The 57,247-nt window shown below is 51.2% G+C and carries 54 protein-coding genes, 1 tRNA gene, 1 pseudogene and 1 riboswitch (1 of these 57 cut by a window edge); of the genes and pseudogenes, 48 read left to right on the forward strand and 8 right to left on the reverse strand.

All coding sequences use genetic code 11. From position 1 onward, the window contains the following. Positions 1-45: 45 nt before the first annotated feature. The 10 genes from ACESZP_RS12730 to mobQ all read left to right on the forward strand — a co-directional run bounded on the left by ACESZP_RS12730 (position 46) and on the right by mobQ (position 8,414). The gene (locus tag ACESZP_RS12730; protein ID WP_117751390.1) at positions 46-234 is read left to right on the forward strand and encodes a helix-turn-helix domain-containing protein; all 189 of its coding nucleotides are present in this window, start codon (positions 46-48) and stop codon (positions 232-234) included. Beyond that, positions 227-913, forward strand: a complete 687-nt coding sequence (locus tag ACESZP_RS12735; protein ID WP_055168398.1) for a response regulator transcription factor — start codon at positions 227-229, stop codon at positions 911-913. Before ACESZP_RS12730 ends, ACESZP_RS12735 begins: the two co-directional genes overlap by 8 nt. Before the next feature lie 8 nt (positions 914-921). Then, a complete protein-coding gene (locus tag ACESZP_RS12740) occupies positions 922-1,959 on the forward strand; it encodes a sensor histidine kinase (protein ID WP_499709164.1) in 1,038 nt (345 codons plus the stop codon). Positions 1,960-2,068: 109 nt separating this feature from the next. Then, positions 2,069-2,752: an ABC transporter ATP-binding protein gene (locus tag ACESZP_RS12745; RefSeq protein WP_118280936.1), complete on the forward strand. Its 684-nt coding sequence runs from the start codon at positions 2,069-2,071 to the stop codon at positions 2,750-2,752. Beyond that, the gene (locus ACESZP_RS12750) at positions 2,749-4,557 is read left to right on the forward strand and encodes an ABC transporter permease (protein WP_499709165.1); all 1,809 of its coding nucleotides are present in this window, start codon (positions 2,749-2,751) and stop codon (positions 4,555-4,557) included. Before ACESZP_RS12745 ends, ACESZP_RS12750 begins: the two co-directional genes overlap by 4 nt. 464 nt (positions 4,558-5,021) lie before the next feature. Further along, the gene (locus ACESZP_RS12755; RefSeq protein ID WP_223474444.1) at positions 5,022-5,435 is read left to right on the forward strand and encodes an RNA polymerase sigma factor; all 414 of its coding nucleotides are present in this window, start codon (positions 5,022-5,024) and stop codon (positions 5,433-5,435) included. Between the two features lie 103 nt (positions 5,436-5,538). After that, a complete protein-coding gene (locus tag ACESZP_RS12760; protein ID WP_499709166.1) occupies positions 5,539-5,991 on the forward strand; it encodes an RNA polymerase subunit sigma-24 in 453 nt (150 codons plus the stop codon). A 10-nt stretch (positions 5,992-6,001) separates the two neighbouring features. Beyond that, the gene (locus ACESZP_RS12765) at positions 6,002-6,463 is read left to right on the forward strand and encodes an RNA polymerase sigma factor (protein WP_196002337.1); all 462 of its coding nucleotides are present in this window, start codon (positions 6,002-6,004) and stop codon (positions 6,461-6,463) included. Positions 6,464-6,491: 28 nt separating this feature from the next. Further along, positions 6,492-6,782, forward strand: coding sequence for a DUF3847 domain-containing protein (locus ACESZP_RS12770; protein ID WP_499709167.1), 291 nt, complete (start codon positions 6,492-6,494; stop codon positions 6,780-6,782). Positions 6,783-6,968: 186 nt separating this feature from the next. Continuing rightward, complete coding sequence (mobQ, locus tag ACESZP_RS12775) at positions 6,969-8,414, forward strand: MobQ family relaxase (RefSeq protein ID WP_499709168.1); 1,446 nt, start codon at positions 6,969-6,971, stop codon at positions 8,412-8,414. A gap of 107 nt (positions 8,415-8,521) precedes the next feature. Here mobQ and ACESZP_RS12780 read toward each other — a convergent pair whose 3' ends face one another. After that, positions 8,522-8,812 carry a type II toxin-antitoxin system YafQ family toxin gene (locus tag ACESZP_RS12780; protein WP_002596328.1) on the reverse strand — a complete coding sequence of 97 codons (291 nt, stop codon included), beginning with the start codon at positions 8,810-8,812 and terminating at the stop codon, positions 8,522-8,524. Next, positions 8,809-9,087, reverse strand: a complete 279-nt coding sequence (locus ACESZP_RS12785) for a type II toxin-antitoxin system RelB/DinJ family antitoxin (protein ID WP_005924829.1) — start codon at positions 9,085-9,087, stop codon at positions 8,809-8,811. The genes ACESZP_RS12780 and ACESZP_RS12785 overlap by 4 nt, the downstream gene beginning before the upstream one ends. A 126-nt stretch (positions 9,088-9,213) precedes the next feature. On the opposite strand from ACESZP_RS12785, the gene ACESZP_RS12790 reads away from it, so the two are divergent. The 8 genes and pseudogenes from ACESZP_RS12790 to ACESZP_RS12825 all read left to right on the forward strand — a co-directional run bounded on the left by ACESZP_RS12790 (position 9,214) and on the right by ACESZP_RS12825 (position 14,668). Then, positions 9,214-9,612: a cysteine-rich VLP domain-containing protein gene (locus ACESZP_RS12790; protein ID WP_499709169.1), complete on the forward strand. Its 399-nt coding sequence runs from the start codon at positions 9,214-9,216 to the stop codon at positions 9,610-9,612. A gap of 113 nt (positions 9,613-9,725) precedes the next feature. Further along, a complete protein-coding gene (locus tag ACESZP_RS12795) occupies positions 9,726-10,466 on the forward strand; it encodes a phage replisome organizer N-terminal domain-containing protein (RefSeq protein ID WP_499709170.1) in 741 nt (246 codons plus the stop codon). Then, complete coding sequence (locus ACESZP_RS12800; RefSeq protein WP_499709171.1) at positions 10,463-11,326, forward strand: ATP-binding protein; 864 nt, start codon at positions 10,463-10,465, stop codon at positions 11,324-11,326. Before ACESZP_RS12795 ends, ACESZP_RS12800 begins: the two co-directional genes overlap by 4 nt. 64 nt (positions 11,327-11,390) lie before the next feature. Continuing rightward, positions 11,391-11,564 carry a transposon-encoded TnpW family protein gene (locus ACESZP_RS12805; protein WP_431835168.1) on the forward strand — a complete coding sequence of 58 codons (174 nt, stop codon included), beginning with the start codon at positions 11,391-11,393 and terminating at the stop codon, positions 11,562-11,564. Positions 11,565-11,641: 77 nt separating this feature from the next. Further along, positions 11,642-12,007, forward strand: coding sequence for a hypothetical protein (locus tag ACESZP_RS12810; protein ID WP_097784680.1), 366 nt, complete (start codon positions 11,642-11,644; stop codon positions 12,005-12,007). A 169-nt stretch (positions 12,008-12,176) separates the two neighbouring features. Then, the gene (locus ACESZP_RS12815) at positions 12,177-12,572 is read left to right on the forward strand and encodes a hypothetical protein (RefSeq protein ID WP_499709172.1); all 396 of its coding nucleotides are present in this window, start codon (positions 12,177-12,179) and stop codon (positions 12,570-12,572) included. Positions 12,573-12,988: 416 nt separating this feature from the next. Beyond that, positions 12,989-13,322 (forward strand): annotated as a pseudogene (locus tag ACESZP_RS12820) (transposase). 8 nt (positions 13,323-13,330) lie between these two features. Further along, on the forward strand, positions 13,331-14,668 hold the full coding sequence (locus tag ACESZP_RS12825; protein WP_499709173.1) for an IS200/IS605 family accessory protein TnpB-related protein: 1,338 nt from the start codon (positions 13,331-13,333) through the stop codon (positions 14,666-14,668). Positions 14,669-14,952: 284 nt separating this feature from the next. Here the strand turns inward: ACESZP_RS12825 and ACESZP_RS12830 are convergent, their stop codons facing one another. After that, on the reverse strand, positions 14,953-16,233 hold the full coding sequence (locus ACESZP_RS12830) for a galactokinase (RefSeq protein WP_499709174.1): 1,281 nt from the start codon (positions 16,231-16,233) through the stop codon (positions 14,953-14,955). Positions 16,234-16,437: 204 nt separating this feature from the next. Between ACESZP_RS12830 and ACESZP_RS12835 the strand changes: the two genes are divergently transcribed. From ACESZP_RS12835 to ACESZP_RS12890, 12 genes are all read left to right on the forward strand, one after another. Beyond that, positions 16,438-17,610: a substrate-binding domain-containing protein gene (locus ACESZP_RS12835; RefSeq protein WP_178039179.1), complete on the forward strand. Its 1,173-nt coding sequence runs from the start codon at positions 16,438-16,440 to the stop codon at positions 17,608-17,610. 98 nt (positions 17,611-17,708) lie between these two features. Further along, positions 17,709-19,208, forward strand: a complete 1,500-nt coding sequence (locus tag ACESZP_RS12840) for a sugar ABC transporter ATP-binding protein (protein ID WP_499709175.1) — start codon at positions 17,709-17,711, stop codon at positions 19,206-19,208. Positions 19,209-19,223: 15 nt separating this feature from the next. Further along, positions 19,224-20,306 (forward strand): galactose/methyl galactoside ABC transporter permease MglC, encoded by a 1,083-nt coding sequence (locus tag ACESZP_RS12845; protein WP_499709176.1) that lies wholly within the window; start codon positions 19,224-19,226, stop codon positions 20,304-20,306. A 34-nt stretch (positions 20,307-20,340) separates the two neighbouring features. After that, the gene (locus ACESZP_RS12850) at positions 20,341-20,919 is read left to right on the forward strand and encodes an InlB B-repeat-containing protein (protein ID WP_499709177.1); all 579 of its coding nucleotides are present in this window, start codon (positions 20,341-20,343) and stop codon (positions 20,917-20,919) included. 23 nt (positions 20,920-20,942) lie between these two features. Then, positions 20,943-21,218: a hypothetical protein gene (locus ACESZP_RS12855; RefSeq protein WP_499709178.1), complete on the forward strand. Its 276-nt coding sequence runs from the start codon at positions 20,943-20,945 to the stop codon at positions 21,216-21,218. A gap of 205 nt (positions 21,219-21,423) precedes the next feature. Next, positions 21,424-22,407, forward strand: coding sequence for an aldo/keto reductase (locus ACESZP_RS12860; protein ID WP_178039184.1), 984 nt, complete (start codon positions 21,424-21,426; stop codon positions 22,405-22,407). 71 nt (positions 22,408-22,478) lie between these two features. Then, positions 22,479-23,120 carry an endonuclease III domain-containing protein gene (locus tag ACESZP_RS12865; protein ID WP_499709179.1) on the forward strand — a complete coding sequence of 214 codons (642 nt, stop codon included), beginning with the start codon at positions 22,479-22,481 and terminating at the stop codon, positions 23,118-23,120. A 4-nt stretch (positions 23,121-23,124) separates the two neighbouring features. Beyond that, positions 23,125-24,327, forward strand: a complete 1,203-nt coding sequence (locus ACESZP_RS12870; protein ID WP_499709180.1) for a class I SAM-dependent rRNA methyltransferase — start codon at positions 23,125-23,127, stop codon at positions 24,325-24,327. Between the two features lie 2 nt (positions 24,328-24,329). Continuing rightward, positions 24,330-25,796 (forward strand): RsmB/NOP family class I SAM-dependent RNA methyltransferase, encoded by a 1,467-nt coding sequence (locus ACESZP_RS12875; RefSeq protein WP_499709181.1) that lies wholly within the window; start codon positions 24,330-24,332, stop codon positions 25,794-25,796. A gap of 168 nt (positions 25,797-25,964) precedes the next feature. Beyond that, positions 25,965-26,693 carry a Sir2 family NAD-dependent protein deacetylase gene (locus ACESZP_RS12880; RefSeq protein ID WP_178039188.1) on the forward strand — a complete coding sequence of 243 codons (729 nt, stop codon included), beginning with the start codon at positions 25,965-25,967 and terminating at the stop codon, positions 26,691-26,693. An 84-nt stretch (positions 26,694-26,777) separates the two neighbouring features. Beyond that, on the forward strand, positions 26,778-27,347 hold the full coding sequence (locus ACESZP_RS12885; RefSeq protein WP_499709182.1) for a xanthine phosphoribosyltransferase: 570 nt from the start codon (positions 26,778-26,780) through the stop codon (positions 27,345-27,347). Continuing rightward, positions 27,348-28,259 (forward strand): YitT family protein, encoded by a 912-nt coding sequence (locus ACESZP_RS12890; RefSeq protein WP_499709183.1) that lies wholly within the window; start codon positions 27,348-27,350, stop codon positions 28,257-28,259. A 166-nt stretch (positions 28,260-28,425) separates the two neighbouring features. On the opposite strand, the gene ACESZP_RS12895 is transcribed toward ACESZP_RS12890, so the two are convergent. After that, positions 28,426-28,596, reverse strand: a complete 171-nt coding sequence (locus ACESZP_RS12895) for a DUF1540 domain-containing protein (RefSeq protein ID WP_178039191.1) — start codon at positions 28,594-28,596, stop codon at positions 28,426-28,428. A gap of 506 nt (positions 28,597-29,102) precedes the next feature. Here ACESZP_RS12895 and sdaAB point away from each other — a divergent pair. From sdaAB to ACESZP_RS12915, 4 genes are all read left to right on the forward strand, one after another. After that, positions 29,103-29,771: an L-serine ammonia-lyase, iron-sulfur-dependent subunit beta gene (sdaAB, locus tag ACESZP_RS12900; RefSeq protein WP_499709184.1), complete on the forward strand. Its 669-nt coding sequence runs from the start codon at positions 29,103-29,105 to the stop codon at positions 29,769-29,771. 94 nt (positions 29,772-29,865) lie between these two features. Beyond that, positions 29,866-30,735, forward strand: coding sequence for an L-serine ammonia-lyase, iron-sulfur-dependent, subunit alpha (sdaAA, locus tag ACESZP_RS12905; RefSeq protein WP_499709185.1), 870 nt, complete (start codon positions 29,866-29,868; stop codon positions 30,733-30,735). A 66-nt stretch (positions 30,736-30,801) separates the two neighbouring features. Continuing rightward, a tRNA-Thr gene (locus ACESZP_RS12910) sits at positions 30,802-30,874 on the forward strand. A 122-nt stretch (positions 30,875-30,996) separates the two neighbouring features. Then, positions 30,997-31,545: a Uma2 family endonuclease gene (locus ACESZP_RS12915; protein WP_499709186.1), complete on the forward strand. Its 549-nt coding sequence runs from the start codon at positions 30,997-30,999 to the stop codon at positions 31,543-31,545. A 152-nt stretch (positions 31,546-31,697) separates the two neighbouring features. Here ACESZP_RS12915 and ACESZP_RS12920 read toward each other — a convergent pair whose 3' ends face one another. Continuing rightward, on the reverse strand, positions 31,698-32,450 hold the full coding sequence (locus ACESZP_RS12920; RefSeq protein WP_499709187.1) for an exodeoxyribonuclease III: 753 nt from the start codon (positions 32,448-32,450) through the stop codon (positions 31,698-31,700). A gap of 144 nt (positions 32,451-32,594) precedes the next feature. Between ACESZP_RS12920 and argS the strand changes: the two genes are divergently transcribed. Both argS and ACESZP_RS12930 read left to right on the forward strand, forming a co-directional pair. Then, on the forward strand, positions 32,595-34,361 hold the full coding sequence (gene argS / locus ACESZP_RS12925; RefSeq protein ID WP_349163392.1) for an arginine--tRNA ligase: 1,767 nt from the start codon (positions 32,595-32,597) through the stop codon (positions 34,359-34,361). A 259-nt stretch (positions 34,362-34,620) separates the two neighbouring features. Then, positions 34,621-35,625: a helix-turn-helix domain-containing protein gene (locus ACESZP_RS12930; protein ID WP_499709188.1), complete on the forward strand. Its 1,005-nt coding sequence runs from the start codon at positions 34,621-34,623 to the stop codon at positions 35,623-35,625. Between the two features lie 102 nt (positions 35,626-35,727). On the opposite strand, the gene thiT is transcribed toward ACESZP_RS12930, so the two are convergent. Further along, positions 35,728-36,402, reverse strand: a complete 675-nt coding sequence (gene thiT, locus ACESZP_RS12935; RefSeq protein WP_178037945.1) for an energy-coupled thiamine transporter ThiT — start codon at positions 36,400-36,402, stop codon at positions 35,728-35,730. 38 nt (positions 36,403-36,440) lie between these two features. After that, positions 36,441-36,541: riboswitch (TPP riboswitch) on the reverse strand. Between the two features lie 276 nt (positions 36,542-36,817). Between thiT and ACESZP_RS12940 the strand changes: the two genes are divergently transcribed. The 6 genes from ACESZP_RS12940 (at position 36,818) to ACESZP_RS12965 (ending at position 45,445) form a co-directional block, all read left to right on the forward strand. Further along, the gene (locus ACESZP_RS12940) at positions 36,818-37,681 is read left to right on the forward strand and encodes a sialate O-acetylesterase (protein WP_178037946.1); all 864 of its coding nucleotides are present in this window, start codon (positions 36,818-36,820) and stop codon (positions 37,679-37,681) included. Continuing rightward, a complete protein-coding gene (locus tag ACESZP_RS12945) occupies positions 37,665-38,471 on the forward strand; it encodes a CPBP family intramembrane glutamic endopeptidase (RefSeq protein WP_499709189.1) in 807 nt (268 codons plus the stop codon). Before ACESZP_RS12940 ends, ACESZP_RS12945 begins: the two co-directional genes overlap by 17 nt. Next, positions 38,450-38,662, forward strand: coding sequence for a hypothetical protein (locus tag ACESZP_RS12950; protein ID WP_499709190.1), 213 nt, complete (start codon positions 38,450-38,452; stop codon positions 38,660-38,662). Before ACESZP_RS12945 ends, ACESZP_RS12950 begins: the two co-directional genes overlap by 22 nt. Positions 38,663-38,799: 137 nt before the next feature. Continuing rightward, positions 38,800-43,332 (forward strand): glutamate synthase large subunit, encoded by a 4,533-nt coding sequence (gene gltB / locus ACESZP_RS12955; protein WP_178037948.1) that lies wholly within the window; start codon positions 38,800-38,802, stop codon positions 43,330-43,332. Between the two features lie 13 nt (positions 43,333-43,345). Then, the gene (locus ACESZP_RS12960) at positions 43,346-44,839 is read left to right on the forward strand and encodes a glutamate synthase subunit beta (protein ID WP_499709191.1); all 1,494 of its coding nucleotides are present in this window, start codon (positions 43,346-43,348) and stop codon (positions 44,837-44,839) included. 228 nt (positions 44,840-45,067) lie between these two features. Then, entirely contained in the window at positions 45,068-45,445 is a 378-nt protein-coding gene (locus tag ACESZP_RS12965) for a Rid family detoxifying hydrolase (RefSeq protein ID WP_178037950.1), read from the forward strand. A 46-nt stretch (positions 45,446-45,491) separates the two neighbouring features. Here the strand turns inward: ACESZP_RS12965 and ACESZP_RS12970 are convergent, their stop codons facing one another. After that, complete coding sequence (locus ACESZP_RS12970) at positions 45,492-46,325, reverse strand: delta-lactam-biosynthetic de-N-acetylase (RefSeq protein WP_499709192.1); 834 nt, start codon at positions 46,323-46,325, stop codon at positions 45,492-45,494. 219 nt (positions 46,326-46,544) lie between these two features. Between ACESZP_RS12970 and ACESZP_RS12975 the strand changes: the two genes are divergently transcribed. After that, positions 46,545-48,323 (forward strand): autotransporter outer membrane beta-barrel domain-containing protein, encoded by a 1,779-nt coding sequence (locus ACESZP_RS12975; protein WP_499709193.1) that lies wholly within the window; start codon positions 46,545-46,547, stop codon positions 48,321-48,323. Here ACESZP_RS12975 and ACESZP_RS12980 read toward each other — a convergent pair. Next, positions 48,296-49,135, reverse strand: coding sequence for a PRD domain-containing protein (locus ACESZP_RS12980; RefSeq protein ID WP_499709194.1), 840 nt, complete (start codon positions 49,133-49,135; stop codon positions 48,296-48,298). The two genes, ACESZP_RS12975 and ACESZP_RS12980, sit on opposite strands and share 28 nt — an antisense overlap. Positions 49,136-49,531: 396 nt before the next feature. Between ACESZP_RS12980 and ACESZP_RS12985 the strand changes: the two genes are divergently transcribed. The 5 genes from ACESZP_RS12985 to ACESZP_RS13005 form a co-directional block, all read left to right on the forward strand. Next, positions 49,532-51,718, forward strand: coding sequence for a PTS sugar transporter subunit IIABC (locus ACESZP_RS12985; RefSeq protein ID WP_499709195.1), 2,187 nt, complete (start codon positions 49,532-49,534; stop codon positions 51,716-51,718). A 385-nt stretch (positions 51,719-52,103) separates the two neighbouring features. Beyond that, positions 52,104-53,186: a 3-isopropylmalate dehydrogenase gene (gene leuB / locus ACESZP_RS12990; protein ID WP_178040047.1), complete on the forward strand. Its 1,083-nt coding sequence runs from the start codon at positions 52,104-52,106 to the stop codon at positions 53,184-53,186. 32 nt (positions 53,187-53,218) lie between these two features. Then, the gene (gene ilvD, locus ACESZP_RS12995; RefSeq protein ID WP_178040046.1) at positions 53,219-54,880 is read left to right on the forward strand and encodes a dihydroxy-acid dehydratase; all 1,662 of its coding nucleotides are present in this window, start codon (positions 53,219-53,221) and stop codon (positions 54,878-54,880) included. A 62-nt stretch (positions 54,881-54,942) separates the two neighbouring features. After that, positions 54,943-56,622, forward strand: a complete 1,680-nt coding sequence (gene ilvB, locus ACESZP_RS13000; protein ID WP_178040045.1) for a biosynthetic-type acetolactate synthase large subunit — start codon at positions 54,943-54,945, stop codon at positions 56,620-56,622. 36 nt (positions 56,623-56,658) lie between these two features. Beyond that, positions 56,659-57,247, forward strand: the 5' portion of a protein-coding gene (locus ACESZP_RS13005) for a L,D-transpeptidase family protein (protein WP_178040044.1). It continues 779 nt past the right edge of the window; only the first 589 of its 1,368 coding nucleotides appear in the window; its start codon is at positions 56,659-56,661; its stop codon lies off the right edge, out of view.

Below are 57,247 nucleotides of genomic sequence, written 5' to 3' on the forward strand. Positions count from 1 at the left end.
ATTGTTCGAGAAAGAGAACTATAATGTACTCTGTGGAGGTGCGAAATGGACTATATGACATTGAAAGAGGCCGCCGAAAAGTGGGGCGTGACACCTCGTAGGGTAAATTATTATTGTGCTGGTGGGCGTATCCCCGGTGCTGTGAAAATGGCCGGTGTTTGGCTGCTCCCTAAAACCGCGGAGAAGCCGCTTGATGGCCGGACAAAACAAGGAAAGGAGCAAAAGCATGAGTAATATATTACTTCTTGAAGATGATTTGAGCCTGATTAACGGGCTTTCTTTTGCGTTCAAAAAACAAGGATTTGAATTAGTTGTTGCCAGAACCCTCAAAGAAGCAGATAGTTTGTGGATGGATGGAAAATATGATTTGCTGGTGCTTGATGTATCCCTGCCGGATGGCACCGGATTTGAATTTTGCAAAAAGGTGCGGCAAGTTTCCAAAGTCCCCATCATTTTTTTGACGGCGGCAGATGAAGAAATGAACATTATCATGGGTTTGGACATTGGTGGAGATGATTATATTACAAAACCGTTTAAGCTGGGAGTGTTAGTATCCAGAGTAAATGCACTGCTTCGTCGGGCAAAAGATTTCAGCTCCGCAGATACACAACTGGAATCCAACGGAATGAAAGTGCTTTTGCTGCAAGGGCAGGCGTTTAAGAATGGAAAGCTATTGGATTTGACTGCCGCAGAATATAAGTTGCTGTGTCTATTTATGAGAAACCCGAACATGGTACTTACCAAAGAACAGATTTTAGATAAGCTATGGGATTGCGATGGGAATTATATTGACAGCAGTACCCTTACCGTATATATGAGGCGGCTGCGTATAAAGATCGAGGATAATCCGAGTGAACCGCAAATGCTCCTGACAGTTCGGGGAATGGGATACAAATGGAATGTGATTGGGTGAGGTGGCCTATGAAAATATTTGCAAACAAAGAAATCAAAAAATTGTTTCTTGCAGTATCCGTTATTTGGGTGGCCTCCCTTCTGTTGACACAAGGGTTCTTATGGTTGTGCTATCAGCGGTTTTCTTTGTTCCTATTGCTTGTTTTCGTATTGGCAGGAGGAGCGATATTGGCGGTGGGTTGTTCTTATTTCAAAAAGCAAAATCAAGTCATGGAACAGGCGGTATCACAGCTTCAAGCGTATCTTGACGGCAATCACAATGCCCGTATTGAATGTGATGAGGAAGGCGAGCTATATCGGTTGTTTCATACTGTCAATTCTATGGCCGCTGTCTTAAATGCTCACGCAGATAACGAACTCCGGGAAAAGGAATTTTTGAAAAATACAATCTCTGATATTTCCCACCAACTGAAAACACCGCTGGCTGCTTTGAATATTTATAATGGTCTGCTTCAAGACGGGGATATGGAATTGAGTGCGGTAAAGGAATTTGCTGATTTATCCGAACAGGAACTTGACCGCATTGAAACGCTGGTGCAAAACTTGCTCAAGATTACAAAACTGGATGCCGGTGCCATCGTGCTGGAAAAAACCACAGAGAATGTGGCGGATATGATGCGGGATATTGAACTGCATTTTGCATATAGAGCCAGACAGGAAAAGAAGAAAATCATTCTGTCTGGCTCAGATCATCTTTCTCTTTTCTGTGATCGTGATTGGTTGTCTGAGGCAATCGACAATATTGTGAAAAATGCGTTTGACCATACGGAAAATGGTGATGTCATTGGCATTACATGGAGGGCGTTGCCATCAGGTATTCAAATTGTGGTAAAGGACAATGGATGTGGCATCCACCCGGAAGATATACACCATATTTTCAAGCGTTTTTATCGCAGCCGTTTTTCAAAAGATACACAGGGTATTGGTCTCGGCCTTCCGCTTGCGAAAGCAGTCATTGAAGCACATGGAGGAGCAATCGAGGTAGACAGTGAATTGGGCAGAGGGACAAGTTTCACGATAAATTTTCTGATTCCTACAAAATTGTAGGATGATTGTAGGGTTACAGTAATATTTCAGTGCTATTCTTTCAATCGTAGACAGGAAATGAAGCTTACCTGTCTACATCGCAAGAACATAAGAAAGAGGTGTTTGCACTATGAATTTATTAGAGGTCAAGAATATTTGTAAGACCTATGGCAGCGGTGAAACTGCTGTAAAAGCGCTTAGGAATGTTAGCTTTTCTGTTCCTAAGGGAGAATATGTGGCAATCGTCGGAGAATCTGGTTCGGGCAAAAGCACACTGCTGAATATGGTTGGTGCTTTGGATGTGCCAACTTCGGGCAAGGTGTTGATTGATGGCAAGGACATTTTTTCCATGAATGACCGAAAACTGACGGTATTTCGACGCAGGAATATCGGCTTTATCTTTCAGGCGTTTAACCTTATCCCGGAGTTGACGGTGGAACAAAATATTATTTTTCCGCTGTTGCTGGATTATCAAAAGCCGGATAAGAGATATTTGGAGGAACTGCTGACGGTTTTGAATTTGAAAGATCGTCGTAATCATTTACCCAGTCAGCTTTCCGGCGGTCAACAGCAGAGAGTGGCGATTGGCCGCGCATTGATTACCCGTCCTTCTCTGATTCTGGCAGACGAGCCAACAGGAAATTTGGACTCACAAAACAGCAGTGAGGTCATAGCATTGCTCAAAGAAACATCGAAAAAATACGAGCAGACCATCATTATGATTACCCACAACCGCAGTATTGCGCAAACGGCAGACCGGGTATTACAGGTATCGGATGGCACTTTGACTGATTTTGGGAGGTGCCGTGAATGAAAAGCTATCTTAGTCTCATTCCCATCTCCGCTAAAGTTCACCGCCGACAAAATCGTATGACGCTGCTTTGCATTGTATTTGCTGTGTTTATGGTAACAGCAGTATTCAGTATGGCAGAAATGGGTTTTCGGATGGAACAGGCTCGATTGGTTGGTAAGCATGGAAGTTTCTCTATTGGAGACTTGCTCGGCAGTTCAATGGGGCAAACCCTTCTTTCTGTCGCGGTTGTTCTGTTCCTGTTGATTTTGGTTGCAGGCGTTTTGATGATTTCCAGCAGTATGAACAGCAGCGTTGCCCAGAGAACCAAATTTTTTGGAATGATGCGTTGCATTGGTATGAGTAAGCAGCAGATTATTCGGTTTGTTCGTCTGGAGGCATTGAACTGGTGCAAAACGGCTGTACCCATCGGTCTTATTTTAGGGGTTGTTACAACATGGGGGCTGTGTGCGGTACTGCGCTTTGTAGTCAGAGAAGAATTTTCTGATATTCCCCTCTTTGGTATCAGTATTTTTGGCATTGCCTGCGGTATCTTTGTTGGACTGATTACTGTACTGATCGCCGCAAATGCTCCGGCGAAACATGCCGCGAAGGTATCTCCTATCACAGCGGTGTCTGGAAATGCAGACCACGGAAAAACAATGCGTCATTGCCAGTATACAGGATTCGGAAAGATTGAAGCCCTTCTCGGTATCGGCCATGCGGTCTCCGGGAAGAAAAATTTATTCCTGATGACAGGTTCTTTTGCACTTAGCATCATCTTATTTTTGAGCTTTTCCGTTATGATCAATTTTGTGGATTATTTGATACCTCAGTCAGCTGCCACATCAGATATTGATATTGCAAGTACTGACGGTAATGCGATTCCTCGGGAACTGCTTACATCCATCCGTGAAATGGATGGAGTGAGAGAGGTTTACGGGCGGCGTAGTGCGTTTGATGTTCCTGCCAGATTAAATGGCGATACCGGATTTTCCGGTACAATCGACCTGATTTCTTATGATGATTTTGATTTGCAATGTCTGAAAAAAGATGGTGCTTTGAAAAGAGGGAGTGATTTGTCCAAAGTTTATGGAGACAGTCACTTTGTTTTGGCAACATCCGATCAGGACAGTACATGGAAAATCGGCGACACCGTTCAAATTGGGGATGAAACCCTTACCATAGCAGGATTGTTAAAAAATGACCCCTTTAGCGAGGATGGATTGACAAACGGAAAACTCACATTGATTACCTCCGGAGAAACATTTATCCGTTTAACAGGGAATGATGATTATTCTCTTGTGCTGATACAGACAGCGGGGAATGTTACGGATGAAAATGTTCAGGCAATCCAAAATTCCGTAGATAAAACATATAGTTTTCGTGATAAACGCGACGAGCGTACTACGGGAACTTATATGGCTTTTGTTTTCTGTGTTTATGCGTTTTTGGCAATTATTGCACTGGTAACAGTAATGAATATCATCAACAGTATTTCCATGAGTGTGTCTGCCAGAATGAAGCAATACGGGGCTATGCGTGCAGTAGGAATGGATGGACGGCAAATGACAAAAATGATTGCTTGCGAAGCATTCACTTATGCTGTTTTGGGGTGCGTTGTTGGCTGTGCTGTTGGCTTGCCGCTTAGCAAGCTGCTGTATGATTTCCTTATTGCAGGACATTTTCCATCTGCGGTATGGCAGTTTCCAATTACCTCTTTGGGCGTCATTCTTTTGTTTGTCTCGATTGCGGCAATCGCGGCTGTGTATACTCCGGCAAAACGGATTCGTAATATGTCGATAACTGCAACCATCAATGAATTATAGTTTCATATGTTAATCTGCCGCACGACGGCAAAAGAAAAAAAGCCGTCGTAAAGCAGACACATTTCCACGCGCCTATGAAGCGGCGGCTTTGATTTTCAGAGCCGCCGTTTCTTTTCGTCTACCCTAAACCAACGACGACCTAACACCGTGTAAATCTACGGCGGCATATAGGAGGATTGCCGCCGTGTCTATTTTTGTCTTTTTTCACAGTACCCATGATCTGCACCAGTTAAAAAAAGCCTGTTCCCAGCAGCGGAGCAATGCGGTCAGAAGTATGCACTATACCATGTAACTAAACAGCAAAATATACTCTATTACGCTCGTATGGCTTTATGCCGTCCGGGCGTTTTTTCATACCTGTGGGGCCGTAACATCGGCCCAGCATGGCCCGAACCCTGGCCCCAGTGCCGTTCTCCACCGCCCCATTCAGATTTACCAAAAAAATCTGAATGGAGGAAAGGCAGATGGAAGTTACCATCAATTATAACGGACAAGCTGTGGCCGTGGAGGTTACGCTGGAAGTCTATGAATTTCTTGACCGGGCCGATCATAAAACGGAGAACCTGTTCCATGAACAGCGGCGGCATTGGGATGGCCGGGAGTTTGACGAGTACATCATTACCACCGAGGGTGTAGGAGCCTACGGCGAAACGCCGGAAGAATACCTTTGCCGTAAGGAAACACTGCATGAGCTGATGGCTGTTCTGGACACCTGTACCGAGGCCCAGCGCCGCCGGTTCCTGCTCTATGCGCTTGACGGGCTGAGCCTTGCAGAGATCGGTGTGCTGTGCGGCTGCTCCAAAGTGGCTGTGTATCAAAGTGTGGAGGCGGTCAGAAAAAAATTTATAAATTTCTTTGAGAACAGGCTTAACGAATGACCTGTTTTCTGGCTACCAAGTGAAAGGGATCATTTCCCTTATCTCAGCGAGGGGCGGACAGCGGACGAGCTGCCCGCCTCTCCAATTTTCAGGAGGTAAGCCTATGAAAACAATCAATCTACGGTGGATGTATCCCCACTACCGGCATGACGAGTTTGTGGATGTTACGGACGAGGTATGGGCAGCGATGTATCAGGCCCAGCGGGAGATGGAGAACTATGAGCGTCGGAAAGTCTACCACCGCGCCTACTACTCTCTGGACGCATACAGCTGGCTGGAAAATTACGCACTGGAACACAGCAGATCGCCGGAAGATATTTTGCTGGAACGAGAAGAAATGACCACCCGCCTATACCTGATTGCAGCTCTGCCGGTGGCTCTGGCTCATGCCACTCCGACACAGGCCCGCCGTGTTCACGCCTACTACATTGCTGGTATCAAGCAGCCGGAAATCTCTCGGATAGAGGGCATCCACAGCAGCAAGGTCAGCGTTGCCATCCGCCGGGGTCTGCGGAATATGCGCCGCTGCTATGATGACCTTTTTCAAACAGAGTGAGGGCGTGCCTATGCAGACCATCAATCTCAAACAATATTATCCATTTTGCAAAGAGGACATTTTTGTGGAGGTGTCCGATGAGATCGTCGAAGCGTTTCTTCTGGATAAGAGAGCCGAGGCCGCCAGAGATCGCAAGATGTTCCGGTATAAGGCGTTTTATTCCCTCGATTGTAACGATGGAATCGAAAATGCCGCCATCGGCTGGGCGCAGCCATCGCCGGAGGATCATCTGATAGAAAAAGAAGAATTAGCCGAATACGAAGAACTGATACGGCGATTGTACGAAGCCATTTCCTCCCTGCCGCCTATGCAGGCTCGCCGTGTCTACGCCCGCTATATGCTGGGTATGAAAGTGAAAGATATTGCCGCAATGGAGGGTATCACACCATCACAGGCGGGAAAATCCATCCATGCCGCACTGCGGAGGCTGCGCCGGTACTTTGCGCGTCAGAAATGGACGGTCAATCTATGAGCGTTTTCAAAGAAAAGAGGTGCATGACATGAACGAAAAAATTACAGCCCACCCCCAAAAAGAAGAACGGGAGGAAGTCCTGAAGGAGATCCGACAGCTTGAAAACCGCAAGAAGATTTTGGAGAACAAGCAGCGGAACGAAGAACGCAGGGTTCGCACCCGCCGCCTGATTGAGCGCGGAGCCATTTTGGAGGGTATTTTTCCGCTGGCTTCCAACCTTTCCGGCGTAGAGGTCAAAGCGTTCCTGATTGCCCTGTCCCATCTTCCGGGGGCTGCGGAATTGACTGCAAACGTGTCAAAATCCGGGGATACGCCATAAGTCCCTTGTTTACAAGGGCGCACTTATACACCGTTGCCGGTGCTGTGCGCCCTGCCGGGAGCGTTGCGTACTTCGTCCGCGATGGGAAGCTACGCTCCCCAAACCCCTTGTGCGCTCTGCGCAGCCAGACACCCGCTTTGCGTTTGTCCGGCTCCACGGAGCCTGTTATCCCCTCACTGAAAGGAGGTGTTCCCCATAGATTTCTGTCATATCCCCGTCAGTATCATCAAGCGCAGCGCAGGCCGTTCTGCCGTTGCCGCAGCTGCTTACCGCAGCGGAACCAAGCTGACAAATGAATGGGATGGAATGACCCACGACTACACCCGGAAAGGCGGCATTGTCCATGCGGAGATCATGCTGCCTGCCCACGCCCCGCCAGAGTTTGCAGACCGCTCCACCCTCTGGAACAGCGTGGAGCAAATCGAGAACGCAAGGGACAGCCAGCTTGCCCGCGAGATCGAAGCAGCCCTGCCCCGTGAACTGTCCGGTGAACAGCAGCTTGCCCTTGTGCGCGCCTATGTGAAGGACAACTTTGTAGACAAAGGAATGTGCGCCGACTTTGCTATCCATGACAAGGGAACCGGCAACCCGCATGTCCATATCATGCTGACGCTCCGGCCTCTGAAAGAAAATGGGCAGTGGGGCGCAAAGTGCCGTAAGGCATACGATCTGGACGAGAATGGACAGCGTATCCCGGATGGGAAAGGCGGCTGGAAAAATCACAGAGAGGATACAACCGATTGGAACGATAAAGGAAATGTGGAGATTTGGCGGGTAGCGTGGGCGGCCTACACCAATCGAGCGCTGGAATCTGCCGGCAGACCGGAACGCATTGACCATCGCAGCTACAAGCGGCAGGGCATTGATAAAATTCCCTCTGTCCATCTGGGGCCAGCCGCCAGCCAAATGGAAAAGCGCGGCATCCGCACCAACAAGGGCGAAGTAAACCGGCAGATCGCCGCCGACAACAAGCTGCTGAAAGAAATCAAAGCCCGCATTACCCGTCTTTATCGCTGGTCGAAAGCCGAAACGGAAAAACCACAAACACAGCAAAGCAGCTTGACAGCTTTGTGGGAGGCCCAGCAGCAGTTGAACGCTCCCCGCACCCGCACCGGAAAAATCCGGGCCTTGCAGGAAAGCGCTGCGCTGTTCAGCTTTTTGCAGGCAAACGGCATCCAGTCTATGCAGCAGCTTCATGAAAAAATCGCTGATATGAACAGCCGTTACTATGACCTGCGCGGAAAGATCGTCAAGGCCGAGCGCCGGATCACTACCCTTACCGAGCGCGGGGAGATGTGGGAACAGTACAACCAGTACAAGTCCATCCACAAGCAGCTTGCCAAAGTAAAGCCAGAAAAACGGGAACAGTTTGAACAGCGCCACAGCCGGGAACTGATTCTGTATGACGCAGCGGCCCGGTATCTGAAAGAATTGAAAGACAGCGACGAGGCAATCACCCCAAAGGCATGGCAGCTGGAAATTAACCAGCTGGCCGCTGGAAAGCAGACGGACACGCTTGCCATGAAAGCCATGCGGGAGGATTTGAAAGCAGTGGAACGGCTCCGCAAAACCGCCGAGCAGCTGTCCAGACAGGAACGGGACAAGTCTCACGACCGGGAGCCGGAGCGGTAAGGGCTACCGCGTTTTGGCGTACCCCTTTTAGGTGCGTCGCGTTTCACGACACCCTTTTGCGCACAGAAAAACCGCCGTACAGGTTTCCCCATACGGCGGCAGTCGGTTTATTTGCCGAACAAGTCGCTGTGTGTGCCGGTGCGGGCCAGCGTCAGCACCAGAACATCATCTTCTATGCGGTAGACAAGCAGCCAGTCCGGGAGAATGTGACATTCCCGATGGCCTGCCCAATCGCCGGACAGGTCATGGTCACGGTTCTTATCCGGCAGCGGTTCGCCCATCGCCAGCAACGCTACGACCTGCTCCAGCAGTTCGATCTTCAAGCCACGCTTGATGGCTCGTTTGTAGTCTTTTTTGAAACTGGTCGTGTACTTGACGGTATATTTGGTTTCTTTCATCTTTTCAGGTCAGCAAACAACTCGTCAAGGTCATTGTAGCCCTTTACAGACGGGTCTTTTGCAATCCTTTCCGCTTCCAGCATGGCAGCAACCGTTTCTTTGTTCGGCTGTTCCAGCCTTACTTCAAAGGGAATGCCGCCTTCACGAAGCGACTGGCGCACAAAGATGTTAAACGCCGTAGTCAGGTTCATGCCAAGTTCAGTAAACAGTGCGTCCGCCTGCGCTTTCAAATCTGCGTCCATGCGGATACTGATGTTTGTGGTATTTCCAGCCATACGATCAACCCCTTTCTGCTGGCAATTATAGTATATGCCATTTGCACGAAGAAAACAATACTTTGCACGAATATTTAATAATAAATTCATTTAAGGAGGTTACCGACTTTATGAAAGAAACCATTTATGAAGAACAATAAGTCTGAACCTATCCCCGTCATGGATTACCGCCAGTACCGCAGAGTGCGGAGGCTGGTGCATGAGTGCTGTAACTACATCGACGGAAACTGTATCGCCCTGGACGATGGGGAGGAATGTGTCTGTGTCCAGTCTATTTCCTACTCCCTGTTGTGCAGGTGGTTTCGGGCGGCGGTATTGCCGCAGGATAAGGAACTGGAAACGGTGCTGTTCCACCGGCTGAATGCTAAGAAATGCTCCGTATGTAAGGCACTGTTTACCCCCGGTTCCAACCGAGCCAAATACTGCCCGGAATGTGCCGCACGCATGAAGCGGATCAACGCCGCAAAGCGCAAGCGGAAACAACGGGAGAAATGTCACGCTTTAGGGGCTGAAAAACCCTTGTAAATCAAGGCTTTTTTCGGGGGTGTCAAAGGCAGTCTGATAGATTTATCCTCTGCCCCCTAAAATAGCCTTAAAATGCGTACAGAATCCCAAGAGAAACCCCAAGGAGGAACCCTATGTCAGACAACCGAAAATATTATTACCTGAAACTCAAAGAAAACTATTTTGACGATGATTCCATCGTGCTGCTGGAAAGTATGCAGGACGGTGTGCTGTATTCCAACATTCTGCTCAAGCTGTATCTGAAATCGCTGAAACATGGCGGGCGGCTCCAGCTTGACGAGGACATCCCCTACACGGCGCAAATGATCGCCACCATCACCCGCCAGCAGATCGGCACTGTGGAGAGGGCCTTGCAAATCTTCCTGAAGCTGGGCCTTGTGGAAGTGCTGGACAGCGGTACCTTCTACATGAGCAACATCGAACTTTTAATCGGCCAGTCCTCTACCGAGGCTGAGCGAAAGCGGGCGGCGAGGCTCCAAAATAAGGCTCTTTCCGCGCCCCGGACAAACGGCGGACATTTGTCCGACATTCGTCCACCAGAGATAGAGATAGAGTTAGAGAAAGAGATAGAGATAAAGATAAAGAGAGAGATAGAGAAGGGACGCTCCGCCCGCGCCTATGGCCGTTACCAGAATGTTTTCCTGACGGACGAGGAAATGGCAGACTTGCAGGCCAGCTTTCCCACTGTATGGGGCCAGTACATCGAAAAACTGTCCGAGTACATGGCTTCTACCGGCAAGCGTTATCAGAGCCATGCAGCGACCATCCGGCGCTGGGCCGGTGAGGACGCCAAGAAAGCAGCCCCGCCCTCTCGTAACCGGGATTACAGCGTAAAGGAGGATGAAACCGTATGATTGAGATTACCGCAGAAATCCGGGCGCTGATCGACAAGGCAGCCGCCGGTGTGGAACTGGCTGGGGACGAGTACATAGACCCGGCAGACGGTCTCATCCACTGTAAGAAATGCGGCGGCCAGAGGCAGACTGTTGTGCCATGCTTCGGGAAATCCGGCTACTTTATGCCGCGCTGCATCTGCCAGTGCCAGCGGGAGGCTGAGGAGCAGCGCAAGGCTGCTGAAGAACGGCAGCGCCGCATGGAGCGTATCAAACGCCGAAAGGCACAGGGTTTGCAAGACCGTTATCTGTACGACTACACCTTTGCCAACGACAACGGCCAAAATCCTCTGATGGACAAGGCCCGCGCCTATGTGGAGAACTGGAAGGAGGCATATAAAAACAACACCGGCCTGCTGTTGTTCGGGGATGTGGGAACCGGCAAGTCTTTTTTCGCCGGATGTATTGCCAATGCTTTGCTTGACCGGGATGTGCCGGTGCTGATGACGAACTTTCCCACCATTCTGAACCGCCTGACCGGGATGTTCTCTGAGGACAGGTCAGAGTTTATTGCCAGCTTTGATGAATATGACCTGCTTATCATTGACGATCTGGGTGTAGAGCGCAGTACAGAATATGCTATGGAGCAGATGTTTTTCGTCATCGACAGCCGCTATCGCAGCCGCAGACCCATGATTATCACAACAAACTTGAAACTGTCCGAGTTGAAAAACCCGCCTGATCTGGCTCACGCCCGTATCTATGACCGTATTCTGGAACGGTGTGCGCCGATTCTCTTTGACGGGAAGAATTTCCGGGAAGAAAATGCCGGTGCTACCCGACAGGCAGCAAAAGACATTGTAAACAGTAAGCACGATTGATTTTTTACCGGGCGGCACAGACCCGTTCGGAGAAAGGAGCGCCATGAACAAAGAACCCTGTACTATGCAGGTGTCAGACGCCGCTACTGCGTCCAGAGCGCCGGAAAACACGCCGGCGATGGTAAAGAAAATCGGAAAGACAACCTACAAGGTTCATGTCCATTTCAGCAATACCAGCACAGAAACCATGAGCGATAAAATCAAGCGTATGCTCAAAAATGAAATTCAGCAAATGTGACAGACTGATAAACGAAGCCGCCTTGTGCTAAACTGATGATGGTACGCACCAAAATTTTTGTCAAGGAGGACACGAAAATGCTTTACACAGAAAAAGAGAAGCATGAAATTGAACGAGTAAAGGAGGTCTTTGCGGAACATCTGCGGCAAAGCCCTGATTTTGAACTGCTCTGGTCGGACAAGGTAGGCTATGTCTGGCTGACGATTGGCGTCAATCCAGTCTATGTGGATACCGGTATCAGAATCGAATCAGCCGCCGATCTTTGCAGCAGGTGTTTGGATGATGTTGCTACGGATGTTTTGTATATGACGGGCAACGATCATGCACTGGAAGCAGCCGATCCGCTGGAATTGGCCGAAATCAAGCGGCGCTGGGAGCCATATATCAACCAACTGCCAGACTATGCGTATCTCTGCAAAGACCTGCTGAACAGAAAAATGTAATCTATCAAACGAGGTGTCAGGAGCCATACGGTGCTTCTGGCACCTTTTTTGTAGATTTTTTGTGAATTTGATTAAAAAGTCCTTGACAATTTGTCTCTGGGGAGACAGGATGAAATTTCTGGTGGAGCAGGTGGAACGCGTCACAGGGCTTCGGAATTTCGGAATATATATGAATCAGCTGTTTACCATAGATGCGTTATTTTTAAATGAAGATCGGCACACGCACAATATGGCAGTTTTAATGGACGGAGAGGGCCGGTTTTCCCTTTGCCCGGTTTTTGACAATGGCGGCGCGTTGTTGTCTGATATGTCAATGGACTATCCGATGTCAGAAGATCCGGTAGTGTTGATGAGGGAAGTAAAAGCAAAAACAATCAGTACAGATTTTGATGAACAGCTGGATGTATCGGAAAGGCTTTACGGTCGAAATCTCAGATTCCATTTTACAAAAAAACAGGGAGCGGAATTGCTGAAAAAAGCAGTAGGGTATGAAGAAGAGATTCGTAACCGTGTAGCATCGATCTTATATCTGCAGATGGATAAATATCGCTATTTATGGAAATAAAGAAGAAAAACTTATGGACGAGCGCTTAAAACAACAGCAACGGAGGCAGAGACTGGAGAGAACACGGCGTGTCGGCAAAGCAGGTCTATGGCAGACAGCAAAAGACCAGACAGGGCTCGGAGAAGCTCTATCAGGTGACGGATCAGATCCTGAAAGAGCATATCCGGAAGGGCAATCTGAAAGAATAGAAGTTAAGAAGAAAATGTAGTGAAACTTGCGGAACCCGGGTAAGCGTGATAAACTGGTAAAAACGATACAAGGTGAGATAGAAAATGAATGTAATGTCCATCAATACGTTAATTGAATAACTGCCCGCCGCATTCTCGTTACTTTAGTGATGAGTTAGGCGGGCAAATTTTTTGCTAAGTTATCGAACTGGTGTTTACTCCCTGGCTAACATATGGTATAATCGAAACATGGAAAAAAATATATTTACTATCGAAGAAAACACACTTTCATATGGTAGAGGCTATGTGTACTCATTGCAGTATCATCTTATCTGGTGTACAAAATACCGGAAAAAGGTTCAATTGTAAGCCGCAGTTTTTTATTTCCGACATGATCAAGATTATGAAAGGAAATCTGGCAAGGCAGCTGTTCCTGTCCCATCCGGAATTAAAGAAGCAGCTGTGGGGCGGTCATTTATGGAACCCCTCCTACTGTGCGGTGACGGTCAGTGACCGGAGCCGGGAGCAGATTTTAACCTATATCGAAGGCCAGAAAGAAAAAGAGAAAACGAAGAGTTCCTAAAACGGAGAATGAGGTCTTGTATGCAGGTGACATCCAGCTATGGTGTAGAAATCAGAAAACAGAATATTCCCATCCGCCATACGCTGCGTATCTACCGCTCTGCAGTCAGTTATCTGATTCAGGTGTATACGGAAGCCTGGGGTGAACTTTCCGAAATTTCGAATGCAAAGAAACGGTTTAATGAGGCAGAGCATCTGGTTCACGGGACAAAGAAGAACCAGGCCCGGTACGATTTTGACCTGCATTTTCCAAAACTTCCGTCCTATCTGAGGCGTTCTGCGATTCAGCATGCACTGGGAAGTGTAGCTTCCTATGAGACGCGGCGGGAATTGTGGAAGAACGGAAAGCTGACCGGGAAACCGAAGCTTACACAGGAAAACCATGCCATGCCCGTATTTTACCGGGAAGTGATGTACAGAGAAGCAGGGGAGACAGAGGATGCAGCGTATCTGAAGTTGTATGATGGCCATGATTGGAAATGGTTCCGGGTCAGACTGTTACATACGGATATGGAATACCTTAGAAAGCATTGGACAGGAAAAAAAGCGTCTGCCCCCACTCTGGAGAAACGGCATCACAAATATTTTCTGCGGTTTTCTTATACAGAAGAGAAAAACCTGTCTAAAACGGTTGTAAAAGCTCAGACTATCTGCAGTGTGGATCTGGGAATCAATACGGATGCGGTCTGTACGATCATGCGGGCAGACGGAACTGTTCTGGGGCGAAGGTTTATAAGCTTCCCCAGTGATAAAGACCGGCTGTACCGGGTGCTTGGCAGAATCCGCAGATTCCAGAGACAGCATGGAGCCGGGCAGATTCATAGCCGCTGGGCATACGCAAAGCGGCTGAATATGGAATTGTCCCGGAAAGTATCCGGTGCCATTACGGCCTATGCCCGGGAATATCAGGCAGATGTGATTGTCTTTGAGTATCTGGAAATGCAGGGAAAGAAGACAGGGAGCAGGAAGCAAAGGCTTCATATGTGGAGAAAACGGGATATCCAGAAGCTGTGTGAACACCAGGCTCATAGGAGCGGAATCCGTGTATCCAGAGTCAGCGCCCGCAATACCAGCAGGCTGGCTTATGACGGAAGCGGGATAGTGGCACGAAACCAGGAGAACCACAGCCTGTGTACCTTTACAACAGGAAAACAATACAACTGCGACCTGTCAGCAGCCTATAATATCGGAGCGAGATATTTTATACGGGAGCTTATGAAACCCTTGCCGGAGACGGAAAGGTCTTCACTGGAGGCAAAAGTACCTGCAGTGAAGCGTAGAACTTCATGCGTTTATGCAGACCTGCGGCTGCTCAGCCAGAAACTGGGAAGCCGTTATACAGCATAGATACAGGCAGATATACAGCGGACTACCTGAGATGTGGAAACTGGTCGAAACCGGCCGGGGATATGTGCGTAACCGTACAGCTTCTAAGTCACAGGCGTATCCGCCGATATAGAGTCTTGCCGCTTAAAGCGGCTGAGAAGCACGTGACTTTAGTCATGTGAGGTTCACATGATATGCTCCCTTCTAGGTAGACAAGTGAAATAATAAAAACTTGTCACTTAGGAGGGAGCATATTTTATGTCTAAAAGAAAAGTATCTGTTGAGGACTGCCCGAAAATAAAAAATTACAGCACCTGCATACCGCCGTACTTGCGAATCATCAGTACATCACAGGCGCCTTCGCCGAACACTCCGTCCAGGGCAGCCTTGTACTCGGCCACGGCCTCATTCTTCACGAAGGCCTGGATCGTTCCTGCGAAGCCGCCGCCATGGACACGGCTGACGCCGTTTGCGCCCAGAATGGCATCACTAACGGCCAGGGCTACGGAGACGTTCTGGTGTGTGATATCATGGTTCGTGTATACATTCTGGAGATATTTGAAAGAGGAATCGCCGGAAGCCTTTACGGTCTTCAGAAATGTGCCGAAATCCTCTGCCTTCAGAGCGGCAACCTCTTCCTGTACCCGCACATTTTCTGTCACAAAATGGATGGCGCGTAAATAAGCGCGGTCGCCTGCCTTTTCACGAATTTCAGCAGCGTGAGAGAGCAGCTGCTCCAGAGTAATGCCATGCAGAAGCTCCTGACCGAGTACAGCAGCTGCGGCCCGCATCTCTGTGGGAACGGCGGCGTAGTCCGGGGTCAGATCCGCATGGGACCCCTTGGTGTCGGTGATACACAGGCTATAGCCGTATTTTGCCAGGTCGCAGCTTACATTTTCAATGACCGGATGAGCCACATCCGCGAAATCAATATGTACCAGGCTGCCCACAGAGCTGGCCATCTGATCCATGAGGCCGGACGGCTTGCCGAAGTGAACGTTTTCAGCGTACTGACCGATGATAGCGATGTCTACCGGAGAAAGCTTCATATCATTATAGATACCGGATATAATCGTTCCGATGATCGTTTCAAAAGCAGCGGAAGAGGAGAGACCTGCGCCAATCAGCACGTCGCTGGTAATATAGGCCCGGAAACCGCCGATTTTGCCGCCATGCTTCTGAATGCCCTCCAGTACGCCGCGGATCAGAGAATCGGTGGTACCCTTCAGCTCCTCCTTTACCGCCAGGTCATCCAGAGATACGGTAATCATGTCGTATCCGTCGGATACCACACGTACAACCGGCTCATCCACCGGCGCTGTGATGGCAATGGCATCCAGATTGATGGAAGCGGCCAGTACCTCGCCGTGCTGATGATCCGTGTGGTTGCCGCCGATCTCGCTGCGTCCGGGCGCGCTGAAGATGGATACTTCACCGGCTCCGTAGAGCTCCTCATACTTTGCGAGAGCGTCGATATAACGCTGCCGCTGATAGTCAAGACGGCTTTCATCCAGATAGATATCCAGCAAAGTGGAATCCAGTTCTTTTTTCTGTAACAGATCTTTAATTTCCCCCGTAGTTTTCATAGAGAATTCTCCTTTAAAATATGATAGTTCTATAGTAAATGATTTTGATTTGATTGTCAATTACTACGAAACCAACATGAAACAATACAAAAAACGTAAGATTTTACACTAAAAAAGGAAAATAATACATTGGAATTGTTTGGGTGTCTGTTATAATCAGAGTGTAGTTCGTGACTGCAATCATAATAAAGGGAGGATTTTACTATGAAAAAGAAACTTTTAGCAGTTGTATTATGCGGCGCTATGGCAGTATCCATGCTGGCAGGCTGCGGCGGCAAGAAGGAGGACACTCCGGCAGCTGACGCTACTGCAGAGGCAGAAGCAGGCGACGTAGCAGACGCTGCAGAGGCAACCGGAGATCTCTCCGATGCTAACATCGCAGTATTCTATTACACCTACTCTGACACATATATCTCTTCTGTTCGTACCGCACTGGATGCGAAGCTGGACAGCCTTGGAGTAAAGTATCAGAACTATGACGCAAACAACAACCAGACCACACAGAACGAGCAGATCGATACCGCTCTTGCACAGGGCGCAAACATCCTGATCGTAAACATCGTTACTTCCGGTTCTGTAGACGCTTCCCAGGCAGTTGTTGATAAGGCATCCGCTAAGGGCGTTGACCTGATCTTCTTCAACAGAGCAGTTGAGGATGACGCTACAGCAGGACAGGTTCTTGGTTCCTATGACAAGTGCGCGTTCGTTGGAACAGACGCTCCGGAAGCAGGACATATGCAGGGCAAGATGATCGGCGATTACCTGGTTGAGAACTTTGACAAGGTTGACCTGAACGGCGACGGCAAGATTTCCTACGCTATGATGATGGGTCAGCTTGGTAACGCAGAGGCTATTTACCGTACTCAGTTCGCAGTAGAGGACGCTAACGCAGTTCTTAAGGAGGCTGGCAAGCCGGAGCTTGAGTACTTTGACCCGACCAACACAGACAAGTATCAGGTAGACCAGGACGGCGCATGGAGCGCAACTGCTGCAAATAACTACATGACCACTAACCTGTCCCAGTACAACGAGGGTAACGGCAACATGATCGAGCTGGTTATCTGCAACAACGACGGTATGGCTGAGGGCGTTATCTCTGCACTGAACGATAAGGGATACAACCTGGGAACAGCTGATTCCACTCTGATTCCGGTATTCGGCGTAGACGCTACAGACGCAGCAAAGCAGCTCATCAGCGACGGCAAGATGGTTGGTACCATCAAGCAGGACGCAGAGGGTATGGCAGACTGTATCTCCATCATGGCTCAGAACGCAGCGAAGGGCGCAGCTCTGACAGACGGAACTGACAGCTACAATGCAGACGCAGAGATCAGCAACAAGATTTACGTTCCGTACGCACCGTACACAGGAGAGTAAATCACAGGAAACGATTTAAAAAGATAGCAAAGTAAGGATACAACAAAGGCGGCCGTAAGTTACGTCCGCCTTTGTGTCAACGAGATGGGAGGAAGAGTATGGAGCATGATGTTCTCTTACAAATGACAGACATCTGTAAAGAATTCCCCGGTGTCAAGGCGCTGGATCATGTTTCTTTGACAGTGAAGAGGGGAACCGTCCACGCGCTGATGGGAGAAAACGGCGCAGGAAAATCCACCCTGATGAAATGCTTGTTTGGTATGTATGCCAAGAATAGCGGACAGATTTTTCTGGAAGGCAAAGAAATTAATTTCAAAAATTCGAAGGAAGCACTGGAAAACGGTGTGGCAATGGTGCATCAGGAGCTGAATCAGGCACTGAAGCGTAATGTAATGGACAACCTGTGGCTGGGACGTTATCCCAAGATCGCAGGCGTCATGGTAAATGAGAAAAAAATATACGATGATACGAAGGCGGTCTTTAAGGAACTGGGCATCGACGTAGATCCAAAGCGGATTATGAGTACGATGCCGGTATCCCAGAGACAGATGGTGGAGATTGCGAAAGCCGTTTCCTATAACTCCAAGGTCATCGTATTTGACGAGCCTACTTCTTCACTGACAGAGCAGGAAGTGGAGCATTTATTCGAGATTATAAATATGCTGCGTGACAGAGGCTGCGGCATTATCTATATTTCCCATAAGATGGCAGAGATTTTACGGATTTCGGATGAAGTTACCATCATGCGGGATGGTCAGTATGTGGCAACCCGTCCGTCAAGTGAGCTGACTACCGATGAGATTATCCGTCTGATGGTAGGCCGTGAGCTGACCAACCAGTTCCCGCCGAAGACCAATACGCCGGGCGAGGTAGCACTGGAGGTAGAACACCTGACCGCGCAGTATTCCCTGCTGAAGGATGTATCTTTTAATGTAAGAAAGGGAGAGATCGTAGGTCTGGCAGGTCTGGACGGCAGCGGAAGAACAGAGACCCTGGAAAATATCTTCGGTATCGCTACCCGTCATTCCGGAACCATCAAGCTTCACGGAAAAGAAATGAAGAACCGCAATGCCCGGGAATCCATCCGCAACGGATTTGCCCTGCTGACAGAGGAGCGGCGTGCTACGGGTATCTTCGGCATTCTGAATATCCGGGAGAATACCGTTATTTCCAGCTTAAAGAAACATCTGCGTATGGGCTTCTGGCTGGACGAAAAGTCCATGAAAAAGGATACCCAGTGGTCTATTGACGCCATGCATACGAAAACCCCGACCCAGGAAACGAAGATTCGTTCCCTGTCCGGTGGAAATCAGCAGAAGGTCATTCTGGGACGCTGGCTTCTGACCGAGCCGGAGGTATTGCTTCTGGACGAGCCTACCCGAGGAATTGACGTAGGAGCGAAGTACGAGATCTACCAGCTTATCATTGACCTGGCCAATAAGGGCAAATGTGTCATCGTGGTATCCTCTGAGATGCCGGAGCTTCTTGGTATCTGCGATCGGATTCTGGTTATGTCCGGCGGACGGCTGGCAGGCGAAGTAAATGCAAGTGAGACGACGCAGGAAGAGATTATGACTCATGCTGCGAAATACGTATAAAGGGGGCGGCGCGATATGAACGTTTTTTCTAATATGAAATCCAACTGGAACGCAAAGATTTCCGGTTATCAGGCATTGGACAGCAAGGATAAGAAAACCTTCTGGAAAGAGGCACTGATCAACAACGCCATGTATATTCTGATTCTTGTGGCGATTATTTACACACAGGCGAAGAACAGCTATTTCCTGAAGCCGGATTCTATCGTCAATATTATTTCACTTTCCGCGGCAAATATTCCGATTGCCTGCGGTATTGCAGGATGTATCGTACTGACCGGTACAGACCTTTCTGCAGGACGAGTAGTAGGTCTGACCGCATGTATTTCCGCATCGTTGCTGCAGTCTGTAACTTATGCTACAAAAATGTTCCCGGATCTTCCGGTTATGCCAATCTGGCTGGTTATCCTGATTGCCATCGCAGTGGGCGGTCTGGTAGGCTGGGTCAATGGTTTCTTCGTAGCGAAGTTCTCTCTGCATCCGTTTATCGTAACACTGGCAACACAGCTGATTGTATACGGCTGCCTGCTGATGTACATTATGATCAACGGCAACAATGGTCAGCCGCTTTCCGGACTTGACCAGTCCTTCAAGGATTTTGTAACCGGAAGTCATCTGTCTGTAGCAGGCGTTCCGATTCCGAATTACGTATTCTACGCAATTATAGTTGTTATTTTCATGTGGTTCATGTGGAATAAGACAACCTTCGGTAAGAATATGTTCGCGGTAGGTTCCAGCCCGGAGGCTGCTAACGTATCCGGTGTCAATGTTATGAAGACTACCATTCTGGTACATACCCTGGCAGGCTGTATGTATGGTATTACCGGATTTATTGAGTCCGCCCGTATCGGTTCTAACCAGGCAGGTACCGGTCTGAACTACGAGTGTGACGCAATCGCGGCCTGCGTTATCGGCGGCGTTTCCTTTGTTGGTGGTACCGGTAAGATCAGCGGCGTAGTAATGGGAGTATTCCTGCTTCGTATTATCTTCGTAGCGCTGCAGTTCCTTTCCATCAATCAGAACCTGCAGTACATCATCAAGGGTCTGATTATCCTGATTGCCTGCTCCATCGATATGAGAAAGTACCTGGTACGTAAGTAATCTATTTTCAGAAAAGGACAACTGACAGAAATCTATGGCAGAAGATAAGAAATGGTTCGGAAGGGGCATCTACGGAAGTAAGGATGTCCCCATCCGTATTTTAGACGGATTTATTATAGGCGCGATTTGTTTCGTGGTGATTCTGGTGTTCTGGTTTGCCACCCATGGGGGTTACAATGTGATCTTTGATACAGAGGGCGGATCGGAGATCGCCGCCCAACGTCTGAAGCATGGGGAGCTGGCAGAGGAGCCGGAGACGCCATTGAAGCCCGGTTACACCTTCTGCGGCTGGGTGACCTCAGAGGATGAAAGCCTGGCAAAGGAATGGAACTTTGCTACGGATAAGGTGGAAAACGACCTGACTCTCTATGCAGTATGGATGCCTGCCGAGGTAATGGTAAAGTTTGATCTGGATGGCGGAAATCTGGATGGAGAAACATATATACCGGATAAGACAGTGACCTACGGCGAAGCCTACGGGGAGCTTCCGGTTCCGGAAAAGGAAGGCTTTCGCTTCGATGGCTGGATTTACAGCGGCGCTGTGATTCAGGCGGATACTATGGTGACTATGACGGGAGAACATGTGCTGACGGCTCGCTGGATCCCGGCATAATAAGACGGAAAAGAGGAGACAGCATGAATCGTGATAAAGCAAGAGTAGCGGTGTACGCAATGGGAGGTTTCTATCTGTTGTACCTGGCATGGCAAATGTATGGGGAACTTTCCACAGCAGGTTCTGAAAAACCGCTGATGATCGGGTTTATGATTTTCTTCACCATCATCGGCGCAGGGCTGGCAGGCTGGGGTCTGTACAGTGGCTGGAAGACGGCCAGAGACCGAATGGCGGCACCGGAGCCGGAAGAAGCGTCTGAGAATCCGGAAGACAAATCTGACGAAGATAAACTGGAATAATATGTAAATGAAAGCTGACTGCGGTGTTCATCGTAGTCAGCTTTTTTATGTAATAGGAAATTCCGATGGAATCCCCTATTACATAAAAACATTATCGCACTGCGGCGGAGAATCCTGCGTAGCAGGATTCTTACTTACTTTGGGACTGGAAATTTCCCGGCGTATCAAGTATACTGAATTACAGAGTAAAAGAGGAGGGCTTTTTATGTATCAGGCAAATGAAAAACGATATGAAACGATTCCCTATCACCGCTGCGGGGACAGCGGCCTTCTGCTCCCGGCCGTGTCCTTGGGCTTCTGGCACAATTTTGGTGACACCGCTTCCTATGACAACATGAAAAAGCTCTGCTTTACCGCCTTTGACCACGGCATTACCCATTTTGACCTGGCCAATAACTACGGACCGGAGCCGGGCAGCGCTGAAAAAAATCTGGGGCTGATTCTCCGGGATGAGTTGGGAGCTTACCGGGATGAGCTGATCATCAGTACCAAGGCAGGCTACGATATGTGGCCGGGACCCTACGGCAACTGGGGAAGCCGGAAATATTTGATTGCGAGTCTCGACCAGAGCCTGAAGCGCCTTGGACTCGACTACGTGGATATCTTCTACCATCATCGAATGGATCCGGAGACGCCGTTGGAGGAAACCATGGAGGCCCTGGCCCAGATTGTACGGAGCGGTAAAGCCCTTTATGTGGGTCTGTCTAATTATAACGGAGAGAAGTTGACCCAGGCAGAGGCCATTTTAAAGGAACTGCATTGCCCGTTTATCATCAATCAGAACCGCTATTCCATCTTTGATCGAACCGTCGAGCAGAACGGTCTGAAGGAGACGGCGGCGAAGCTTCACAAGGGCATTATAGCCTTCAGTCCCCTGGCTCAGGGCATGCTGACAGATCGATATCTTCACGGAATTCCCGAGGACAGTCGAATCCGCACGGATGGCCGCTTCCTGAAGGAAAATGCGCTGACACAGGAGCGGCTGGGACAGATCCGGAAGCTGAATGGGCTGGCGGCTGAAAGGGGACAGACCCTGGCGGAAATGGCACTGGCATGGGTTCTGAAGGACGGTATTGTGACCAGCGTGTTGATCGGCGCGTCCAGGCCGGCGCAGATTCTGGATAATATTAAGGCACTGGAAAATACGCATTTTACAGAGGAAGAATTAAGAATCATAGACCATATTTAACAAAAAGGCGAATACCCTGCAGTCCGAAAAGGACGGCGGGGTACAAGTGATAAAGGAGACGACAGATAAGTATGACGAAGCAGGAACTTGCTTTGGAAGTAATTGACAGATTAAAAAAGGAATATCCGGACGCGGACTGTACCCTGGATTACGATCAGGCCTGGAAGCTGCTGGTCAGCGTGCGCCTGGCGGCCCAGTGTACCGACGCCCGGGTCAATGTGGTAGTGGAAAAGCTTTATGAAAAATATCCGGATGTGAAGGCTCTTGCGGCGGCTCCGGTGGAGGATATCGAGGCCATCGTGAAGCCCTGCGGCCTGGGACACAGCAAGGCCCGGGACATCAGCGCCTGTATGAAGGTGCTGGAGGAAAAATACGGCGGAAATGTGCCGACCACCTTCGACGAGCTTCTGGCTCTGCCCGGGGTAGGACGCAAAAGCGCCAATCTGATCATGGGCGACGTCTTTGGCAAGCCCGCCATCGTCACCGATACCCACTGCATCCGTCTGGTGAACCGGATGGGGCTGGTGGACGGCATAAAGGATCCGAAAAGGGTGGAAATGGCTCTGTGGAAGCTGATTCCGCCGGAGGAGGGCAGTGATTTCTGCCACCGCCTGGTCAACCACGGACGGGAGGTCTGCACAGCGCGGACAAAGCCCTATTGTGACCGCTGCTGCTTAAAGGACATCTGTGCGAAAAATGGAGTAGAGGAGTAAAATTATGGAATACGCAGTTGCTACACTGAAGAAGGGCGAAGGACGCGCGCTGAAGGCGGGCGGAGCCTGGATTTATGATAATGAAATCGAGTCTGTTATGGGTCATTTTGAGGATGGGGATCTGGTTCTCGTCCGGGATTTCGACGGCTACGGGCTGGGAAAGGGCTTTATTAACCGTCATTCCAAGATTCGGATCCGTATGATGACGAGGAATCCGGAGCAGGAGATTGACCGGGAATTTTTACACAACCGTGTAAAAGCGGCCTGGGAGTATCGGAAGAAGACGGTGGACACTTCCAGCTGCCGTGTGATTTTCGGCGAGGCGGACTGGATTCCGGGTATGGTGGTGGACAAGTTCTCGGATGTGCTGGTGGTACAGGCACTGGCGCTGGGTATCGATGGGATGAAAGAGACGATTATTGAAGAACTGAAGAGTGTTCTGAAAGAGGATGGCGTCTCTATCCGCGGCGTCTATGAGCGAAGTGACGCTAAGGAGCGGGAAAAAGAGGGCATGGAGCGTGTCAAAGGCTTCATCGGCGAACCCTTTGATACCAATGTGGAAATCGTGGAAAACGGTGTCCGCTATCTGGTGGATGTGAAGGACGGTCAGAAGACCGGATTTTTCCTGGATCAGAAGTATAACCGTCTGGCTATTCAGAAGCTCTGTAAGGGTGCCCGGGTGCTGGACTGCTTTACCCATACAGGTTCCTTTGCCCTGAACGCGGGACTGGCCGGAGCCAAAGAGGTCATCGGCGTGGACGCGTCGGAGCTTGGCGTACATCAGGCGGAGCTGAATGCGAAGCTGAACGGTCTGGAGAACACGGTGCGTTTTGAATGCGCGGATGTGTTTGACCTGCTGCCGGATCTGGAGAAGAAGGGCGAGAAGTTCGACGTGGTAATTCTCGATCCGCCGGCCTTTACCAAATCCCGCAATTCCATCAAGAACGCCACTAAGGGTTACCGGGAAATCAATATGCGCGGCCTGAAGCTGGTAAAGGACGGAGGCTTTCTGGCCACCTGCTCCTGCTCCCATTTCATGAGCTACGAGCTGTTTACCCAGACCATCGCCCAGGCGGCAAAGAGCGTCCACAAACGGATTCGCCAGGTAGAATACCGGACCCAGGCTCCGGATCATCCGATTCTCTGGGCAGCGGACGAGTCTTATTACCTGAAATTTTATATCTTCCAGGTTTGTGAGGAAAAATAGGGATGCAGCTACCGGAATTATTTGAAGAAAAAATGAAAGGTCTTCTGGGAGCAGAATATGAGGACTTCCTGGCAGGCTATGAAAAGGAACGGCATCAGGCCCTCCGGGTGAATCCGGCGAAGATTTCCGCAGAAGAGTTTGCGCGGATCAGCCCCTTTACGCTGGAACCTGTGCCCTGGGCGAAAAATGGCTTTTATTATGGAACGGAGGATCGGCCCGGCAGGCATCCCTGGCATGAGGCAGGCGTCTACTATATCCAGGAGCCCAGCGCCATGTCCGTGGCGGAACTGGCAGGCGTACAGCCGGTCGATCGGGTGCTGGATCTCTGCGCGGCTCCCGGCGGAAAAAGCACCCAGCTGGCGGCGGCCATGGAAGGAAGGGGACTTCTGATATCCAATGAGATTCATCCGGCCCGGGCAAAGATTCTCTCTTCCAATATCGAACGGATGGGAATTTTGAACGCAGTGGTGACAAATGAAGCACCGGAGCGTCTTGCACCTCATTTTCCGGCGTTCTTTGACCGGATTGTGGTGGATGCGCCCTGCTCCGGCGAGGGTATGTTCCGAAAAGAGGAGCAGGCTGTCAGCCAGTGGAGTCAGGATAATGTGGATCTCTGCGCAAAACGGCAGCAGGACATTCTCGAAGAGGCTGCGAAGATGTTGCGGTCCGGCGGGGTGTTAGTCTATTCTACCTGCACCTTCGCACCGGAGGAGGACGAGGAGAGCATAGTGCGCTTTCTTCTGAAGCATCCGGAGTTCTCGGTGAAAAAGACCGAGGCTTATGAAGGCTTTGCCCCGGGCAGACCGGAGTGGGTGAAGCTGACGGATGAGGAGAAGGAAAGTGTCAGTGTGGAGCGGTTGGAAGCAGTTCTGGCGTCTGTGAAGGATACCTTCCGGCTGTGGCCCCATAAGCTGAACGGGGAAGGGCATTACGCGGCGGTGCTTGAAAAGGCAGACGGAAACCAGGGAGAAGAGTTAAGCACCCTTCGAATCGAAAAAACGGAGCGGAAAAATCGAAAAAACGGAAAGAGCTCCGGCAAATCCGGCGTCGTGTCCGCGGAAGCGGAAGCCTGGAAGCTCTACAGGGAATTTGCCGCAGATATGCTGGTTCACGGTCACGAGGGTATCCCCATGCTCTATGGAGAACAGCTGTACCTGCTGCCCTGTGAGCTGAACCTGGAGGGCCTTAGGGTCCTGCGCCCCGGTCTTCATCTGGGGACGGTTAAAAAGAACCGTTTTGAACCGGCCCACGCCCTGGCTCTGGCATTGAAAGCGGAGGACGTAAAGCGCAGCGTCTCCTACGGGTCAGATTCCCGGGAAATCAGGGCCTGGCTGTCCGGCGAGAGCCTGGAGGGAGCTGACGGCAGGGGATGGACGCTGGTACAGACCGACGGCTTCTCCCTTGGCTGGGGCAAGCAGGCAGGCGGCATTCTGAAAAATCATTACCCCAAGGGGCTTCGGAAACAATAACAAATATTTTTTGTGCAAATATAACACAAATACAAAATAAAACCACCATTTACATTGACAAAAGTGACAAAAAGTGGCACAATAAAAACAAGGCAGAGCCCAGACATAAAACGCAGCTCAGAAGCGGAACTGCCGGATTATCAAAACTTTCGTGGGGAGGCTTTTCTTATGAATGATTATGAACTGATCCGAAATATTCTGGACAAAAGCAGGTATACGGTAGCCATGTGCGGCACGGATATGATGAAGGAATCCGGTATGCCAAGCTTAAGAGCTCCTGAGATTGCCTATCAGGTGGAGCAGGAGTTTGGTTATTCGCCGGAGGAGATTTTTTCTTCGATATTTTACGTGAACCGCCCGGAGACCTTTTTTAAATACTATCGGGAATGGATGCTGAAGCCCCATCTGGAACCGAGCGCCGGTTTTTACGCACTGGCGGAGCTGGAGCGGCGGGGAAAGCTTCAGTGCAGCATCGCCAATAATGTGCATAACCTGCCGGGCCGGGCGGGCTGTCAGAAGGTACTGAATCTGCATGGAACCATTTACGATAATGAGTGTCCCAGATGTGGCAGAAAGTATTCGATGGAGTATATACGTGACGCGAAGCGGGTTCCTCTGTGTGAGGACTGCATGGCGGTGATTCGCCCGAAGGTACTGCTCTTTGGGGAACAGGTGGACAACCGGATGATGACCGCGGCTGCGGAGGAGATCGCGAAGGCGGATGTACTGCTGCTTCTTGGTACCTCGATTGGCTCGGGGCTTTGCGAGCGGTATGTGAAATATTTTGAAGGCGAGACCCTGATTATCATTAACGCGGCGGAGCATTTTACCGACGCGAAGGCGGATATTGTGCTGCGGGAAGAGGTAAAGACGGCACTGCCGAAGATTGTGCTGTGAAACATCGGCAGGGAGCTGACAGTGGCGGTCCTGAAAGAGGACGGAGCGGGCTTAAGCTTAGGTGACTGACTGGAGGACAAACATATGAAAGCACTGGAAGAAAAGATATTGCAGGAAGGCGAAGTCGTTGACGGGGACATCCTGAAGGTAGACGGCTTTGTAAACCATCAGGTGGACGCACTGATGATGGAAGAAATTGGAAAAGACATGGCGGAGCATTTTAAGGGACAGGGCATCACCAAGGTGTTCACCATTGAATCCTCGGGGATTGCGCCGGCCTTATTTACAGCGAAGGAGCTTGGGGTTCCGCTGGTGATTCTGAAGAAGCAGCAGACCGCGGACAGCCTGAAGACCGAGGTGTGGCAGACTGAGGTAGTATCTTATACGAAGGATACCTCTTACCGTCTGACATTGGCGAAGAACTATATTTCCGATGAGGATCATGTGCTGATCGTTGATGATTTTCTGGCCAATGGCGAGGCAGCCACCGGAGCCATCCGTCTGATCCGCAAGGCCCATGCCACCGTGGCCGGTCTTGGCGTGCTTATCGAGAAGGCATTTCAGCCGGGACGTGAGAAACTGGAGAGTCAGGGTATCCATGTATACGCCCAGGCAAGCATCAAGGCTTTCGAGAACGGGAAAGTGGTATTTTAGATGAAAAAGGACAGAACAGGCGCGGACGCAGCAGTCCGCGCCTTTGAAAAGAGCGATATTTCCCAGGTTCTGATTACCATCGGCGGAATGTTGATTTACGCCATCGGTATCAATAATTTTATCGTCCCGGCAGGCCTGTACAGCGGCGGCGTCATGGGTATCAGCCAGATTATCCGTACCATTCTGGTGCAGTACGCGCACTTGAATTTCGGCGGAACAGATATTGCGGGTATCATCAGTTTGATTTTGAATCTGCCGCTTTTTGTGCTGGCTTATATGTCGGTGGGACGGCATTTTTTCTGGAAAACGGTTATCTGCGTCGTGAGCCAGTCTCTGTTCCTGACACTGATTCCGATTCCTGCCAGTCCCATTGTGGAGGATACGATTACGGCGACCCTGATTGGCGGTATTATCGTGGGAGCCGGAATCGGTGTTTCCCTTCAGAGTGGTGGCTGCAGCGGCGGAATTGATATCCTGGGCATGTATTTTACAAAGAAGTACAATGGTTTTAGCGTGGGAAAGCTGAATTTGGTTATCAATCTGCTGATTTACGCGTCCTGTGCCCTGCTGTTTGATATTAAGGTCGTAATTTACTGTATTATCTACGCGGCGGTCAACACGCTGATGGTGGATAAGACTCACACCCAGAATATCCGGACGGCGGTGATTATCATTACCAAGGAAGATCCGGATAAAATCAAGCATTATATCATGGACGAGCTGGCCAGGGGCGTCACTCACTGGGATGCAATCGCAGGTTATACGGACGAAAGGTCCCATATCCTTTTTACGGTCATGTCCAAGCATGAGCTGTCCATGCTGAAGCAGGAAATGAAATACATCGACCCGAAGGCCTTCGTGGTCAGCAAGGATAATGTGGGAATTGATGGAAGATTCGCGAAACATCTGTAAAATAAGATGATTTGGCCCCGAGGCATGCGCTTCGGGGCCTTTTTACGCGGAGCCTGCACAGAATCCGGGAAATGGCGTAAGCTATAGAAGGAGCGTATTCCGGAATATTTTTTATAAGGAAAAAGCCTGTACCCGGATTGGGGGTGCAGGCTTTTTGCGCGGTGATCTACTGCGCCTTATTTACGAAGGATTCGCAGTCGGTACACTCGATTTTGGTCGGATTGGATTCATGGGTACCGATTTGAATCTTATTCAGTGTGCAGTAATTTTCGCCCTGGGCGTGATGAGTGCAGTTGTTGACAGTACATCCGATGGCTTCGTTCTTGTTGGTCATCATAAAATTCCTCCTTTATGGCGCGGCGAACCGCATTTGCTTGCGTTACAGAAGTAGTGTGTATCGGCAGGCGGATTTTATGTGTGAGAAAAAATGGAAAATAACTCCAGCGTCTGTAAATGAAAGCACACAAAAACCTCCTGCCGGAGTTGCGGGCCGTCAGGAGATTTCTGTTGCTTTATACTATTGAAGAAGGAGAGTAACAATTGAAAGTGATTGCTACTTAGAGATATATGATAAAGGGAATTACCCATTGTTTTTAGTCGGGACCGGTCGGCACCGAAGCAGCGCCGGCAGCCCCATTTTGTATTTGGTTCTATGAATAGCATTCGCATGTTTCTGCTTTGCTTCATTTGATAGTATTATCATACACAAAGGTTGTGTCCAAGTTGTGTCCGCACTCTTAACAAAAAATTGGGATTTTCTAAAAAATATATAAAATGGAAAATTGTTTTGGGGAAATGGATATGCTATACTGAGACTATTACGAAGCGAAAAGGAGTAACGCTATGTCGTTTATCAGTGTCTTTGACGTGCTGGGTCCGAATATGATCGGCCCGTCCAGCTCCCACACGGCGGGAGCGGCCAGAATCGCCTATCTGGCTCAGAAAATGATTGCCGGGCCTCTGGCCCGGGTGGAATTTATCCTTTACGGTTCCTTTGCCCGCACCTATCGGGGGCATGGTACAGATCGGGCGCTGCTGGGCGGCATCATGGGCTTTGATACCGACGACGAGCGGATACGTGATTCCTTTTCCATCGCGCAGGAGCGGGGCATTGATTTCTCCTTTACCCCGAACGGGGAGGAAACGGAGGTGCACCCGAATACGGTGGACATCCGGATGGAAAATGAGGCCGGTCAGAAGCTGACCGTGCGGGGCGAATCTCTGGGCGGCGGCAAGGCGCGCATCTGCCGGATCAATCAGGTGGAGGTGGATTTCACCGGCGAGTACAGCGCAGCCATTGTAATTCATCAGGACCGGCTGGGCGTTGCGGCTCACGTTACCAGTGTACTCAGCCGTCACGGCGTGAATATCGCCTTTATGCGGTTGTTCCGGGAGGGAAAGGGCGATATCGCCTACACCATCGTGGAGTCCGACGGGCGGCTTCCGGAGGCAGTCGCCGGGGAGCTGCGGGAAAATGAGAACGTGCATGAAGTGATGATTGTGCAGCCCTAGCAAAATGCTGGCTTATGTGGCAGCGTCAGAGCCCGATTTGCGGAAGCCAATCTGAAAAATGGTGTGAATCGTGATACTATGAGGAGTTAGAAACATGGATTTTAAGAACGCGAAGGAATTGCTGGCATTATGTGAAGAAAGGAAGCTTTGCATCTCGGACGTAATGCGCAGGCGTGAGATAGAAGAAGGTGAAATCACCGGCGAGATCTGTGACGCCCGGATGAAGAAGGCCTACGAAATCATGCGGGAATCAGCCCGCGGCCCCATAAAAAAGCCCGGACGCTCCATGGGCGGTCTGCTGGGCGGCGAGGCGAAGATGCTTTCCGACTGGCAGCAGGGCGGCGGAAGAAGTCTCTGTGGTCCGGTTCTCGGAAAAGCCATTGCCTATGCCATGGCTGTTCTGGAGACCAACGCTTCTATGGGACTGATCGTGGCGGCGCCTACGGCGGGCTCCTCCGGTATTGTGCCGGGCGTCCTGCTGGCGCTGGAGGAGCAGGTTCATTTTACAGAAGCAGAGATGATACAGGCTCTCTACAACGCCGGGGCAGTGGGCTATCTGGCCATGCGGAACGCCACCGTGGCAGGCGCTGTGGGCGGCTGTCAGGCCGAGGTGGGCGTAGCCTCTGCAATGGCGGCGTCGGCTGCCGTGGAGCTGCTGGGCGGCTCCCCAAAGGCCTGTCTGGACGCGGCTTCCACAGTACTTATGAACTTGCTGGGTCTGGTCTGCGATCCGGTGGGCGGTCTTGTGGAATACCCATGCCAGAATCGGAATGCGGCAGGAGTCGCTGTTGCCCTGACCTCAGCCGAGATGGCGCTGGCCGGCGTACCGCAGCTGATTCCGCTGGACGAAATGATTGCAGTCATGTATAACGTAGGCAGACGCATCCCGGCAGAGCTGCGTGAGACGGCCCTCGGCGGCTGCGCTGCCGCGCCGTCGGCCTGTGAAGCCTGCGGAAAGTGTTGATGTTTTAAAATTACCCCTTTACAAATATTTCATTTTCAAGTATAATATCAGTTGCTGACACAGCAAGCTGGAATAGCTCAGTCGGTAGAGCACTTCACTCGTAATGAAGGGGTCGTGAGTTCGAGTCTCATTTCCAGCTTTCAGATGAAATCCCTGAAAACGTTGATTTTCAGGGATTTCTTATTATAGTTATAATCGATAAGGCAGCAGGCCGCCAGAGCCTTTACTTTATGGGAATAATCCAGTATAATCAAAAAAAGAGTGAAGGAGGTATCTTTACTGAAAGAAGAAAACTATACCATAGCTGATATTTATGCACTGCCGGAGGGCGAGCGTGCGGAGCTGATAGATGGAAAAATGTATATGATGGCACCACCCAGTACTACACATCAGCTTTTGATGAACAGTATAAATATTGAAATTGGAAGTTACATTAAAAGCAAAGGTGGAAAATGCAAAGTAATTCCTGCGCCTTTTGCGGTATTCCTTAAAGATGAAAAAGACAAGGACAGTTATGTAGAACCTGATATTTCGGTAGTCTGCGATTCCTCAAAGTTGGATGATAAAGGCTGTCATGGAGCGCCTGACTGGGTGATTGAGATTGTTTCGCCATCCAGTAAGAAGATGGACTATAGTAAAAAGCAGGCTCTGTACTGTGATGCTGGTGTGCGAGAATACTGGATTGTCGATCCTGCAAGGAAAGTAACGGTGATTTATCGGTCAGAAGAGGATTGGGTGCCTGTTTTCCATAAGTTTGGTGAAAAATTACGGGCTGAAATCTATGACGATCTGGAAATTGTAGTGGAATAGTAGTGGATATACAATATATAGAATAAAATGTCTGTTGAATTTTAATAGAATTATTCAATTTAAGAAAAGCCCTGAACCGCAATGGCTCAGGACTTTTTTGCTAGGAAGTATCCGTAAGGAGCTGCCGGTGGCAACTCTTGTAGGTCGGGCAATTACTTCAGATCCAGCTCCACCGGGCAGTGATCCGAACCGAAGATCTCTGTATGAATCGAAGCGTCTTCCAGCCGGTCCTTCAAGCGTTCGGATACGATAAAATAATCAATGCGCCACCCGGCGTTCTTCTCGCGGGCGCGGAAGCGGTAGGACCACCAGGAATAGATGCCCACGGCGTCCGGATAGAAGTACCGGAAGGTATCCACGAAGCCGGAAGTGAGAACCGTTGTCATTTTGGAGCGTTCCTCGTCTGTAAATCCGGCATTTTTCCGGTTGGTTTTCGGGTTTTTCAGGTCGATTTCCTGATGGGCCACATTTAGATCGCCGCAGTAGATGACAGGCTTTTTTTCATCCAGGCTCTTGATATAGGCGAGAAAATCATCTTCCCACTGCATCCGGTAATCCAGGCGCTTCAGGCCGTCCTGGGAGTTGGGGGTATAGACAGTCACCAGATAATAGTCCTCAAATTCCAGGGTAATGACCCGTCCTTCGCGGTCATGTTCTTCAACGCCGATTCCGTAGGCGACGCTTAAGGGCTCTTTTCTGGTAAATACAGCCGTTCCGCTATAGCCCTTTTTCTCCGCGTAATTCCAGTACTGATGATAGCCGGGCAGATCGAGCGCAATCTGTCCCTCCTGAAGCTTGGTTTCCTGCAGACAGAAAATATCAGCGTTCAGCTTTTTGAAATCTTCCATAAAATTTTTCCCGACACAGGCCCGCAGACCGTTTACATTCCAGGAAATCAGTTTCATAGGTTCCTCCTTACAGAAAAGATTTGATCTTTTCTTGCATTTTACATATAATAGATATTATTATAGTGGTTCTGCGAAAGAAAGTAAAGAAGCGCAGCCGAAAGCATTATAAAGAAAAGATTTTTACAAGAGGAGAATATGTGTATGGAGAAGTTACTGGATCGGATTACCGCTGCGGTATCCGAAGCCTTTGTAAACTGCGGCTATGAGGCTGAGTACGGAAAGGTCACCATTTCCAATCGTCCGGATCTGTGCGAGTATCAGTGCAACGGAGCTATGGCAGGCGCAAAAAAGTATCACTGCGCACCCATTCAGATTGCCAATAAGGTGGCAGAGAGTTTGAAGGAGCAGGAGCTGTTTTCCGAGGTCAATGCGGTCAATCCGGGCTTTCTGAATCTGAAGCTGGCGCCTGCGTATGTGCAGGAGTATCTGCAGGCTATGGCAGATGATGAGCGCCTGGGCTGTGACAGAACAGAGAATCCGAAGACCATTATCATTGACTACGGTGGACCCAACGTGGCGAAGCCGCTGCATGTGGGACATCTCCGCTCTGCCATCATCGGTGAGAGCGTGAAGCGTCTGGGACGCTTCGTGGGCCACAACGTGACCGGAGATATCCATCTGGGTGACTGGGGTCTGCAGATGGGACTGATTATCACAGAGCTGAAGGAGCGCAAGCCGGATCTGGTATATTTTGATGAAAATTACACAGGTGAGTACCCGACCGAGGCACCCTTTACCATTTCCGAGCTGGAGGAGATCTATCCGGCAGCCAGTGCCCGGTCCAAGGAGGACGAGGCCTACAAGGAGCAGGCGATGCACGCCACCTATCTGGTGCAGCATGGCCACAGAGGCTATCAGGCTATCCTGCAGCACATCTTAAATGTGTCCGTGACCGACCTGAAGCGCAATTACGCGAACCTGAATGTAGAATTTGACCTGTGGAAGGGCGAGTCCGATGCCCAGCCCTACATCCCGGATATGGTGGAGAAGCTGAAGAAAGAGGGCTTCGCTTACGAGAGCGAGGGCGCGCTGGTGGTAGATGTCAAGGAAGACACCGATACCAAGGAGGTTCCGCCCTGCATGATTCTGAAGTCCGACGGAGCGTCCCTGTATACCACCACCGACCTGGCAACCCTGGTAGAGCGCCGGAAGCTCTTTGATCCGGACGAGGTTATCTATGTGGTGGATAAGCGTCAGGAGATGCATTTTATCCAGGTATTCCGTTGTGCCAAGAAGACAGGTCTGGTGAAGCCGGAGACGGATCTGGAATTCTTAGGCTTTGGTACCATGAACGGCAAGGACGGCAAGCCCTTTAAGACCCGTGAGGGCGGCGTTATGCGTTTGGAGTACCTGATTTCCGATATCAATGAGAAGATGTATCAGAAAATCGCGGAGAATCCAGAGATCTCTGAGGAGGAAGCAAGGGAGACTGCCAGAAAAATCGGTCTTTCCGCCATCAAGTACGGCGACCTGTCCAACCAGGCGTCCAAGGACTATGTCTTTGATATCGACCGCTTTACCTCCTTTGAAGGCAATACCGGACCCTATATCTTGTACACCATTGTGCGGATTAAGTCCATTCTGAACAAGTATCAGGCTCAGGGCGGCGATCTGACAAAGGGACGGATTCCGGCAGCAGAGAATGACAGCCAGAAGGCGCTGGAGCTGGTACTGGCCCGCTTCAATGGCGCACTGGAGAATGCCTTTGACGAGCTGGCGCCCCATAAGGTCTGCGCTTATATCTATGAACTGGCGAACGCCTTCAACAAGTTCTATCATGAGACGAAGATTCTTGGCGAAGAGGATGAAGAGAAGCGTGCAGGGCTGGTGGCTGTACTGCAGTTGACCAAGCGGGTGCTGGAGACCTGCATCGATGTGCTGGGCTTCGAAGCACCGGAGAGAATGTAAGATAAATAGGTAATGTGAGAGATCCGGGATTGAAACATGTGAACAGGTTCACAATTTCAATTCCGGATTTTTAACACATGGAGCTGTAAAAATATTCCAAATACAATACAAAAATTCGTGCGTTGCACAAGCGTGTTATCATGAAAAGTGTGAAGAGCAATATTTTATTAATTTTCAGGGGACTCTCATTCTATGTCATGTCCCTATGCACGCATTTATGCTAAGATAAAATCAGAAAACACAGCAGGAGGACTTCACCATGGAGCAGATCAAAACCGGAAAGTTTATCGCGGAACTGAGAAAGGGAAAGGGCATGACCCAGGAACAGCTTGGAGCGAGGCTTGGCGTTAATTCCCGCAGTGTCTCCCGCTGGGAAAATGGTCATGGGATGCCGGATATCTCACTGTTACTGGAACTGGCGGATGTGCTGGGAGTGACGGTGCAGGAGCTGCTGGAGGGAAGCAGGCGGGAAATGAAGATGCAGCCGGATGACAGCGGTTCAGCTGTGGATATGAAAGCAGAAGGCGGAAACGCCGGAGTCGTAACCTATGAGGGACTGCATACGGTGGTGCAGTATCTGAATCAGGAGCGGGCAGCCTGGAAGAAACAGATCGATTCCAGCCTGAAATTCAGTCTGCTCTGTGTAGGTATGGCAATGGTTTTGTATATAGTTTTCGAATTGTGGTTTGCGTATATGGGAAAAGCCGGAGTCGGTCTGAATGCAGGTGTGTCTTCTTTGTTGCTGATAGGTTTTATCTGCATCCTCCAGTGCCAGCGCATGAATAAAGATGAATACGAGTTCACTACGGAGCAGTTGGAAAGCCTGATGGAAAATCAGTGCCCGAAAATGCACACGGCTCAAGAGATGCTGTACTTTCTGAAAAGCCGCCAGCAGCCGGAGCCGGACGAGAGTAAGTGCGAGAAGATTCTGAAAGCCATTGAGGCAGAATTGAAGCCTGGCGAAGCCGTCGAACTGGTCACCCAGTACGGCGAATACACCCGAAACGCCCTCCCCATGATGTGGTACCCCATCATCGCCTTCACCGACCACCGCATGATCATCGGAGGTGAGCGTCAGAAGGGCATGATCCTGGTGGAATACGACACCGAAAGCTACGAAAAAGACGACATCCTTTCCAACCGTACCGAATGCGACGGCATCCAATGGGAAATGATCATCGGCACAAAGCAGGCGGAGCTGCGGTTTACCATCAAAAAGAAACGGCAGCAGCAGAAAGATAGTGACAAAACCTTGGAAAAATAGAAGGAAACAGGGTCGTAAAAAGTTTTCGAAAAGAGGAAAAAATGCCGTAGATTCTACAAAAGAATCCACGGCATTTTTTTGTTGGTGTAAAAGAATGATTGTTTAATCTGCCACCGCCATCTGCTTCACCTGCGCAAATGCCTTATTTACCGCCGGAATCGCCAGTACAATCAGTGTAATGGCCGCCTCGCAGCCCAGATAAGAGCCGTTGTAGGCCAGGGAATAAACCGGGGCGCTCATGCCGGTTCCTTCTGCGTACATGCCGAAGAAAATCAGGCCGGACAGGAAGGCAAAGAAGTAGCGGCCCAGGACGCCCACAATGTAGCCTTTGATGAGTCCGTTCTTTTTATTGCAGAAGATACCGGACAGTCCGAGCGCTCCGAAGGCCAGCAGGTAGTCGGTGATCATCTGGGGCAGGCTGATGATGTAGGGGTCAGAGATAAGCTGTAAGAGGCCGTAGGCCACGCCGGTCATGATGCCGGTGCGCAGGCCGTACCAGTAACCGATGCAGCAGATAAACAGCATGGAAAACAGGGTGACGGAGCCGCCCATGGGAGCCTCGAAAAGCTTCAGGAACGAAGTAATCATGGCCAGCGCCATGGCTGCCGCCGCGAAAACCAGATGCTTGGTTTTGAATCTGGTCTTGCCTCCGGTGACGTAGCAGGCCAGAATGAGAAGAAGCAGCATCAGAGCCACCAGGGCGCCATAGCCCAGGCCCGTCAGGTTATAGGTGGTACCGCCGTACTCGTCCACCAGCTTCGTAGCAAAAAGTGACATAAAAAAATCCTCCTTAGGTATGAAAAATTTCACAGGAGGGGATACAAAAGATGCTTCCTTACGCCGGTACTAACCGGTTCAAGTAATGAGGGTCAACACAGAAGTGTATTCTCAGCCTTTGGCTCCCCTAGCTGTCGCTATGTGATTAATTCCACTATAGGGTAATTGGGAAAGAAAGTCAAGAGAAAACATTTTGTGTTTTCGTGAGTAAATAGTGATGCTCAGGCGCGAAATTACGCGGAATGCGTAATTTCTGTGCATCGCGAAGCGTGTTGCTGTGAACGAAGTGAACAGTAACAGAAGATTTGACAGGGGCAAAGAAGGGGCTTATACTTGTAGAATATGAATCCATATGGAATAGAACCCTGGTAGCCAAAGGTGAAACAGGGTCAAAGTATAAGAAACGGAGAATTCTATGAACCGAGTACCGAACAATAAAAAAGTCATCTTTCTCTTAAGCGCCCTCTGCTGCCTTCTTCTGGTGTGCGTGAATATTTATCAGCAGAAAACCTGGCGGAGCATGGACCTGATTATTTTTATGGGCCAGAGCAACATGAGCGGCGCAGGCGGCGACGCAAGTGCCGCGCCAAAGCTTACCGAAGGAGCCGGTTACGAGTATCGCGCCGTGACCGACCCGGATACCCTGCATGTGCTGGAGGAGCCATTTGGGGAGAAGGAAAATCGCGGAGCCCTGGACGACACGGAGCTTCTGGAGCGCAAGGGCAGTCTGGTGACCTCCTTTGTAAACGCCTACTATGAGCAGACGAAGGTGCCGGTGGTGGCTGTATCCGCGTCCCGGGGCAGCTCTTCCCTGAACGGCTGGCTGACCAAAGGCCTGAAGGAGGAGACAGCCGATCGCCTGAACGCGGCGAAGGACTGCATGAAGAAAGAAAAAATTCATGTGTATCACACCTACATGGTCTGGTTCCAGGGCGAGGCCGATGCAAATCTGGAGACTACGGTCGATGAATACAAGGCGCAGCTTGCCGAACTGGTCTCCTACATGAAGGAGCAGGGCGTGGAAAAATGTTTTCTGATTCAGCTTGGTCCGGATCTGACTGACCCGGCGAAGCACCAGGCTGTGATGGACGCGCAGCTTGCGGCCTGTGAGGAAAATGAGAATCTGATCCTGGTGTCTACCCTTCCGGCGGAGCTGACTGACGCGGATCTGCGGGATGAACTGGGCATCCATTACAACCAGGAGGCTCTGAATCTCATCGGCGCGGACGCCGGAAAAAATGCGGGAGCGTATGTGAAAGAGCATGGATCAGAAAAATAGTCTTGGTAAAACCCTGTGGGAGCTGGCCATGCCGTTCCTGCTGTATGTGAGTCTGAATATGGCAATCCAGGCGGCATTGGAATTGTGCTTTTTCGAATTTTTTACAGCTCCGGAGCAAGCAGTCTGGGAGCTGGCTGCTGTTAATGCCATTGAAATTCCAATTTTTTACAGGATGTATCGTGAAGATCGCATTCGTGGGCAGGCGGATGGGCAGAAAACACGCAGCAGCGGAAAAACTGCCGCCTGGAAAAAGCAGCCCCGGATAAGTCGGCTGATTCTGGCGATCCTGGGTGCTCTGTTCCTGGGCCGCGGCTTCAACCTGTTGATTGGCCTAACGCCATTACCCACCCTGTTTCCGGGCTATGAGACGGCCAGCGACAGCCTGTATACGGGAAGTCTTCTGTCTCTGGTGGCGGCCAGTGTGGTGACGGCCCCGATCCTGGAAGAACTTCTGGTGCGGGGAATTCTCTATCGGAATCTGAAAAAGGTGTTGCAGAACCCTTATGCAGCTATTGTTTGCGCGTCCCTGCTCTTTGGTATTCTTCACGGTAATCTGGTGCAGGGGCTGTTCGCGTTCCTGATCGGTTTGTACCTGAATTGGGTTTACGAGGCGGAAGGTTCGCTTCCTCCGGCGATTCTGGCCCATGCGGCGGTTAATGGATCTACCATTTTCATGGAAATGAAACCAGAGTGGCAGAGTGTGCTTTACGGCAATCTGCCTTTGTATCTGACGGTGACGGCGGTATGTCTGCTGGCAGGATTTTGTATATGGAAGAAATTTACAGTCTAGCCAAGACAGAAAAAGCAGTTCCATTATGGGCTGCTTTTATTTTGCAGGTAATAAGCCAAAGCAGGTATTTGCATGAAAAAAAGATTGAAAAAAGTGAGAAGGAAATTGTTCGCACAGACCGCATTTTCATAAAAAAAAGAGAAAATATAGACACAATTCGTGCGGAAATTCAAAATTCACAAATAATCTGACAATAATAAAAAAATTCACTCTTTACATACGAAAAAAATCGTTGTATAGTACCAATAAAGTCAGAGCAGGACGCTGCACTGAAGAATAATAATTGAAAATTCCAAACAAGCGAGTTCAAGGATCTGGAGGGATAGGTATGAGCCAACAGAGCATGGGATTGTATGACCCGCGATTTGAGCACGATAACTGTGGTATCGGTGCAGTGGTCAACATCAAAGGATTGAAAAGTCACGAGACCGTGGCGAACGCATTGAAAATTGTAGAGAACCTGGAACACAGGGCCGGCAAAGACGCCGAAGGTAAGACTGGAGACGGAGTAGGAATCTTATTACAGATATCACATAAGTTCTTCTCCCAGGCAGTCAAACCTCTCGGCGTCTTTTTAGGTGAAGAAAGAGATTACGGTATCGGAATGTTCTTCTTCCCCCAGGATGAGCTGAAGCGCAACCAGGCCCGGAAGATGTTCGAGATCATTGTGGAAAAAGAGGGCATGGAGTTCCTGGGCTGGAGAGAGGTTCCAACCGTACCGTCCGTTCTCGGAACCAAGGCGCTGGAGAAGATGCCGTGCATCATGCAGGGCTTCGTGAAGCGTCCGGCGAATGTGGAAAAGGGACTGGATTTCGATCGAAAGCTCTATGTGGCCCGCCGGACCTTTGAGCAGTCCAACGACGATACCTACGTGGTATCCCTTTCCAGCAGAACCATTGTATACAAGGGCATGTTCCTGGTACATCAGCTGCGTTCCTTCTTCCAGGATCTGCAGGATGAAAATTACGAATCGGCCATCGCCATCGTACATTCCCGTTTCAGTACCAACACAAACCCCAGCTGGGAGAGAGCTCATCCCAACCGTTTTATCGTACACAACGGCGAGATCAACACCATCCAGGGCAACGCGGACAAGATGCTGGCCCGGGAGGAAACCATGGAGTCCAGCCATCTGAAAAAAGATCTGAACAAGGTGCTTCCGGTGGTTAATGCATCCGGTTCCGACTCCGCCATGCTGGATAATACCCTGGAGTTCCTGGTTATGAGCGGTATGGATCTTCCGCTGGCCGTCATGATTACCATTCCGGAGCCCTGGGATAACAACAAGGCCATGTCTCAGAAAAAGCGTGATTTTTACCAGTATTACGCTACCATGATGGAGCCCTGGGACGGCCCGGCATCCATTCTGTTCAGCGACGGCGATGTGATGGGAGCTGTTCTGGACCGCAACGGCCTTAGGCCTTCCCGTTACTACATCACCACCGACGACACCCTGATTCTTTCCTCTGAGGTGGGCGTCCTGGACATCGACCCGACGAAGATTGTCATCAAAGAGCGTCTCCATCCTGGAAAAATGCTTCTGGTGGATACAGTCAAAGGTGAGGTCATCGACGACGAGCATCTGAAAGAAAAATACGCTTCTGCGCAGCCCTACGGCGAGTGGCTGGACAGCAACCTGGTACAGTTAAAGGATCTGAAGATCCCCAATGAAAGAGTACCGGAGTTTTCCGCAGATGAGCGCAGAAAACTGCAGAAGTCCTTTGGATACAACTACGAGGAATACCGTACCTCCATCCTGCAGATGGCCCAGAACGGAGCCGAGGGTATCGGAGCCATGGGTATCGACACCCCGCTGGCGGCATTGTCTGAGGAGCATCCGCCGCTTTTTAACTATTTCAAGCAGCGGTTCGCCCAGGTTACCAATCCGCCCATCGACGCCATCCGTGAGGAAATCGTCACCTCTACCACCGTGTATGTGGGCAAGGAAGGAAATGTGCTGGAGGAGACCCCGGAAAACTGCAGACTGCTTCGCATCAACCATCCGATTCTGACGAACACGGATATCCTGAAGATTAAGAGCATGAAGGTTCCGGGCTTCAAGGTAGAAGTGATTCCGATTACCTATTATAAAAATACCAGCCTGAAGAAGGCCATGGATCGTTTGTATGTGGAGGCGGACCGTGCTTATCGGGACGGCGCGAATATCCTGATTATCTCCGACCGGGGCGTGGATGAGAACCATGTGGCGATTCCGTCCTTGCTTGCGGTATCCGGACTGAACCAGCATCTGGTTACCACCAAGAAGCGTACCGGCGTGGCGTTGATTCTGGAGAGCGGCGAGCCCAGAGAGGTACATCATTTCGCAGCACTTTTAGGCTACGGCGCCTGTGCTATCAACCCCTATCTGGCACAGGAGACCATCCGGGAACTGGTATCATGCAAGCTGCTGAATAAAGATTATTACGCAGCCGTAGACGATTATAACAGCGCGGTACTTCATGGCATCGTAAAAATCGCTTCCAAGATGGGTATTTCCACCATCCAGTCCTATCAGGGCTCCAAGATCTTCGAGGCCATCGGTATCGACAAGGATGTGGTGGACGAGTACTTCACCAATACCGTCAGCCGTGTGGGCGGCATCACTCTGGCAGACATTGAAAAACAGGCGGACGAGCTTCATTCCGCAGCCTTCGATCCCCTGGGACTGAATGTGGACCTGACGCTGGAGAGCGTGGGACGCCATAAGAGCAGAAGCGGCGGCGAGAAGCATCTGTACAATCCGCAGACCATCCATCTGCTGCAGGAGTCCACAAAGCGGGGCGACTACAAGATGTTCAAGGAATATACGGAGCTTATCAACGGGGAAAATAACCGCGGTTATCTCCGCAGGCTGATGGACTTCAACTATCCGAAGAAGGGCGTACCCATTGAGGAGGTAGAGAGCGTGGACTCCATCGTGACCCGGTTTAAGACCGGAGCCATGTCCTACGGATCCATCTCCCAGGAGGCCCATGAATGTCTGGCCATCGCCATGAACACTCTGCATGGCAAGTCCAACTCCGGTGAGGGCGGTGAGAGCCTGGAGCGTCTGGAAATCGGACCGGACGGCCTGAACCGCTGTTCTGCCATCAAGCAGGTGGCTTCGGGACGTTTCGGCGTAACCTCCAGGTATCTGGTCAGCGCCAAAGAGCTGCAGATCAAGATGGCCCAGGGCGCGAAGCCCGGTGAGGGCGGCCATCTGCCGGGCGGAAAGGTGTATCCGTGGATTGCCAAGACCCGTCACTCCACGCCGGGCGTGAGCCTGATTTCCCCGCCGCCTCATCACGATATCTATTCCATTGAGGATTTGGCGCAGCTGATTTATGATTTGAAGAATTCAAACCGGGACGCACGGATTTCTGTGAAGCTGGTTTCCGAGGCCGGCGTGGGAACTGTCGCAGCCGGTGTAGCCAAGGCCGGAGCCCAGGTTATCCTGATTTCCGGATACGACGGAGGTACCGGCGCGGCGCCCAGAAGCTCCATCCACAACGCGGGACTTCCCTGGGAGCTGGGACTGGCGGAGACTCACCAGACTTTGATCATGAATGGTCTGCGAAGCCGTGTCCGCATTGAGACCGACGGCAAGCTGATGACCGGAGAGGATGTGGCCATCGCGGCCATGCTGGGAGCCGAAGAGTTCGGCTTCGCCACAGCGCCGCTGGTAACCATGGGCTGCGTCATGATGCGTGTCTGCAACCTGGATACCTGCCCGGTGGGCGTGGCTACCCAGAACCCGGAGCTGAGAAAACGGTTCCGCGGAAAACCTGAATATGTCATCAACTTCATGCGCTTTATCGCGCAGGATCTCCGGGAGTACATGGCCCGTCTGGGCGTGCGCACCGTGGACGAGCTGGTGGGACGCTCCGACCTTCTGAAGGTCCGCGAGGGACTGACCGGCCGTCAGGCGGAGATTGACTTAAGCAACATCCTGAACAACCCGTTCGCAGGTAAGGGCCAGAAGGTTATCTTTGATCCAAAGCTGGTCTACAACTTCGAACTGGAGAAGACCCTGGATCAGAAGGTTCTGTTCAAGCAGCTGCTCCCGGCCCTGGAAAATGGCACCAAGCGCAGCATCGAGCTGGATGTGGGCAATACGGATCGTGCTTTCGGCACCATGTTTGGTTCTGAGATCACCAAGCGGTATCCGGAAGGCCTGGAAGAGGATACTTTTACGGTAAAATGTAAGGGCGCGGGCGGACAGAGCTTCGGAGCCTTTATCCCGAAGGGTCTGACTCTGGAACTGGAGGGCGACAGCAACGACTATTTCGGCAAGGGTCTGTCCGGCGGCAAGCTGGTGGTTTATCCGCCCAGAGGCGTACACTTCAAGCAGGATGAAAATATTATCATCGGAAATGTGGCTCTCTACGGCGCCACCAGCGGCAAGGCTTACATCAACGGCGTGGCCGGCGAGCGTTTCTGCGTCCGTAATTCCGGCGCGGTAGCAGTCGTCGAGGGCGTGGGCGACCACGGCTGCGAGTACATGACCGGTGGCCGGGTGGCCGTTATCGGCAAGACGGGCAAGAATTTCGCCGCAGGTATGAGCGGCGGCGTGGCTTATGTGCTGGATGAGGACCGCGACCTGTATACAAAGCTCAATAAGAGTATGGTTCTGATTCAGGAAGTGACCGATAAATACGACGTGCTGGAGCTGAAGGGCATGATCGAGGATCATGTGGCTTACACCAACTCCGAGAAGGGCAAGGAAATCCTGGCGAACTTTGGAGAGTATCTGCCCAAGTTCAAGAAGATTATTCCGCGGGATTACCAGCGGATGCTGATGACCATCGTCCAGATGGAGGAGAAGGGCTTAAGCAGCGAGCAGGCACAGATTGAAGCATTTTACGCAAACCAGCAGAAATAAGGAGGGGAGCATCATGGGAAAACCGACAGGATTTATGGAGTATGACCGGGTAAATCCGAAAGCCCAGTATCCGAAGGAACGTATCAAGCATTTTAATGAATTCCATACCCCTCTTTCCAAAGAGGAGCAGGAAAAACAGGGAGCGCGTTGCATGTCATGCGGCGTCCCCTTCTGCCAGGCAGGTATGATGATTGGTGGCATGGCTTCCGGCTGTCCGCTGCACAACCTGATCCCGGAGTGGAACGATTTACTGTATATGGGCAACTGGGAGCAGGCCTACAAGCGTCTGAAGCGCACCAGCAGCTTCCCGGAGTTCACGGGACGGGTGTGTCCGGCTCTCTGCGAGAAGGCCTGTACCTGCAACCTGAACGGCGATCCGGTATCCACCAAGAGTAACGAATTAGCCATCATTGAAAATGCCTACAAAGAGGGCTACGCCGTACCGACGCCGCCCACGAACCGTACCGGCAAGAAGATCGCGATTATCGGAAGCGGTCCTTCGGGACTGGCAGCAGCGGATCAGCTGAATCACAGAGGCCATTCTGTGACGGTGTTCGAGCGCTTTGACCGGGTAGGCGGACTTCTCCGCTATGGCATTCCGAATATGAAGCTGGAGAAGCACATCATTGATCGGAAAATCGACATGATGAAGGCTGAGGGCGTGGAATTTGTAGTCAATACGGATGTAGGTAAGGATAAGAAGGCGGCAGAGATTCTGAAGGATTACGATCGTGTGATTCTGACCTGCGGCGCTTCCAATCCCCGGGACATCAAGGTGCCGGGCCGAGAGCTGAAGGGAATTTATTTCGCGGTAGATTTCCTCCGGGCCACCACCAAGAGTCTGCTGGATTCCAATTTCGCTGACAAGAAATTCATTTCCACCAAAGGGAAGAACGTGATGGTCATCGGCGGAGGCGACACCGGAAATGACTGTGTGGGAACCTCTATCAGACTTGGCGCAAAATCCGTCATCCAGCTGGAAATGATGCCGAAGGCTCCGGATACCCGGACTCCGAATAATCCCTGGCCCGAATGGCCGAAGGTCTGCAAGACCGATTACGGCCAGGAGGAAGCTATCGCTATGTTTGGCTCCGACCCGCGTATCTATACCACCACCGTTAAGGAGTTCATCGGCGACAAGGCTGGTAATCTGAAGAAAGCCGTCTGCTGCAAGCTGGAGAGTAAGACGGACGAGAAGACCGGCCGTATGATGATGGTACCCATCGAGGGCAGTGAGTTCACCCTGGATGTGGACGTGGTGCTGATCGCCGCAGGCTTCCTGGGAAGCCAGGACTATGTAACCAAGGCCTTTGGCGTGGAGGTCAATGCCAGAACCAATGTCAACACCGCTCCGGGCCAGTACAAGACCAACGTGGACCGGGTCTTCACCGCAGGAGACATGCACCGGGGTCAGTCCCTGGTAGTTTGGGCCATCCGCGAGGGCCGAGAGGCCGCCTGCGCGGTGGACCTGGATCTGATGGGATATACGAGCCTGCAGGTGCAGTAAATAAACAGCGGGAGAAAGAGAAGCGTCAAAAACTTCTCTTTCTTTTTACGTTCTGATTTTAAATGAGAAAAATCTGCGGATTGGAAATTATGATTAATGGATAATCAGAATCCTGAATTGACAAGGAAAATTTAACGCTATATAGTAAGGAATAGGATAGATTTTAGTAACTGTTCAGGTACTGAATAGTTACAAATTTTATTCCAAAGAATCAATGGAGGTAAAACAATGAAAAAAGTTATCGCTACAACCAATGCACCCGCAGCCATCGGCCCCTATTCCCAGGCCATCGAGTATAATGGTATGGTATACGCATCCGGCCAGATTCCGGTAAACCCGGCTACCGGCGAGGTAGAGTCTGACAACATCGAGGGTCAGGCAGATCAGTCCCTGAAGAATGTGGGAGCTATCTTAAAAGAGGCAGGTCTCGACTACAGCAACGTGATCAAGACCACCTGTTTCCTGGCAGACATCGCGGATTTTGCCAAGTTCAACGAGGTATACAGCCGCTATTTTAAGGAAGAGGCTCCGGCCAGATCCTGCGTGGCAGTGAAGGACCTGCCCAAGGGCGTGCTGTGCGAGGTAGAGGTTATCGCGGGAAGATAAAAAATGAGATGAAAGAGGGAGCGCTGGGAGGCGCTTCCTTTTTTCGTTACGCTCCGCACAGCTCGCTCAGAGGATGAAAGGTATACCCCATCTCTTCCCATTTCGTCAGTAATTCATCGAGAATCTCCCCATTGGTTTTCGAGGTATTGTGAAGCAGCACCACGGCGCCCGGGTGGACGCGGGTCAGGAGCTTGTCGAAGGCCTGCTCATGGGTGGGCTGGTCATCCTGCTTCCAGTCCACGTAGGCCAGGCTCCAGAAGAAGGTGCGATAGCCCAGATCTTTGGCCATCTGCAGATTCTTTTCGCTGTAAATGCCCTGGGGCGGCCGATAGTATTTCGAGATGGGCTCGCCGGTCACTTCCTGGTAAAGAGCTTCCAGGGACTTCAGCTCCTTCGCGAAGTCCGCTTCGGTACTGATTTTGGACATATCCGGGTGGTGGTAAGTATGATTGCCCACCGTATGTCCCTCTGCCAGCATCCGTTTTACCAGATCCGGGCTGGTATCCAGATAATTGCCCACCACGAAGAAGGTGGCGGGGGCGTCGTGCTTCTTCAGGGCGTCCAGAATGGCGGGCGTATTCCCATTTTCAAATCCGCAGTCAAAGGTCAGATAAATCTTTTTTTCATCCGTTTCTTCTATGTAATAGGCATTGTACTCCCGGAGAGCTGCCGGGGACGCGTTCCCGGTGGGCTGTGCGCCGGGTTCGCCAAAGCCCAGTCCCCAGCTGGTGGAAGCTGCTCCGGATACAGGGAGTAGTGCAGCACTTCCGTCCGAAATGCGCGCGACGCCCTGACCGCCGAAATAGGCCAGGGTCAGCAGCAGGGCAATCCCGCACAGGCGCAGGAACAGGTGAGCAGACATGGAAGCGACAGGTTTCATGGGCAGACTCCTTCGACTTGTAGTTTTACAGTATATGTGAAAATCAGAAGGTATATGAACGCAGGATTGCGTTCACAGGAAACCGCATTTCACAGTTTTTCCATAATTCTCCCATAATCTGAACACAAAGTTCCGATATGATAACAGCATCAACAGAAGAATAAAAGCATTGACGCCGGATGCGGAAGGCTTTCGGGGCGTAAATGGAGGTATAAGATTATGAAGTATGCGAAATTGTTGGCGATGGGTTGTGCTGTGGCATTGGCGACAGTGGGAATGACCGGTTGTACAAAGACAACGGCAGATAGCACACAGACGTCTGAGGCAGAAGAGAGCGAGAGCGTAACTGCGCAGGTGACAGCGGTAGACGGCAATACGGTGACGGCGGACCTGGGCGCGATGGCCAGCGGGGAAGCACCGGAGAAACCGGACGGAGAGAGTACAGACGGGGAAGCTCCAGAGAAACCGGATGGAGAGGCACCGAGCGGTGAGGCTCCCGCAAAGCCGGACGGAGACAGCTCAGACAGCCAGGCACCTTCGGATAATGGCAGTGGAAACGGTGGCGCGCCAAACGGAGCCCCGGACGGCCAGGGTCAGGCGCCTTCCATGTTCACCGCCTCCGGCGAGTTCATCACATTTACATTGACGGATGACACACAGATTACGGTAGAACAGCAGGACGGTAAGACCACAGATGGAACGGCAGCTGACATCAAAGAGGGCAGCGTCCTGGAATTGAGCCTGGACGCAGACAACAATGCGCTGATGGTGGTTGTGAAGAACGCAGGCGGTCCGGGTGCGGGCGGTAACGGAGATCCCGGCCAGAGCAGCGACGCTTCCAACGGAACGGCGGCAACTACGATAGATTCCGACACCACTGCAGACGGCAAAACCTACAGCTCCACCGGAGACGATGAGAATGCCCTCCGGGTGGACGGAGCCACAGCAGAGCTTACGAATATCACGGTAAATAAGACGGAAGGTTCTTCCTCCAGCGCCGACAATGGAGATTTCTATGGCATGAACGCAGGCCTGCTGGCCCAGAATGGAGCCAATGTTACCATAAAAAATGCCACGGTGAATACCAGTGTGAAGAACGGCAACGGCGTATTTAGCTACGGAACCGGAACCACGGTCAATATTTCTGATTCCACCATCCGTACTACCGGCGACTGTTCCGGCGGCATTCAGACCACCGGCGGCGGAACCACCAACGCAGCCAATCTGGATGTGGAAACCCAGGGAAACTCTTCCGCAGCCATCCGCAGTGACCGGGGCGGCGGAACTGTGGATGTCAAGGGCGGCAGCTATGTGACCAACGGCACCGGAAGCCCGGCAGTCTACAGTACCGCGGACGTCAGCGTATCCGACGCAACACTGATTGCCAACAACAGTGAAGCCGTGGTCGTAGAGGGCAAGAATTCAGTCTCCCTGACAGACTGCAATGTGACCGGCAATATGACCGGCACCTACGGGGATGACAGTGAGAATATCCATAACATTATGATTTACCAAAGCATGTCCGGAGACGCAGAGGTAGGAGAGGCTAACTTTACGGCGGAGGGTGGCGTTATCACGGCAAAGAGCGGCGACATGTTCTATGTGACCAACACAGACTGTGCCATTTCTCTTAAAAACGTGGTATTCAAGCTGGCAAATGAGGTATTTTTAAGAGTCGAGGGTAATTCTTCCAGCAGAGGCTGGGGAAAGGAAGGCGCGAATGGCGGCGATGTGGTTCTGGACGCGGCGGATCAGGAGATTGACGGCCAGATTCTGGTGGATGACATTTCCACTTTGAAGCTGAATTTGACGGAGGGCAGCAGCTTTACCGGCTGTATCAATCCGGACGGCGCAGAGGGCACCGTAGACGTGACCTTAAGTAAGGATTCCACCTGGACACTGACCGGCGACAGCTACGTGAGCAGCTTCACCGGGAGTACGGATAACGTGATAGCAAACGGTTATCACCTTTATGTGGATGGTGAGCAGGTGCTGTAAACCCGCTCGATGTGCATGGCCAGATAGCCGATCTCCATCTCGTCGAAGGTAAGACCGGTGGAAGCGGCCAGACGGTCGCAGACAGAGGTGGCTAGGGCGTAGGATTTGGGAAATTTAACAGACATATAGTCGTTCATATTCACCTTCAGATCTTCGCCGGTGACACCCCGGGCGACCATGTATTTGATATGATTCATGAGACGATTGTAGGCAAGGGAGAGTACGTCGATGTGCTCTCCTGTTTCCTGCTCCAGCATGTCGACGCACTCCCGGACGGCCTGTGCGGTCTGCATGGCCATGGAGATCTTCTCATCCTCGATGGCAGAGTGGACGTGGAGAGCCACGTAGCCCACCTCGTGGTCGTCGAGGGAGAGACCCAGACGATCGCGGAACAAATCCTTGATAAGGAGAGCCGTTTTAAATTCACTGTGGAATAGGGTGCGGATGTCGTCGGTCAGAGGATTGCTGATCTGTTCGCCGTTTCGGACCCGGGAGGCTGCGAAGGACAGATGATCGGCCAGGGGCAGCATGACCCGGCGATCCACGGTGCCGAAGCGGCTTTCGGCTTCCCGCATAACCGCGTCGGCCATCTCGATAAATTCCGGAGCCACATTCCGGGCCAGAGATTTCGCGGAACCCCGTTCCGTATCATCTGCCAACCGGTACATGGACGCCCCTTCCGGCTTCTCAAACCGCTCCGAGACCTTCTTCCCGAAGCCAAGCCCCTTTCCCAGCAATACATATTCCTGATTATCATCCATATCAATGGCGATGACGCCGTTATTATTCAGAACTCTGCTCACCCGATACATAATGGAATCTCCCCCGTAAACGATGTTAAAATTATGGTAACAAATAGAAGGAAAAATGTAAAGGGGAGAACGGAAAGGAAATATTTTTTGTTCGGCTGCAACTGACTCGGCTGCAACCGAATAAAATTTGTTATAAAATCACGAGCAATTTGAAAAATCCGCTTGACTTTCCGGTAAATCATGTTGTATACTCACCTTGCATTAAGTGTGTAACTGTTCGGCAGGCATTAACTTGGCATAGATATCACAAATATTTTTGTATGTTTATGTAGGGTTACTGTCTTTTTTTGTGCCTAAAAATCCGGTTATCCGGAGAATCGGGATTTGACCGCACAGATGAATAAGCTCTTGCATAAACGTCAAAAATAAGATTGCATTTCAAGGAGAGAGAAAACAATGAAAGACAAGATTTTTGGCGTATTGCAGCGGGTGGGACGCTCCTTCATGCTTCCCATCGCCATTCTCCCGGTAGCGGGTCTCTTACTGGGTATCGGCAGTTCTTTTACCAATGAAACCACCATTGCCACCTATGGCCTGACTGCCATTCTGGGCAAGGGTACCATTTTAAATTCCCTGTTAATTATCATGAATCAGGTGGGCAGCGCCGTGTTCAATAACCTGCCGCTGATCTTCGCCGTGGGCGTAGCCATCGGTATGGCCTACAAAGAGAAAGAAGTATCCGCCCTTTCCGCACTGATTGCCTTCTTCGTTATGAATACTGCCATTAACGCCATGCTGCAGGTCAACGGTGAGATTCTGGCCGATGGAACCATTTCTGCGGATGTGCTGGAAGGAACCATCACCTCCGTGTGCGGCATCCAGTCCTTGCAGATGGGCGTCTTCGGCGGTATCATCGTGGGCCTTGGTGTAGCGGCTCTGCACAACCGCTTCCATATGATTGAGCTTCCGAACGCCTTATCCTTCTTCGGCGGCTCCCGTTTCGTCCCGATTATTTCTACGGTAGTATATATGTTCGTCGGCATCGCCATGTACTTCGTATGGCCGGTGGTACAGAACGGCATCTACGCCCTGGGCGGCCTGGTAACCGGCAGCGGCTACATCGGAACCCTGATTTTCGGTATTATCAAGCGTGCGCTGATTCCCTTCGGACTGCATCACGTATTCTACATGCCCTTCTGGCAGACTGCAGTGGGAGGCACCATGGAAGTGGCAGGACAGCTGGTACAGGGCGGCCAGAACATCTTCTTCGCCCAGCTTGCTGATTCCGCCAACGTGGCGCACTTCAGCGCAGACGCAACCCGTTACTTCTCCGGCGAGTTTATTTTCATGATCTTCGGTCTGCCGGGCGCAGCCCTGGCCATGTATCAGTGCGCAAAGCCGGAAAAGAAAAAACAGGCAGGCGGCCTTCTGCTGTCCGCAGCTCTGGCCTGCATGTTCACCGGAATCACAGAGCCCCTGGAGTTTTCCTTCCTGTTCGTAGCGCCGGCCCTGTTCGCCGTACAGGTAATCCTGGCCGGTTCCGCCTACATGATTGCCCATATGCTGAACGTTGCCGTAGGTCTGACCTTCTCCGGCGGCTTCCTGGATCTGTTTCTGTTCGGAATCCTGCAGGGAAATGAGAAGACAAGCTGGCTTCGCATCATCCCGGTGGGCATTATTTACTTCATCCTGTACTATGTGATCTTCACCTTCCTGATCAAGAAATTCGACTTCAAGACCCCGGGCCGTGAGGACGACGATGAGGAAACCAAACTGTATACAAAAGCAGATGTAAACGCGAAAAACGCGGCAAATAATACAACTTCCGGCACAACTTCCGCCGACCCGGTCAGCGAGACCATCACCAGAGGCCTGGGCGGCAAAGCCAACATCACCGGCGTAGACTGCTGCGCCACCAGACTGCGCCTTACCGTAGCAGATTCATCTAAAGTAAATGAGGCCCTGATTAAAACCACCGGATCCCGCGGCATCATCATCAAAGGCCAGGGCGTCCAGATCATCTACGGACCCCAGGTAACGGTTATCAAGGCAAAGCTGGAGACTTATCTGGAGACTGCGCCGGATACCTTCGAAGAGGAAACCGCGGCGGAGAGTACAGACACAGCATTCACCACAGAAGCTACAGAGGAAGCAGCAGCGTCCGCAGAAGAAAGTATCGTTTCCACCACCATCATTTCCAGCCCCATCACCGGATTGGCTACCGCTCTGGAGAACGTGCCGGATGAAGGCTTCGCAGGCAAAATGATGGGCGACGGCGCAGCCGTAACCCCAGAAGATGCCATCATCTGCGCACCGGAAGACGGCGAGGTAGTCTTCGTGTTCGACACAAAGCATGCCATCGGCTTCCAGACGGACAGCGGAGTAGCCCTGCTTCTCCACATCGGCATCGACACTGTAAATTTGAACGGAGAAGGCTTTGAAGTCTTCGTAGAAAACGGCCAGAAGGTCAAGAAAGGCGAACCGCTCATGAAGATCGACATCGACTTCCTGAAGAGCCACGCGCCTTCCCTCTGCTCCCCGGTACTCTGCACCGAGCTTGCCCCGAACCAGCGCATCCGCCAGATCGGCGACGGCGAGATCAAAGCAGGCGAGCCTCTGTTTGCAGTGGAGACCCTGGCATAACCCATTTATAATATATAAAAAAGCGATCCACCCCGTAGGATAATACATTCTTTTTATTGAAAACGTATATCCCTGCCGGGACAGAAAAAATATCCCCCAGAGGGAACGTTAGCTCATTTTCCGTAGGGACGAGCAGGTTGGCAGCATCTGAAGGAGGCCCTGTTTGAGGGCCTTGGCCCGAGTTGGCCGGTCAGATGCGAATAAGCCGCCTGCGAGGAGTAGGAAAATGTGCGTGTTCCCGACGGGGGATATTTTTTCTGTCCCGGCAGTACACAACATGAAAAAAAATGCATCTCCCAGTTGAAAAAACACGATTTATGTTCTATAGTAATAATAATACGGAATTTTCTACACTAAAGTAACGCATCAAAGGGGAGATGAAAAAATGAACTTAAACTTAGCAGTCATATCCGGCGACGGCATTGGGCCGGAGGTCGTGCGGGAGGCAAGAAAAGTCCTTGACCGCATCGCAGAAAAATATGGACATGAGATTCATTACACAGATTTACTGATGGGCGGAGCATCCATCGACGTTCACGGCGTACCGCTCACCGACGAAACCATCGAAAGCGCCAAAAAGAGCGACGCAGTTCTCATGGGCTCCATCGGCGGCAACGCAGCCACCTCGCCCTGGTACAAGCTGCCGGCAGACCGTCGCCCCGAGGCAGGGCTTTTAAAGCTTCGTAAATCCTTAGGCCTGTTCGCAAATCTGCGCCCGGCTATCCTGTATAAAGAGCTCCAGGACGCCTGCCCGCTCCGCAAGGACATCAGCGACAAGGGCTTCGATCTGATGATCATGCGCGAGCTGACCGGAGGTCTCTACTTTGGAGCCAGAGAGACAAAAGAGGTAGACGGCGTCATGACTGCCATCGACACCCTGACCTATAACGAGCATGAAATCCGCCGTATCGCAAAGCGCGCCTTCGACATCGCGGGCAAGCGCAGAAGGAAAGTATGCAGTGTAGATAAAGCCAACGTGCTGGATTCTTCCAGACTCTGGAGAAAAGTCGTGGAAGAAGTGGCAAGGGAATACCCGGATATCGAGCTGACTCATATGCTGGTAGACAACTGCGCCATGCAGCTGGTCAAAGACCCGGCCCAGTTTGACGTCATCCTGACCGAGAATATGTTTGGTGATATCCTCTCCGATGAAGCCAGCATGGTAACCGGTTCCATCGGAATGCTGGCCAGTGCCAGCCTGAACGACACCAAATTCGGTCTTTACGAGCCAAGTGGCGGATCCGCCCCGGACATCGCGGGACAGAATATTGCGAACCCCATCGCAACCATCCTGTCCGCAGCTATGATGCTGCGTTACAGCTTCGACCTGGATAAAGAGGCAGACGCCATTGAGCAGGCCGTCCAGCAGGTACTGACAGAGGGGTACCGCACCGGAGACATTATGTCCGAAGGCTGCAAGAAGGTAGGAACCACAGAGATGGGCGACCTGATTGCAGAGAGAGTATAATACAGTATTTATTATAGAAGGAGAACGAAAAGATGAGAAGTGACGCAGTAAAAGAGGGTATGCAGCAGGCGCCCCACCGCAGTCTGTTTAACGCGCTGGGCCTGACAGAAGAAGAGATGAAGAAGCCGTTGGTCGGCATCGTGAGTTCCTATAATGAGATCGTACCGGGACATGTGAACCTGGATAAAATCGTAGAAGCCGTAAAGATTGGCGTTGCCATGGGCGGCGGTACTCCGATTGTATTTCCGGCTATCGCAGTCTGCGACGGCATCGCCATGGGGCATGTGGGCATGAAATACTCCCTGGTAACCCGTGACCTGATTGCCGATTCCACCGAGTGTATGGCTATGGCTCATCAGTTCGACGCCCTGGTTATGGTGCCGAACTGTGACAAGAATGTGCCGGGACTTCTGATGGCAGCAGCCCGTATCAATGTGCCGACCGTTTTCGTCAGCGGCGGCCCCATGCTGGCAGGTCATGTACACGGCCAGAAGCGTAGTCTTTCCAGCATGTTCGAGGCAGTGGGCTCCTACGCGGCAGGCACCATGACTGAGGAGGACGTAAAAGAGTTCGAGGCAAAGGTTTGTCCCACCTGCGGTTCCTGCTCCGGTATGTATACCGCCAACAGCATGAACTGTCTGACTGAGGCGCTGGGCATGGGCCTTCCGGGAAATGGAACCATTCCGGCTGTCTACTCCGAGCGAATCAAGCTTGCGAAGCACGCAGGCATGCAGGTCATGGAGCTGTGGAAAAAGAATATCCGTCCCCGTGACATTATGACAAAGGAAGCGTTCCTGAACGCCCTGACTGTGGATATGGCTCTGGGCTGCTCCACCAACAGTATGCTGCATCTTCCGGCCATCGCCCATGAGGCAGATGTGGATCTGAATATGGAGATTGCCAACGAGATGAGCGCCAAAACTCCGAACCTGTGCCACCTGGCGCCGGCAGGCCCCACTTACATGGAAGACCTGAACGAGGCAGGCGGCGTATACGCAGTTATGAACGAATTAAATAAGAAGAACCTGCTGAACACAGATCTGATTACCGTAACCGGCAAGACCGTCGGTGAAAACATTGCAGGCTGTATAAACCGTAACCCGGAGGTCATCCGACCCATTGACAATCCATACAGCGAGATCGGCGGTATCGCCGTTCTGAAGGGCAACCTGGCGCCGGATACCGGCGTGGTAAAGCGTTCCGCAGTGGTGCCGGAAATGATGGTCCATGAGGGACCGGCCCGCGTCTTCGACTGTGAGGAGGACGCTATCGCAGCTATCAAGGGCGGCAAGATCGTGGCAGGCGACGTGGTTGTTATCCGCTACGAGGGACCCAAGGGCGGCCCGGGCATGAGAGAGATGCTGAACCCGACTTCCGCCATCGCAGGTATGGGTCTGGGCTCCACGGTGGCACTGATTACCGATGGCCGTTTCAGCGGCGCGTCCAGAGGCGCGTCTATCGGACACGTATCTCCGGAAGCAGCCGTAGGCGGACCGATTGCCCTGGTAGAAGAGGGCGATCGTATCCTCATTGATATTCCGAACAACAAGCTGGAGGTTCTGGTATCTGACGAGGAACTGGCAGCCAGAAAGGCGAAATGGCAGCCGCGTGAGCCGAGGGTCACTACAGGCTATCTGGCGCGCTACGCGAAAATGGTAACCTCCGGAAACAGAGGAGCAATACTGGAGAAATAGTTTAGTCATGCGTTTGTATGGGCTAAACGTACCAGTTAATATGAATAAAGGGGAGAGCAAATATGGAACTGACAGGTTCACAGATCTTAGTAGAATGTCTCAAAGAGCAGGGCGTAGACACGGTTTTCGGTTACCCGGGCGGAGCCATTCTGAATGTATACGATGAATTATATAAGCACAGCGATGAGATTCGTCATATTCTGACCTCTCACGAGCAGGGCGCGTCCCATGCGGCGGACGGCTATGCCAGAGCCACCGGCAAGGTAGGCGTATGTCTGGCCACATCCGGCCCGGGTGCCACCAATCTGGTTACCGGTATCGCTACCGCGTACATGGATTCTGTACCCATAGTAGCCATTACCTGCAACGTGGGAAAAGGACTGTTGGGAAGAGATTCCTTCCAGGAGGTAGATATTTCCGGTATTACCATGCCGATTACCAAGCATAACTTTATTATTAAGGATGCAGAAGCACTGGCCCCGGCTCTTCGCAAGGCCTTCGATATCGCCAGAAGCGGACGTCCCGGTCCGGTCCTGGTGGACATCACCAAGAATGCCACCGCGGATAAGACCGACTATGAATATAAGAAGCCGGAAGAGCCCAAGCGCGTAACGGATACTATCAAAGATGAGGATATCGAAAAAGCCCTGGAAATGATTCGGGAGGCAGAGCGTCCGTTCATCTTTGTGGGCGGAGGTTCTGTTATCTCCGGCGCATCCGAAATGGTAAATATCTTTGCCCATAAGGTCAACGCTCCGGTCTGTGATTCCCTGATGGGAAAGGGCGCGTTCAACGGCACCGACCCGCTGTACACCGGCATGCTGGGTATGCACGGAACCAAGGCGTCCAATTTCGGCGTAGCCCACTGCGATCTGCTGATTACCCTGGGCGCGCGTTTCAGCGACCGTGTCACCGGCGACACCAGCCGATTTGCAAAGAAAGCAAAGATTCTCCAGATCGACATCGATCCGGCGGAGATCAACAAGAATGTCCTGGTAAGCGGCAGCGTCATCGGCGATGTGAAATCCGTGCTGGAAATCCTGAACGCGAAGCTTCCGGATATGAAGCATGACGCATGGATAGAAGAGGTAGAAGCCCTGAAGAATAAATATCCGCTGAAATTTGACGACGACCGTCTGACAGGCCCCTATGTGGTAGAAGAATTGTACCGCGTAACAAAGGGCGACGCCATTATCACCACCGAGGTTGGTCAGAACCAGATGTGGGCGGCACAGTATTATAAGTACAAGGGGCCGAGAACCTTCCTGACCTCGGGAGGACTGGGAACCATGGGCTATGGCCTGGGAGCCGGCATCGGAGCCAAGATTGGCTGCCCGGAAAAAACGGTAGTCAATGTGGCAGGCGACGGCTGCTTCCGCATGAATATGAATGAAATTGCGACGGCAGCCCGCTATCAGGTACCGATCATCGAGTTAGTACTGAATAACCATGTGCTGGGTATGGTACGTCAGTGGCAGACCCTGTACTATGGACAGCGCTATTCCGCCACCGTCTTAAACGATCAGGTGGATTTCGTAAAGCTGGCAGAGGCCATGGGCGCAGTCGGTATGCGTGTGACAAAGAAGGAAGAAGTCGCTCCGGCGCTGGAGAAGGCCATTGCCATGGGCCGTCCGGTGGTGCTGGAGTGTGTCATCGACAGTGATGACAAGGTGTTCCCGATGATGTCTCCGGGAGCCCCGCTGGAGGATACCTTTGATGCGGACGATTTAAATCAGAAGTAAGACATCAAAAAAACGAGTGGAGTAAAAAGTGAAAAAATGATAGCGGTAATAAAACGGATACGCTGGTATCTCTGGGTGTTAATTGTTCTTGTGGTGGCATACGTGGGAGTTTCCATTTATTTTATGGAACATTTCTTTACGGGTACCGAGGTCAACGGAGTGAACGCGGATCTGTATACAGTGAAACAGGTGAACGAGCTGCTGCTTTCTCAGGCAAACGCTTACACATTAACCATTACGGAGCGGGGCGGCGACACCGTCACCCTGACCCCGGAAAAGCTTGGCATGAGCTTCTCTGAGGGCGATACCGTCCGGACGCTGAAGCGGAAGCAGAACGGTTTTCTATGGCCCAGAATGTTCTGGCAGAAGGATCTGTACCAGATTGGACCGGAGATCAGCTACGATGAGGATGCCTTTGATGCTGCAGTGAATTCCTGCATGAAAAAGGGCGCTTCTCCGGAAAATGCCTGGGTGGAAATGACGGAGGATGGCTACAAGATACATAAAGAGGAGCAGGGTGCCGAGCTTGATTGGGAAGCCTTAAGCGGCCAGATCCGCATTGCTTCCGAAAGCCTGATAGAGACCCTTGATCTGGATGAGGCAGGCTGCTATGTGGAGCCTCAGA

It is taken from the genome of Candidatus Dorea massiliensis AP6 (assembly GCF_964245105.1).
In the GTDB taxonomy this organism is placed as follows: Bacteria; Bacillota; Clostridia; order Lachnospirales; family Lachnospiraceae; genus Laedolimicola; species Laedolimicola intestinihominis.

Excerpts from the sequence above, each read along its gene's own strand:
- ACESZP_RS12730 (WP_117751390.1), top strand. The coding sequence starts at position 46 with ATGGACTATATGACATTGAAAGAGGCCGCCGAAAAGTGGGGCGTGACA.
- ACESZP_RS12735 (WP_055168398.1), top strand. The coding sequence starts at position 227 with ATGAGTAATATATTACTTCTTGAAGATGATTTGAGCCTGATTAACGGG.
- ACESZP_RS12740 (WP_499709164.1), top strand. The coding sequence starts at position 922 with ATGAAAATATTTGCAAACAAAGAAATCAAAAAATTGTTTCTTGCAGTA.
- ACESZP_RS12745 (WP_118280936.1), top strand. The coding sequence starts at position 2,069 with ATGAATTTATTAGAGGTCAAGAATATTTGTAAGACCTATGGCAGCGGT.
- ACESZP_RS12750 (WP_499709165.1), top strand. The coding sequence starts at position 2,749 with ATGAAAAGCTATCTTAGTCTCATTCCCATCTCCGCTAAAGTTCACCGC.
- ACESZP_RS12755 (WP_223474444.1), top strand. The coding sequence starts at position 5,022 with ATGGAAGTTACCATCAATTATAACGGACAAGCTGTGGCCGTGGAGGTT.
- ACESZP_RS12760 (WP_499709166.1), top strand. The coding sequence starts at position 5,539 with ATGAAAACAATCAATCTACGGTGGATGTATCCCCACTACCGGCATGAC.
- ACESZP_RS12765 (WP_196002337.1), top strand. The coding sequence starts at position 6,002 with ATGCAGACCATCAATCTCAAACAATATTATCCATTTTGCAAAGAGGAC.
- ACESZP_RS12770 (WP_499709167.1), top strand. The coding sequence starts at position 6,492 with ATGAACGAAAAAATTACAGCCCACCCCCAAAAAGAAGAACGGGAGGAA.
- ACESZP_RS12780 (WP_002596328.1), bottom strand. The coding sequence starts at position 8,812 with ATGAAAGAAACCAAATATACCGTCAAGTACACGACCAGTTTCAAAAAA.
- ACESZP_RS12785 (WP_005924829.1), bottom strand. The coding sequence starts at position 9,087 with ATGGCTGGAAATACCACAAACATCAGTATCCGCATGGACGCAGATTTG.
- ACESZP_RS12790 (WP_499709169.1), top strand. The coding sequence starts at position 9,214 with ATGAAGAACAATAAGTCTGAACCTATCCCCGTCATGGATTACCGCCAG.
- ACESZP_RS12795 (WP_499709170.1), top strand. The coding sequence starts at position 9,726 with ATGTCAGACAACCGAAAATATTATTACCTGAAACTCAAAGAAAACTAT.
- ACESZP_RS12800 (WP_499709171.1), top strand. The coding sequence starts at position 10,463 with ATGATTGAGATTACCGCAGAAATCCGGGCGCTGATCGACAAGGCAGCC.
- ACESZP_RS12805 (WP_431835168.1), top strand. The coding sequence starts at position 11,391 with ATGCAGGTGTCAGACGCCGCTACTGCGTCCAGAGCGCCGGAAAACACG.
- ACESZP_RS12810 (WP_097784680.1), top strand. The coding sequence starts at position 11,642 with ATGCTTTACACAGAAAAAGAGAAGCATGAAATTGAACGAGTAAAGGAG.
- ACESZP_RS12815 (WP_499709172.1), top strand. The coding sequence starts at position 12,177 with ATGAATCAGCTGTTTACCATAGATGCGTTATTTTTAAATGAAGATCGG.
- ACESZP_RS12825 (WP_499709173.1), top strand. The coding sequence starts at position 13,331 with ATGAGGTCTTGTATGCAGGTGACATCCAGCTATGGTGTAGAAATCAGA.
- ACESZP_RS12830 (WP_499709174.1), bottom strand. The coding sequence starts at position 16,233 with ATGAAAACTACGGGGGAAATTAAAGATCTGTTACAGAAAAAAGAACTG.
- ACESZP_RS12835 (WP_178039179.1), top strand. The coding sequence starts at position 16,438 with ATGAAAAAGAAACTTTTAGCAGTTGTATTATGCGGCGCTATGGCAGTA.
- ACESZP_RS12840 (WP_499709175.1), top strand. The coding sequence starts at position 17,709 with ATGGAGCATGATGTTCTCTTACAAATGACAGACATCTGTAAAGAATTC.
- ACESZP_RS12845 (WP_499709176.1), top strand. The coding sequence starts at position 19,224 with ATGAACGTTTTTTCTAATATGAAATCCAACTGGAACGCAAAGATTTCC.
- ACESZP_RS12850 (WP_499709177.1), top strand. The coding sequence starts at position 20,341 with ATGGCAGAAGATAAGAAATGGTTCGGAAGGGGCATCTACGGAAGTAAG.
- ACESZP_RS12855 (WP_499709178.1), top strand. The coding sequence starts at position 20,943 with ATGAATCGTGATAAAGCAAGAGTAGCGGTGTACGCAATGGGAGGTTTC.
- ACESZP_RS12860 (WP_178039184.1), top strand. The coding sequence starts at position 21,424 with ATGTATCAGGCAAATGAAAAACGATATGAAACGATTCCCTATCACCGC.
- ACESZP_RS12865 (WP_499709179.1), top strand. The coding sequence starts at position 22,479 with ATGACGAAGCAGGAACTTGCTTTGGAAGTAATTGACAGATTAAAAAAG.
- ACESZP_RS12870 (WP_499709180.1), top strand. The coding sequence starts at position 23,125 with ATGGAATACGCAGTTGCTACACTGAAGAAGGGCGAAGGACGCGCGCTG.
- ACESZP_RS12875 (WP_499709181.1), top strand. The coding sequence starts at position 24,330 with ATGCAGCTACCGGAATTATTTGAAGAAAAAATGAAAGGTCTTCTGGGA.
- ACESZP_RS12880 (WP_178039188.1), top strand. The coding sequence starts at position 25,965 with ATGAATGATTATGAACTGATCCGAAATATTCTGGACAAAAGCAGGTAT.
- ACESZP_RS12885 (WP_499709182.1), top strand. The coding sequence starts at position 26,778 with ATGAAAGCACTGGAAGAAAAGATATTGCAGGAAGGCGAAGTCGTTGAC.
- ACESZP_RS12890 (WP_499709183.1), top strand. The coding sequence starts at position 27,348 with ATGAAAAAGGACAGAACAGGCGCGGACGCAGCAGTCCGCGCCTTTGAA.
- ACESZP_RS12895 (WP_178039191.1), bottom strand. The coding sequence starts at position 28,596 with ATGATGACCAACAAGAACGAAGCCATCGGATGTACTGTCAACAACTGC.
- sdaAB (WP_499709184.1), top strand. The coding sequence starts at position 29,103 with ATGTCGTTTATCAGTGTCTTTGACGTGCTGGGTCCGAATATGATCGGC.
- sdaAA (WP_499709185.1), top strand. The coding sequence starts at position 29,866 with ATGGATTTTAAGAACGCGAAGGAATTGCTGGCATTATGTGAAGAAAGG.
- ACESZP_RS12920 (WP_499709187.1), bottom strand. The coding sequence starts at position 32,450 with ATGAAACTGATTTCCTGGAATGTAAACGGTCTGCGGGCCTGTGTCGGG.
- argS (WP_349163392.1), top strand. The coding sequence starts at position 32,595 with ATGGAGAAGTTACTGGATCGGATTACCGCTGCGGTATCCGAAGCCTTT.
- ACESZP_RS12930 (WP_499709188.1), top strand. The coding sequence starts at position 34,621 with ATGGAGCAGATCAAAACCGGAAAGTTTATCGCGGAACTGAGAAAGGGA.
- thiT (WP_178037945.1), bottom strand. The coding sequence starts at position 36,402 with ATGTCACTTTTTGCTACGAAGCTGGTGGACGAGTACGGCGGTACCACC.
- ACESZP_RS12940 (WP_178037946.1), top strand. The coding sequence starts at position 36,818 with ATGAACCGAGTACCGAACAATAAAAAAGTCATCTTTCTCTTAAGCGCC.
- ACESZP_RS12945 (WP_499709189.1), top strand. The coding sequence starts at position 37,665 with ATGGATCAGAAAAATAGTCTTGGTAAAACCCTGTGGGAGCTGGCCATG.
- ACESZP_RS12950 (WP_499709190.1), top strand. The coding sequence starts at position 38,450 with ATGGAAGAAATTTACAGTCTAGCCAAGACAGAAAAAGCAGTTCCATTA.
- gltB (WP_178037948.1), top strand. The coding sequence starts at position 38,800 with ATGAGCCAACAGAGCATGGGATTGTATGACCCGCGATTTGAGCACGAT.
- ACESZP_RS12960 (WP_499709191.1), top strand. The coding sequence starts at position 43,346 with ATGGGAAAACCGACAGGATTTATGGAGTATGACCGGGTAAATCCGAAA.
- ACESZP_RS12965 (WP_178037950.1), top strand. The coding sequence starts at position 45,068 with ATGAAAAAAGTTATCGCTACAACCAATGCACCCGCAGCCATCGGCCCC.
- ACESZP_RS12970 (WP_499709192.1), bottom strand. The coding sequence starts at position 46,325 with ATGAAACCTGTCGCTTCCATGTCTGCTCACCTGTTCCTGCGCCTGTGC.
- ACESZP_RS12975 (WP_499709193.1), top strand. The coding sequence starts at position 46,545 with ATGAAGTATGCGAAATTGTTGGCGATGGGTTGTGCTGTGGCATTGGCG.
- ACESZP_RS12980 (WP_499709194.1), bottom strand. The coding sequence starts at position 49,135 with ATGTATCGGGTGAGCAGAGTTCTGAATAATAACGGCGTCATCGCCATT.
- ACESZP_RS12985 (WP_499709195.1), top strand. The coding sequence starts at position 49,532 with ATGAAAGACAAGATTTTTGGCGTATTGCAGCGGGTGGGACGCTCCTTC.
- leuB (WP_178040047.1), top strand. The coding sequence starts at position 52,104 with ATGAACTTAAACTTAGCAGTCATATCCGGCGACGGCATTGGGCCGGAG.
- ilvD (WP_178040046.1), top strand. The coding sequence starts at position 53,219 with ATGAGAAGTGACGCAGTAAAAGAGGGTATGCAGCAGGCGCCCCACCGC.
- ilvB (WP_178040045.1), top strand. The coding sequence starts at position 54,943 with ATGGAACTGACAGGTTCACAGATCTTAGTAGAATGTCTCAAAGAGCAG.